The organism is Rhizobium sp. CIAT894 (assembly GCF_000172795.2).
Classification (GTDB): Bacteria; Pseudomonadota; Alphaproteobacteria; order Rhizobiales; family Rhizobiaceae; genus Rhizobium.
The window spans coordinates 168,440-215,247 of record NZ_CP020948.1; the positions used below are offsets into that span (position 1 = coordinate 168,440).

Consider the following 46,808-nt stretch of genomic DNA (forward strand, 5'->3'; position numbering starts at 1 on the left):
GAGCGAAATCGCATGCCCCCAAGCGCCGGCCGGCGCTGAGGGAGGCTCCGTACCCCGTGGGACCGTGGGAGAAAGACAATGGAACTAGATATCGTCGCACTTTCGCGCTTTCAATTCGCGCTGACGGCGCTTTACCACTTCCTGTTCGTACCGCTGACGCTCGGCCTGTCCGTGCTGCTCGCGATCATGGAGACGGTCTATGTCATGACCGGTCGCCAGATCTGGCGACAGATGACGAAATTCTGGGGCACGCTGTTCGGCATCAATTTCGTGATCGGCGTCGCCACCGGCATCGTCATGGAATTCCAGTTCGGCATGAACTGGAGTTACTACAGCTATTATGTCGGCGATATCTTCGGCGCGCCGCTGGCGATCGAAGGGTTGATGGCCTTCTTCCTCGAGGCGACCTTCGTCGGCCTGTTCTTCTTCGGCTGGGACAAGCTGTCGAAGGTCGGCCATCTCGTCGCCACCTGGGCTGTGGCGCTCGGCTCGAATTTTTCCGCCCTCTGGATCCTCATCGCCAATGGCTGGATGCAGAACCCGGTGGGATCGGCGCTCAATCCGCAGACGATGCGCATGGAGATCACAAGCTTCTTCGACGTGGTCTTCAATCCCGTCGCCCAGGCGAAATTCGTCCACACGGTCTCGGCGGGTTATGTCTGCGCCTCGATCTTCGTGCTTGGTGTTTCGGCCTGGTATGTGATCAAGGGCGGGCATATCGAGCTGGCCAAGCGCTCGATGACGGTTGCCGCCTCCTTCGGCCTCGCCTCGGCGCTGTCGGTGGTCGTGCTTGGCGATGAGAGCGGTTATCTCGCGACCGAGAACCAGAAGATGAAGCTCGCCGCGATCGAGGGCATGTGGAAGACCGAGCCTGCTCCGGCCGCCTTCACCGCCTTCGGTTTCCCCGACCAGGAAGCGCGTGAAACACATTTCGCCGTGCATATCCCTTGGGTCATGGGCTTGATCGGCACACGGTCGCTGACGACGGAAATCCCCGGTATCGACAAGCTCGAACAGCAGGCCGAAACCCGCATCCGCGACGGCATCAAGGCTTACGACGCGCTGATGCAGATCCGCGCCGCACCCGCCCAGGATCAGGTAGCCCAGGAAGTACGCAGCTCTTTCGAGGATCTCGGTTACGCCCTTCTTCTGAAGCGCTATGTCGACGATCCGCGCCAGGCGACCGACGCGCAGATCGTCCAGGCCGCGCGCGATACGATCCCGCACGTGCCGACGCTCTTCTGGTCCTTCCGCATCATGGTCGGCCTCGGCATCTTTTTCATCCTGCTGACATCAACCTTCTTCTGGCTGTCGGCGCGCCGCCATCTCGACAAATACCCGCTGCTACTGCGGATTGCCGTACTGGCGATCCCGCTGCCTTGGGTCGCCATCGAGCTTGGATGGGTCGTTGCCGAATTCGGCCGCCAGCCCTGGGTAATCGAAGGCGTGCTACCGACCGCGGCTGCCGTCTCCAGCCTCGGCGCCGGCACCGTGCTTTTGACGATCATCGGTTTTGCCGCGCTCTACACGGTGCTGATCGTCATCGAGATGAGCCTGATGCTCAAGGCGATCGGCCAAGGCCCGGAGCCGGACGACGAGCCGGAAGCCGTGCTTATTTCCGAAACCCTCGTCCCGGCTGCGGAGTGACCTGTCATGATCCTTCACGAACTCATCGACTATGAAACCCTGCGTGTCATCTGGTGGCTGCTGCTGGGTGTTCTGCTGATCGCCTTTGCGACGACAGGCGGCTTCGATCTCGGCGTCGGCACGCTTCTGCCTTTCGTCGCCAGGACCGATACGGAACGGCGCGTGGCGATCAACACCATCGGCGCCACCTGGGAAGGTAATCAGGTCTGGCTGATCCTCGGTGGCGGCGCCATTTTCGCCGCCTGGCCGCCGCTCTATGCGGTCTCCTTCTCGGGCTTCTATCTCGCGATGTTCGCGATCCTTTTCGCGCTCATCCTGCGCCCGGTCGGCTTCAAATACCGGTCGAAGCGGGAAAGTGCCCGCTGGCGCAACGGCTGGGACTGCGCGCTCTTCATCGGCGGCTTCGTGCCGGCGCTGATCTTCGGCGTTGCCGTCGGCAACGTGCTGCAGGGCGTACCGTTCCGCTTCGCCGACGATATGCGGATCTTCTACGAAGGCTCGTTCTTTGCCCTGCTCAACCCCTATGCGTTGCTTTGCGGCCTGCTATCCCTGGCCATGCTGACGATGCACGGTGCCGCCTGGATGGTGTTGAAGGCGAGCGGCCCGGTTGCTGAGCGGGCGAGGAGCTATGGCAGCATCGCCGCCCTTGTTACCATCGTGATGTTTGCCCTCGGGGGCCTCTTCCTGTGGATCGGGGTCGACGGCTACCGTATCACCAGCGATATCAGCCCAATCGGACCTTCCAATCCGCTGCTGAAAACGGTGGTGATCGAAAAGGGCGCCTGGCTTGCCAATTACGGCGCCCATTCTTGGACGATCGTCGCGCCCGTCCTCGGCCTTGTGGGGGCGGCATTGGCTTTCATCGCCATGCGGGCAAGGCGTGAGGTGATGACGCTGCTCTTCAGCAAGCTTGCGATCTTAGGCATCATCTCGACGGTCGGTCTCTCGATGTTCCCGTTCATCCTGCCCTCCTCGCTCGATCCGCGATCAAGCCTGACGGTCTGGGATGCATCCTCTAGCCATATGACGCTGTTCATCATGCTCGTGGTGTCGGCAATTTTCCTGCCGATCATCTTTGCCTACACCGCCTGGGTCTACAAGGTTTTGTGGGGCAAGGTCGACGAGAAATCCATCACCGACAAGAACAGTCACGCTTACTGAGGGAGATGAAACAATGTGGTATTTCGCATGGATTCTCGGCCTGCCGCTGGCGGCCGCCTTCGCTGTCCTCAACGCCATGTGGTATGAGCTGATGGACGATGCAGCCAGGAAGAAGGCGCCCGAGACGCGCAAGTAGAAAGGGGCTCCGTGGGCATTTCTACAATAATACCCGCTAAGGGAATTGAAGTTGTTTGGATTGAAGCGGTTCGCACGGACTGGCTTTAGTCGCCGGTGAGCGTGATATGGGCTCATGGGAGCGGTGCGCCCTGGGAAAACCATACTCTGGCCTCGGACGTAATCGACAGCGCGGCTACGCAAGTGCACGAAGGTTGCGGGGCTAGAACAGGATGATTTTAGGCCCGGTCGGCCCAAAATCTGAATCCTGTTCTAAATTAAAGAGTTAGAGCATGATGTCATGAGAAAACCGCTCACACTTTTCGGCATCATGCTGGCGGCGCCGCCCGGCAGCTGCCTCCGTAACCACACGATTGCGGCCGGAGGTCTTAACGAGGTAGAGCGCCCGATCCGTCCGCTGCCCGCAACCTCCAAAATATGATAGCCCGCGGCACCCGGAGAAGGGCAGGGGAATCGCATATAGGCGGTAAGCAGTTGTTTTATTGAGGCAGATCGATTCAAAGGCTCTCTGTTGATTTGGAGGGTCGGATGGATCGATTTGCCGCCTGTTTTAAAGCTTTGCCCGACCCTCGGGGGCGCAATACGCGCCATCCGCTGATGTCGATCCTGTTCATTGCCATTGCCGCGATCGTCTGCGGCGCCGAAAGCTGTGCCGACATGGCCGACTTCGGCATCTCCAAGAAGAGGTGGCTCAAGACGATCGTGCCGCTGCCCTACGGCATTCCCAGCCATGACACGTTCTCCACCGTATTCCGCTGCCTCAATCCGGATGCCTTCGAAGCCGCCTTCCGCCGCTTTACCGAAGCCTTTGCAAAAGGCATCGAAGGCGTGGTGGCGGTCGACGGCAAAGCGGTGCGCGGCGCCTATAAGCGCGGTGCCAAGGCGACGCCGCTGCACCTCGTCAACGTCTGGGCCGCCGGTTGCGGCCTGGTCATCGGCCAACAGACCGCACCGCGCCGCAACGAGGTGCAAGGCGTGCTCAAGGCGCTTGCGCTTCTGTCGCTCGAAGGCGCCATCGTCACGGCCGATGCTCTGCATTGCCGCGCCGACACGGCCCGCGCCATCCTGGCCACCGGCGGCGACTATGCCCTGGCGCTGAAAGGCAACCAACCCGGCCTGCTGGCCCAGGCGATTGCCCGCCTTGACGATATCGAGCCGCTCGACAGCATCCAGACCGCCGCCGAGAACGACCATGATCGCATCGACAGCCGCCGCGCCAGCATCGTCGCCGTCGATGATATTGACTTTCCCGGCCTGCAAGCCATCGGCTCCGTCGAGGCCACCAGCCGCCATGCCGATGGCCGCCTGACCAGCCATGTCCGCTACTTCCTGCTCTCCACGGTCATGTCGGCCGCCGCCCTCATCGAGGTGACCCGAACCCATTGGGAGATCGAAAACAAACTGCATTGGGTGCTCGACGTCCAGTTCCGCGAGGATGCCGCCAGAAACAGAAAGGATCACGGGCCGGCAAACATCGCACTGCTGCGCAAGATCGCCCTCAACCTCATCCGATCCCACCCAGATAAGGCATCCATCCGACGCAAAATCAAAAAGGCGGGATGGGACGATCAGTTCCTTATCTCCCTTATCGCTCATATGCGATAGCCCTGCGGAGAAGGGGATCTGTGCTCTCAAACCAACATCGACTGCTGGGCGGAGATACCTGCCGTCGCGCCTTGCGATATTGCCGTGGTGACCGAGTTCATGGCTGGGTTTGCGAGATCGCCGGCAGCGTAGATGCCCGGCATGCTGGTTTCGCGGCGCTCGTCGACCTTGAGGGCGATGCCGAAGGGCGTATTGACCGTGGCGAGGCCCAGTGATTCATGCAGGCTTGAGGACGGCTTGTTGCGCGGATGCGCGAACAGGATATCGACCCCGGCATTGCGGCCGCCCTCGAGATTAACGGTGGTGATATGGCCCCGGTGATGCGCGATTTCGGCGATCCGGCCATCAACGACAGGTATGTTGCGGCGCGCCAGATCGGCGCGGATATCGGGTGCAATGTCGTGACCATCGGCGAAGACCGTCAACGTGTCGGTCCAATCCTGGTACAGCCTGACATAATTGTGCGACGGCGGACCGGACCAGACGAGGCCCCAATGCTGGTCGGCGACTTCAAAGCCATCGCAATAGGGGCAGGGCACGATGGACGTGCCCCAGCTTTCGGCAAAACCGGGAACATCAGGCATCTGGTCGGCAACGCCGTAGCTCAGGATCAGGCGGCGCGCTCCAAGACTTTCGCCATCGCCAGTGAGGACGGAGAAGTCGTCGATGGCGCCGGAGATGCTGTCGGCTCGGGCATTGACCAGCTTGACAGTAGGATAACGCGCCAACTGCTGCCGCGCCTCGGCCAGGATGTCCAGCGGCGGCTTGTGATCGTGGCCGAGCAGACCATGCGAGTGGCCGGCGAAACGATTGCGCGGCAGGCCGGTATCGAGAATGGTGGCCTTGCGGCGGGCACGGCCGAGTTGCAGGGCAGCGGCGAGGCCGGCAAAGCTGCCGCCGATGATGATGACGTCATCCATGGTGATAAGCTCCGTGCTGTTGAGAGAGTGTGATTGGCTGAGCCGTGGCGCGTCTCGTCCACCGATACGCATCGATATGGCCAAGCGGCTTAGAGAAACTCGATCTGAGGGACAGGATAAAATCCGTTCTTTGGCTTGCATATTTCAGATACTGCATGGTATCGTAAACGTGAATAACGATACTGTCAAGGATCTTAATAGTCGTGACCGAAAATAGTCGAGGCCGGCGCGGCCGGCCAGTCAACGAGGCGCTTGGCCAAACGATAGTCGACGCAGCATACGAACTCTTTGTGGAATTGGGTTTTCAAGCGACGACCTTGGACAAGGTCACCCAGCGCGCGAAGATATCCAAGCTCAGCATCTATCGGCACTTCGAGAGCAAGGAGGCGCTGTTCGGCGCGGCCGTCGCCGCCCGCTGCCATCAGTTTGCACCACAAGCCCTTTTTGAAGGGGTCGACGGTTCGGCCGAAGAGCAGCTCATGGCGGTGGGATCATCCCTGCTTCGCACGCTGTTGAGCCCGGACGTCCGCAGTGTCGAAGCCATGGTCATGGCCGACAAGACGAATCAAAAGTCGTTGAGCAAGCTCTATTACGAAGCCGGCCCCGCCCATGTCATCGCGCAAATCGAGGCCGTGTTGCGTCAGTTGCACGCGAAGGCGGTTCTGAACGTGCCCGATCCTCTTCAGTCCGCCCGCTTGTTTGGCGCGCTTATCAAAGGATCCGATCTCCTGATTATTGCGCGCTTCGATCAGGCAAGAGCAGAGGACGACAACGAAATCGAATCCTATTGCCGCTCGGCCGTCGCCATGTTCATCGCCGCGCACCGTGGCAGCGACCACGCGGGCGGATAGCCTAGTCAAGAATGGATCAGAACAAGGATATGGCATGGCAGAGGAAAATGTTTATCAGGTAGCTGACTGGAATGGCCAAAGCGGGGAGCGCTGGGTCGCTTACCAGGCCCGGCTCGATGCCATGATGGTGGTGTTCGGCCAGGCCGCGATCGAAGCCGCCGCGCCCGCCACGGGTGAGCGCGTGCTGGACGTCGGCTGCGGCGCGGGAGCGTCTAGCCTGGCTTTGGCCGCCCGCGTCGGCGCGGGGGGCCAAGTGCTGGGCGTAGACATATCCGAGCCGCTGATCGGCAGAGCGCGCGTATTAGCTCCGCAGGACACGCCGGTCTTGTTCCAGGTGGCCGACGCCAGCAGCACCGAGTTGCCCGAGGGCGCGTTCGACATCCTGTTCTCGCGCTTCGGAGTGATGTTCTTTGACGATCCGACAGGGGCGTTCGCCCATATGCGCCGTGCGCTCAAGCCGGGCGGGCGGGTCGCTTTCGTCTGCTGGCGGGGCATGGCCGAGAACGATTGGGTGCGCTTGCCGATGGGCGCGATGAAGGGCATCCTCCCGCCGACGGCGCCGCCCGATCCCGAAGCGCCCGGCCCGTTCTCGTTCGGCGATCAGGGGCGGGTGGCGCGTATTCTGACGGCGGCTGGCTTCACCGATATCGCTATCGCGCCCTTCGATGCCTCCATCCCGTTCGGCGAGGGCGGGACGCGGGACGCGGCGATCGACGACGCGGTGGAGATGACACTCGAGGTCGGCCCGCTGGCGCGCGCTCTCGCTGATCAGCCCGACGACATCCGCGCCCGCGCCTCGGCCGCGGTTCGTGCCGCCTTCGCGGGCTGCCCCGGTGAGCGGTCGGTGATGATCGACGGCGCGGCGTGGATCGTCACGGCGCGCAATCCGGCAAGCTGACAGGGATTGATAAGGGGAGACGCCCCGTCTCGATGGCTCGGCATGGCCCTGACGCGATCGTCACCGCTTGCGGCCGGAACGCAGGGGAGGTACGGCGGCGGGCTTTTGTCCCATTAATTTATATCGCGCTTATCGGCGACTACCTTTGGAACAAAATTAACCGCCCCCTCGAACGATTCAGGACAATCCGCGCTAACCCTCAGCGGGTATTAGTGCAGACATGCCCACAGAGCCCCTAGAAATGCAAAGGGCGCGGCTCGCACCGCGCCCATTGCATTGCATCAGCCTTCCAGCCATTTCACCTGATCGGGCGTCAGCTTGATGTCGAGCGCCGAAAGGCTGTCTTCCAGTTCGGCGACGGTGCGCGGCCCGATCAGCGGAATGACCGGGAAAGGCTGAGCGATCACATAGGCGAGCGCGATATGGATCGGATTGCGGCCGAGCTTGTTGGCGAGCTCGATGGCGCGGTCGCGGCGTCCGAAATTGCGCTCGGAATACCAGACCCGTACGATCTCCTCGTCATCCTTCTTGTCGCGGCCGGCGCGGTCGGTGAAGAAGCCGCGGCCCTGGCTGGACCAGGCGAAATTCGGGATCTGTTTCTCGTTCAGCCATTTCTTCCAGTCGTCATCGGAGGCGGCGACGCAGCCGGCCCAGATCGGATCGAGCATCTCGGCAAGCGAGAAATTGTTGGAAAGTGCTGCCGGCGCCGCCTTGCCGGTTTTCTCTGCATAGGCGATCGCTTCGTCGAAACGCGCCCGTGTCCAGTTCGAACCGCCGAAGATGCCGCGGATGCGGCCGCGTTTGACCTCGGCATCCATGGCGTCGACGAATTCGCCGACGGGCACGTCGGTATTGTCGCGATGCATGAAATAGATGTCGACATAGTCGGTTTTCAGCCGGGCGAGCGACTGGTCGAGCTGCTTGGCGATCATATCAGGATAGCAGAGCGGCGAATGCGCGCCCTTGCCGATCAGCACGATCTCTTCGCGCGGCACCTTGCGGCTGGTGTGCCAGTCTCCGAAAATCGCCTCCGTTTTGCCGGCTCCATAGACAAAAGCCGTATCGAAGGCATTGCCGCCGGCCTCATAGAAGGCGTCGAGCGTCAGCGAGGCGGCGGCGAAATTCGGGAAGAATTCGAAGCCGAGCGTGACGACCGAGGCCGGCTTGGAGATACCGGGTATCTGGCGCTTCGGAATGCTGCTGCCGCGCGTGACCGCGCCGCCTGATATGTTGGCCGTGCGCTTTGCCGCCTTTTCGACGCCGTATTCGAGGCCGACCGAGGCGCGCCACTGGTCGAGCACACGCAGATTTCCGATCGAATCCGCCCAGCTCATGCCGGGAGAGGTGAATTCGGTTCTGCCGGCGCGGATGGCATCGCCCGCCGCATCGGCTTCGAAGGAATAGAGCCAGCGATCTTCCTTGACCTCGACGGTTTCCTGCTTGCCGCCCTTGAAGATCTCGATCTTGCCGACGCCCCCCTTGTGGCCCGAGGCGAACCAGAAGTCGGCGACTTCGATCCGGCCCTCGGAGCCGATGATGCGCAGCACATTGTCCTGCTGTGCCATGATCGAGCAGGAGACTTCGGCGATGATCTCGTTCGGGAATTTGAGCACTGCCGACGCCCATTCATCGACGCCGCTTTCTCCGAGATGGGCGACGCCCGAAACCTTTTCCGGTTCGAGGAAGGCTTTGCCTTCCGCAGCGCCCGCGATCAGCCGCGCCATCGAGACCGGATAGCCGCCGACATCGAGAATGCCGCCGCCGGCGGTATCGTTGGCGAACAGCCGGTGTTCCGGCCTGTAGCTGCCCATATTGAAGCCGAAGCTCGAGCGAATGATGCGCAGCGTGCCGATGACGCCGCTCTTGATGAGTTCGACCAGCTTCTCCGTCTGCGGATGCACCCGGTACATGAAGGCCTCGCCGGCAAAGACGCCGGCCTTCTTGGCTTCGTAGTAAACCGCCTCAGCATCATAGGCCGAAAGCGCGATCGGCTTTTCCACCAGGATATGCTTGCCGGCGCGGGCGGCCTTGATTGCCCATTCGGCATGGCCGGTATGGGGTACGGAAATATAGACCGCATCGACCTCGGGGTCGGAAAGCAGCGCTTCGTAGCCGTTGACGATGCGGGCGCCGGGGAAGTTTTCGGCAAGGCCAGGCTTGGAAGGATTGCGGGTAGCGATCGCCACCAGCTTGCCGGTGCGCGAGTGGGCGACGCCATCCGCAAAGGTGCGGGCGATGGTGCCGGGGCCGATAATGCCCCAGCGGATCGGTTGATCGGAAGTCATGGAAACCTCTTTCGTCTTTCTGCCTTGGGATTGCGACCAGAGCATGATGTCGAAAAGTGTGAGCGGGTTTTGGACGACATCATGCTCTAACTATTTAATTTAGAACAGGATTCAGATTTTAGGCCGGGTCGACCTAAAATCATCCTGTTCTAGCGAAGCCGTTTGCCGGCGCCGTCGAAAAGGAATGTGTGGCGGGCGGGAAGGCCGACGGTCAGCGTCTCGCGATTGCCTGTTGTGCGCGATTCCGGCCGCTCGATGATCAGCTGCTCGCTGCCAATGGCGGCATAGATGTAGCTGGTGTTGCCGAGATGCTCGGCAACGTCGATGGCGACGGTGAGATCGGCATCGCCAGCACCTGCATCGACGAAATGTTCGGGACGGATGCCGAGCGTCACCTTCGCGCCGGCTTCGACGGGATCGGCAATGGGCAGCGGCAGGCGCGTATTGGCATCGCTTTCCAGCGCGATCACCGCCCTGCCCGGCTGGGCCTCGACCACCACGGCCTTGAGGAAATTCATCTTTGGCGAGCCGACAAAGCCGGCGACGAACTGGTTGGCCGGGTCGTCGTAAAGGTCGAGCGGCGCGCCGATCTGCTCGATATTGCCGGCGCGCAGCACGACGATCCTGTCGGCAAGCGTCATCGCTTCCGTCTGGTCGTGGGTGACGTAGATCATCGTCGTGCCGAGCTGTTTATGCAGCCTGGAGATTTCGACGCGCATCTGCACGCGCAGTTCGGCATCGAGGTTCGACAAGGGCTCGTCGAACAGGAAGACCTCAGGTTCGCGCACGATGGCGCGGCCGATCGCGACGCGCTGGCGCTGACCGCCAGAAAGCTGCTTCGGCCGCCGCTTCATCAGCTCGGTGATCTGCAGGATCTCGGCGACATGACGCACACGCCGCTCGGTATCGGCCTTTGGATTGCCGTTCATGCGCAGGCCGAAGCTCAGATTCTCTTCGACGGTCAGATGCGGATAGAGTGCATAGGACTGGAAGACCATGGCGATGCCGCGGTCGGCCGGCTCGACGTCGTTGACGACCCTGCCGCCGATCCGAAGCTCGCCTGAGGTGATGTCCTCGAGACCGGCGATCATCCTGAGCAGCGTGGACTTGCCGCAGCCGGAAGGACCGACGAAGACGACGAATTCGCCGTCCTTCACCTCCAGATTGGCGCCGTGGATGATCTCGAAGCCGCCGAAACGCTTGATGATGTTGGTGAGTGAAAGCTCTGCCATGCGGCCTCCCCGATTATTTGATTGCGCCGGCCGCGATGCCGGCGATGAAATGGCGCTGGAGAGCCACGAAGACGACGAGGATCGGCGCCGTCAGCAGCACCGCGCCTGCCATGATGCCGCCCCATGAGACCTTGGTGAGGCCGATCAGCGTGCCCAATGCCACCGGCGCCGTCATCATTCCCGGTTTGGAATTGATCAGCAGCGGCCAGAGGTAGTTATTCCACGAATGAAGGAAGAGAATGATAGCCAGCGCCGCCATGGTCGGCCGCGCCAGCGGCAGGGCGATGCGCAGGAAGATCTGCCATTCCTTGACGCCTTCGACACGGGCCGCATCAAAGAGTTCACCCGGCATCATCGAGAAGGATTGCCGCATGAACAGCACGCCGAGCGAATTGAAGAGCGGCGGCACGATCAGCGCCACCCAGGTGTTGGCGAGCCTGAACTCGCGCGCCACCATGATGAATTGCGGGATGACGACCACCGAGAAAGGCAGCGTGATCGTGCCGAGGATGATGGCGATGACGACGGAGCGGCCGACGAAACGGTAACGCGCCAGCGCCCAGCCCGCCATCGAGGTCAGCAGTACCGACAGGAAAGTATAGATGAGCGCGACGCCGATGGAGATCGTCATTGCGCCGATGAAATCGGTATCGGCCTGCAGGTTCTTGAAATTCGCGACGAAGTTGGTCGACGGCCAGAGCACGATGTCGGGGCTGAAGATGCCGTTGTCGGGCATCGTGGAGAAGACGAACATCATCCACAGCGGAAACAGCCAGATCAGCGCCAGCGGCGCGAGCACGGCGTGCAGGGCGATCTGGCGCATGAGGAGGGATTGCGATTTGGATTTCATTTGGGATCCCTCCCGACCCAGAGATTGAGAAGCGAGATGACCACGGCAATGGCCGCCATCGTATAGGCAATTGCCGAGGCATAGCCGAAGTTCAGCGAGGTGAAGCCCTGGCGGTAAAGGAAGAGGCCGAGCGTTTCCGTGCCGCCGCCCGGACCGCCGCGATTGGTGATGAGGAAGGGCTCGGTGAAGAGCTGCATGGTGCCGATCACCGACAGCACGACACAGAAGAGGATGATCGGTTTCAGAAGCGGCAGGGTGATATGAAAGAACTGCTGGACCTTGCTCACCCGGTCGAGTGTCGCCGCCTCGTAGACATCGTCGGGAATCGACTGCAGGCCGGCAAGGATGATGATGGCGTTATAGCCGGCCCAGCGCCATGTGACGGCGAGGATGATCAGCGCCATGGCGGCATTGGCATTGTCGAACCACGATATCGGGCTGAGGCCGGTAGCGGAGATCAGCTTGTTGATGATGCCGAAATCGAGGCTGAACATCAGCCGGAATACGGCGGCATAGGCGACCTCGCCGACGACGACGGGCGCAAAGAAGGCGAAGCGGAAGAGCGGGCGCGCTTTCAGGAGCGGCGAATTGAGCAGCACCGCCATGACGGTCGCAAGCGCGATCATGACGGGCACCTGGATCACCAGGATGATCAGCGTGTTGTAAAGGGCGTTATAGAATGCCGGGTCGTAGAAGAGCCGGCCCCAATTCGCCTGGAAACTGTATTTCCACGGATTGATGCGGGTGTTCTGAAAGGAAATCAGGAATGAATCGATGATCGGCCAGACCCAGAAGGCGGCAAAGACCAGCAGATAAGGGGCGAGGAACGCATAGGCGCTCCGGGTTCTGAACGGCATCGGGCCTTCTCCTCACAATGAACGGAAAGCCGGGCGCCTGAAGCGCCCGGCATCGTCATTCATTGCGCGACCGGGAGGCCGGTCGCCGAAGCGATCTGCTTGGCGGCGTCGTCGAGAGCAGCCTTGGCGTCGGGATAACCGCCGGCGAAGAACTTCGTCTGCGTTGCCTTGAAGATGGCTTCGGCATCGCTCTGGAAGGCAGTGCCGCGGCTCGGTACGATCTTCGGCAGCGTCGCCAGGATATCGGCCCAGACTTTCTGGCCGCCCCAATAGGGCTGCGGCTCGTTGACGAAGGGATCCTTCTCTGCCGAAAGCAGCGACGGAACCAGGCCGAACTCCTTCAGCATGGTCACCTGACCCTCATTGGTGCCGAGGGCGTAGTTGACGAATTTCCAGGCAGCTTCCTTGTTGGCGGAGGTTGCGGAAATTGCGAGCGACGAACCACCGAGATTGGCCGCATGCGGGCCATCGGCCGTCAGGCTCGGCATCTTGTAGACGCCCCACTTGCCCTTGAGATCGGGTGAGGTCGAGCGCACGGTGCCCTCATACCAGCCGCCATAGAGCTGGCTCGCCGCCTTGCCGGCGGTATTGGCCTGGATCTTTTCGTCCCAGTTGGCCGCCGTCAGCGTGCCGGCATCCTTCATCTCCTTCACCTTTTGCAGCGAGGCGACGCAGGCCGGCTGGTTGATGGTGATGTTCTGGCCGTCGGTCGAGAAATAGCCGCAGCCCTGTTCGTTGGCGATCATGCGGAACCATTCGCTGTCGCCGTTGAAGTCTGCCTGGGCCATGACGGTGCCGGGATTGGCGGCGGAGATCTTCTTGCCGGCGGCGATGAAATCGTCCCACGTGCTGATCGTGCTCGGATCGACGCCGGCCTTTTCGTAGAGGTCGCGGCGATAGAAGACGGCGACAGGGCCGGAATCCCACGGCATGGCATAGGCGACATCGCCAACCTCAAGCTCGGTGCGCTTGAAGTCGGGGAATTTTGCCTGGATATCGGCGGTGTAGCCGAGCTCCTTCAGATTGGCGAAACAATCCGGGAAGCGGCTCCAGAAGATTTCAGCTTCGAAATTCTCGATGCTGACGATATCGGGCAGGCCGTCGCCGCCGGCAGCGCAGGCGGCAAGCGTCTTGTCGAAGACCTGGCTGTTTCCAAGGTCCTCGACGGTCACCTTGATATCGGGAAACTGTTTGTTGAAGCCTGGAAGCGTGGACTTCAACGCCGATGCGGCGACATTCCAGCTCCAGATGGTGAGATTGGCCGGTTCTGCAAAGGCAGAGCCGGAAGCAAGCAGTGCGGCAGCTGCTGTTGCAGCGAGAAGTTTGAAGCGCATTGAAAATCCTCCCTTTTCAATTGCCGATCTTTCACGAACGCGGTTAGACTATCCGCAAAGGAGCGGCTGTCTCCTAAAAAGGGAACATGGATTTGGCGGAAAGTAAGATCGGCACGCGAGCAATCTACCGGCCCGGCGCCAGCAGCATTGAGGGTTCGCCGACGACGCTGCAGATGTTTCATGCCCATCCGCTCGTCATGGCCATGCCGCACTGGCATGCGCAGGTCGAGGTCAATTACGTGATGCGGGGCACTGTTCATTACCGGATGAGCGACCACGAATTCCGACTGAACGCCGGCGAAATGTGCCTCTTCTGGGGTGGGCAGCCGCATCAAATGGACGAATCCTCTGATGATTCGCTCTATGCCGGCGCCCATTTGCCGCTCATCTATTTCTTCCGGCTGCGTCTGCCGATCAGCATTTCCAGCCGGCTGATGAAGGGCGAGACGCTGCTGACTTCAGCAACCGATGCTGCCGACAACGAAAACTTCACGCGCTGGTTCCGCTATTCCAAGTCGGGCGATTCGGCCAAGGCCCAGCATGCCGTTGATGAATTGCTACTGCGCATCGAGCGCATTGCGCTCGAACCCTATTCGATGACGACATCGAAGACGGTCGCGAGCCTGGAAGGCGACCAGCCGCATCCGAATTCCTCGCGCAGCGTCGCGCGCATGTGCGATTTCATCGCCGCCAATTTCCTGCAGGACATCGATTCGGTCGACATCGCCCGCGCCGCCGATCTGCACCCGAAATATGCAATGAATCTGTTCAAGCGATCGACCGGCATGACGATCAGCAAATATGTGACGCTGCTCAGGCTATCGCGCGCCCAGGCGATGCTGATGAGCGAGGGCGCCAATGTGTTGCAGGTGGCGATGGACAGCGGCTTCGGCTCGATCAGCGCCTTCAACAAATCGTTCCGCCATATCGCCGGCATGTCGCCATCGGACTTCCGCCGGGATATCCGGCTGGTGACGACGGTGCCCGCCGGCGCCTTCCAGAACTGAAGTGCCGCAACCTTTCAGATTCGCTGCGCCCCCGCCTCTTTCTTCCGAGCAAAAAACCAGCCTATGGTGACGGCAGGCTGCGCACATTTTTTGCGCAAGTGCATGCACCATGCGATGTCGCCACGGGCGGCGCCATGATGCCTCCAGTGAAATCAACGATTTGGAACCTGGCACGCCGCTTGCTTCGATATTTGCAGAGTTGGTGGCTAGGGTTCCGGCGTCGCAAGGCGTGACTGGTCCGAGAGCTGCCACCGGCAGGGGAGACATCCTGCCGGGTGCACGGCGGGATAAAAACCCGGGAGACCTCGTAAGCCAAGGGATTGGCGGCACGATGGTCATTGCCGATCCCTTTTGATGAAAAGCAAAAGGGGAATTTCAATGCAGACTTTTTCGAAGCTTCTTTCCATCACCGCACTGACGGCATCCCTGGCGCTGGGCCTCGGCTCCATCGCGAACGCCGAACAGAAGACCGATTTCAAGGTTGCCTGGTCGATTTATGTCGGCTGGATGCCCTGGGGCTATGCCGCCGATCACGGCATCGTCAAGAAATGGGCTGACAAATACGGCATCAAGATCGAGGTCACCCAATTCAACGACTACGTCGAATCGATGAACCAGTATACGGCCGGCGCATTCGACGCCGTGACGCTCACCAATATGGACGGCCTCTCAATCCCGGCAGCCGGCGGTGTCGACACGACGGCCGTGATCGTCGGCGACTTCTCGAACGGCAATGACGCGGTCATCCTGAAAGACAAGGCGAGCCTTGCCGACATCAAGGGCCAGAACGTCAATCTCGTCGAATTCTCCGTCTCGCACTATCTGCTGGCCCGCGCGCTCGAAAGCATCAAGATGACCGAGCGCGACGTCAAAGTGGTCAACACCTCCGATGCCGACATGGTCGCCGCCTACAAGACGGCTGACGTGACCGCTGTCGTCACCTGGAATCCGCTGGTCTCGACCATCCTCGAGGACCCCACGGCCAAGAAGGTCTTCGACAGTTCGCAGGTGCCGGGCGAGATCATCGACCTGATGGTCGCCAACACCGGCGTGCTGAAGGACAACCCGAATTTCGGCAAGGCGCTTGCAGGCATCTGGTATGAGACGGCAGCGCTGCTGACATCAGACAGCGCCGACGGCAAGGCCGCGCGCGAGGCGATGGGCCAGGCGTCGGGCACGGATCTCAAGGGCTTCGAATCCCAGCTTGCCGCCACCAAGCTGTTTGCCAAGCCGGCCGATGCGGTTGCCTTTACCGCGTCGGGCAGCCTGCCGAAGACGATGGATCTCGTCCGCACCTTCCTGTTCGAAAAGGGTCTGCTCGGCAGCGGCGCGCCGTCCGCTGATGTGATCGGCATCGAAATGCCGGATGGCAAGGTTCTCGGCGACAGCGGCAACGTCAAGCTGCGCTTTACCGAGACCTACATGAAGGCGGCCGCCGACGCTTCGCTCTGAGCAATCTTCGAGAGCGGCGTGGGTTGCCCACGCCGCCATCTTTCATCAGCGGAGCTTCTCTCATGCGTTGGATCAACACGAGGCCGAGCCGGGGTGCGCAGCTTGCTTTGACGCTGCTGCCCTTCGTGCTGCTGATCGTCGCCTATGTTTTCGGCTCGGCGGCGCGACTGGCGGAAAACGCCAATGACAAGCTGCTGCCGGGCTTCGCAGATTTCGCCGATGCGATCAATCGCCTGGTCTTCGTCGCCGATCCGCGCACCGGCGAATACCTGCTGTGGTCCGATACGGCGGCGAGCCTGGTGCGGCTGTTTGCCGGCCTCGGCATTTCCACCGTCACCGCCCTCGTCATCGGCATGCTGATCGGCATGCTGCCGTACCTCCGGGCGCTGCTCTCCCCATTCGTCGCCGTTATCTCGATGGTGCCGCCGCTGGCGCTGCTGCCGATTCTCTTCATCGCCATGGGGCTTGGGGAAGCCTCCAAGATCGCGCTAATCGCCATCGGCGTTGCGCCGACGATGATCCGAGACCTCGCGCTGAAGGCGCTGGAACTGCCGCGCGAACAGATCGTCAAGGCTGAAACACTCGGCGGCTCCTCGTGGCAGATCGGCCTTCGCGTCGTGTTGCCGCAGATCCTGCCGCGGCTGATCACCTGTCTCCGGCTTCAGCTCGGCCCTGCCTGGCTGTTCCTGATCGCGGCAGAGGCGATCTCGTCGGATTCCGGCCTCGGTTACCGCATCTTCCTCGTGCGCCGCTACCTCTCCATGGACGTGATCTTTCCCTATGTCGTCTGGATCACCCTGCTCGCTGTGGTCATGAATTACATTCTCGATCGCATCCGCATCGCTCTCTTCCCCTGGTCGGAGCTGGAGAAGCAGGCATGAGCGAGTTGGTGATCGAAAGGGTCTGGAAGGAATATGGCGACCAGATCGTGCTTGAGAACGTGTCGCTGACCGTCGCCTCGCGCGCCTTCGTCGCCCTTGTCGGCCCGTCCGGCTGCGGCAAGACGACCTTCCTGCGCATGCTGCTTGGCCAGGAGCGACCGACGCGGGGCACTATACGGCTTGACGGTGAACCGTTGCCGCTCGAGCCAGGGCCGGATCGCGGCGTCGTTTTCCAACGCTACTCCGTCTTCCCGCATCTGACCGTGCTCGGCAATGTGCTGCTCGGCCGCGAATTTTCCGCGGCGCGCTACAAGGCAAAGCTTTTCGGCGCTACCCGCCGCAGCGCGGTCGACGAGGCGCGGCGGTTGATCGGCGAAGTCGGCCTTGCCGGCGCCGAGGATAAATACCCGGCACAGCTTTCCGGTGGCATGCAGCAGCGCCTGGCGCTGGCGCAGGCGCTCATCATGAAGCCGAAAGTGCTGTTGCTCGACGAGCCATTCGGGGCGCTCGACCCCGGCATTCGCGCCGAAATCCATACCTTGATGAAACGGCTCTGGCACGAAACGCAGATGACCGTCGTCATGGTGACGCACGACATGCGCGAGGCCTTCACGCTGGCGACGCGGGTCGTCGCCTTCGAGCGCCGGCGTGACCGCCCGGAGGAGAAGGAGCGCTACGGCGCGACCATCACCAAGGACATTTCCATCTGGCCGCCCCGGCTTGCCGGTGCGCCGTCCATCTTCAGCCCCGACCGGGACGGCCCGGTCATTTCTCTGGGCCATCGTCGGGACGACCCGGCTTCCAGTCCGTCAGGAGAAAAACCATGATGCATGTCAGGCGTTCGCCCGAAGAAATATCAGCCAACCGGCAGCGTTACGAGGAAGATCAGAAGAAGGGGCTGGAATTCGCGCCGAAGGCTCTGCCGGCGCCGAGCCCCCTGCCCGCTCCCGCCATCGATGCCGCGGCGATCATCCACCAGGAAACCATCCCAGGCGGCTGGTACTGGTCGACCGCGCTGAAGCGCGGCGAGGCGCTCCGCATCGATCAGGGCGACGGCGGATCGACCGTGGCGCTCGTCGCCTGGAACGCCGCTGACACGAGCGAGCGGCTCAATCTCGTCGATACGGTCAAGGTTCAGTGGACGACCGCCCTCGGCAAGGGACGCGTCATCTTCTCGGATATGGGCCGCGTGATGTTTTCGCTGATCGAGGACAGTCCCGGTGCTCATGACTGCCTGATGGGCGGCTCGACAGCGGCCTCGAACGCCGTAAAATATCCTGGCGTCAAAACCCGCAACACCCGCGACAATCTCGTGCTCGTCGCCGGCAAGCTCGGTCTCACCAGGCGTGATATCCCGGCGATCCTCAATCTCTTCGCTCCTGTCCGCGTCGACGATGATGGTGGCTTCCACTGGCGCGGCAAGCTTTCCAACAGCGGCGATTACGCCGAACTGCGCGCCGAAATGGACATGATCGTCGGCTTTTCCAATTGCCCGCATCCGCTCGATCCAGATCCGGTCTATGCGCCGAAGCCGATCATCGTGACGCGCTTTCGCGCAGCCGCACCCGCCGTCGACGATCTCGCGCGCACGGCGACCGCCGAAGCCCTTCGCGGCTTCGAGAACAACGCCGCGATGCTGGCCTGAGGAGGGATGACGATGACCGATTTCATCAAGACTTCAGCTTCACGCAGCCTCGAAAACGCCGTGCAGGATCATTTCATCCCGGCCGAAGCGCCGTGGTCCGGCATCGTGCGCAAGGGGCAGACGATCCGCATCGAAGACAGCTACGGCCAGCAGGCGATCGACACGCTGTTTTATCGCGCCGATGATTTTGCCGAGCGCTATTCCAACCAGGACACGATGCGGGCGCAGGGTGGCGCCTATATCGGCGTCGGCACGAAGATCATTTCGAACGAGGGCAACGTCATGCTTGTCATGACGGCCGACAGCTGCGGCCGCCATGATACCTCCGCCGGCGCCTGCTCGTGCGAAAGCAACACGGTGCGCTTCGGCCACGGCACGAAATACCTGCATGCCTGCCGCGACAATTTCGTGCTCGAGGTGACTAGGCACGGCATGAGCAAGCGCGACATCGTGCCGAACATCAATTTCTTCATGAATGTCCCGATCAAGCCGAATGGCGAGATGACCATCGTCGACGGCATTTCCGCGCCCGGCGACTATGTCGAACTGACGGCTGAAATGGACGTGCTCTGCGTCATCTCCAACTGCCCGCAGGTCAACAATCCCTGCAACGGCTTCGATCCGACACCGATCCGGGTGCTGATCTGGGACGGCGAGGACTGATCGATGTTCGCCAAGGTTCTCATCGCCAATCGCGGCGAAATCGCCGTCCGGGTGATCCGGACATTGAGGAGGATGGGCATCGCCTCGGTTGCCGTCTATTCCGATGCCGATCGCTTCTCGAAGCCGGCGCTGCTCGCCGACGAGGCCGTGCGCCTCGGCCCGGCGCCCGCTGGAGAAAGCTATCTCAACGTCGATGCCGTCATCGCCGCCTGCAAGGCGACCGGTGCCGAGGCCGTGCATCCGGGCTACGGCTTCCTCTCGGAAAATATCGGCTTTGCCGAGCGGCTCGCCGCGGAAGGCATCGCCTTCATCGGTCCGCGGCCGGAGCATCTGTCGGCTTTCGGCCTGAAGCATACTGCGCGTGAATTGGCAAAAGCGAGCGGCGTGCCGCTGCTGCCGGGCACCGATCTGCTGCGAAGCGTCGAAGAGGCGCTCCTGGCCGCCGAGACCGTCGGTTATCCCGTCATGCTGAAAAGCACGGCGGGCGGCGGTGGTATCGGCATGCAGCTCTGTGCCGACGCGGCCGGTCTCAAGGCCTCTTTCGAAAGCGTGCAGCGGACGGCGCGAGCCAGCTTCGGCGATGCGCGTGTCTACATCGAGCGTTTCGTTGCCGAAGCCCGCCATGTCGAGGTGCAGATCTTCGGCGACGGCAAGGGCAGAGTGATCGCGCTCGGAGAGCGCGACTGCTCGCTGCAGAGGCGAAACCAGAAGGTGGTCGAGGAAACGCCTGCCCCTGGCCTGTCGGCGGAAACACGGGCACGGCTGCACAAGGCGGCGGTCGATTTGGGAGCTTCGGTCTCCTATGAATCGGCCGGCACCGTCGAATTCATCTATGATCCCCAGCGCGAGGAATCCTATTTCCTCGAGGTCAATACCCGCCTCCAGGTCGAGCATCCCGTCACCGAAGCCGTCTTCGGCATCGATCTCGTCGAGTGGATGATCCGGCAGGCGGCGGGCGAGGACGTGCTGTCGGGCGCGAGCGACCTGACGCCTACAGGTGCGGCGATCGAAATGCGCATCTATGCCGAGATGCCGCATGCCGATTTCCGCCCGAGCGCCGGCCTGCTGACCGAGGTCGTCTTTCCCGGCGATGCCCGTATTGACGGCTGGATCGAGACGGGAACCGAGGTGACGCCCTTCTACGACCCGATGATTGCCAAGCTGATCGTGGCGGCGGAGGACCGGCCGGCGGCGATCGAGAAGCTGAAGGCAGCGCTTGCCGCGACAGCGATTTCAGGCATCGAAACCAATCTCGATTATCTCAGGGCGATCGCCGCTTCCGAACTGCTTGCCGGCGGCAAGGTGGCGACGACGGCGCTGCGCGACTTCGCCTTCGTTCCCGATATCGTCGAGGTTATCGCACCCGGCGCGCAATCGAGCATTCAGGAGCTGCCGGGCCGGCTCGGCCTGTGGCATGTCGGCGTGCCGCCGAGCGGGCCGATGGACGAGCGCTCCTTCCGCCATGCCAACCGGCTGGTCGGTAATGCCGATGAGACGGCCGCGCTGGAACTGACGGTTTCCGGTCCGACGCTGCGATTTTATGCCGACCAGACGATCGCCCTTGCCGGGGCGCGGATGGCGATGACATGCGATGGGATCAGGCTTCCCCACGACGAGCCGGTCCTGATCCAGGCCGGTCAGGTGCTGTCGGTCGGTGCGATCGAAGGACCGGGGCAGCGCGCCTATCTTGCCGCTGCCGGCGGTTTTGCCGCGCCCGTCGTGCTCGGTTCGCGGGCGACTTTCGGCCTTGGCCAATTCGGCGGCAACGCCACCGGCACGCTGAAGACGGGGCATGTGCTGCATTTCGCCCGGCAGGCGCCGGTGCAACCGGCCAAACCTGCATCCGAGCCGGCGGCCTTGTCCCGAGAATGGGATGTCGGCGTCGTCTACGGTCCGCATGGCGCACCGGATTTCTTTCAGAATGGTGATATCGAGACGCTGTTCTCCGCAACTTACGAAGTGCATTTCAACAGCGCCCGCACCGGGGTGCGCCTCATCGGCCCCGCCCCGATTTGGGCACGCCGTGACGGTGGCGAGGCGGGGCTTCACCCGTCCAACCTGCACGACAATGCCTATGCGATCGGAGCGATCGATTTCACCGGCGATATGCCGATCATCCTCGGGCCCGACGGTCCGAGCCTTGGCGGTTTCGTCTGCCCGGCGGTGATTGCGCGTGACGAGCAATGGAAGATGGGGCAGTTCAAGCCGGGCGACCGTATCCGTTTTCATGCCGTGGCCCGGCCGCAAGATCCGGTCGCCGGCCCGGCGGTGCGACGGGCCGCGGAAGAGACGGGTTCGCCGATCGTCGGCGTCAGCAATGACGGCCCGGTCCCGGTCGTCTATCGCCGCCAGGGCGACGACAATCTGCTCGTCGAATATGGGCCGATGACACTCGACATCGCGCTCCGTCTGCGGGTTCATCTGCTGATGCAGGCCGTCGCCGAGGCCCGCTTGCCCGGGATCGTCGATCTCACGCCAGGCATCCGCTCGCTGCAGATCCATTATGACGGCACGCAGCTGACGCGTCGGCGTCTGCTCGGGCTACTCGCCGAGATCGAGACGACGCTGCCGGCGGCACAGGATGTCAAGGTGCCGAGCCGGATCGTGCATCTGCCGCTCTCGTGGAACGATCCGGATGCGGAGCTTGCCATGCGCAAGTATCAGGAACTCGTCCGCCCAAATGCCCCCTGGTGCCCCGATAACATCGAGTTCATCCGCCGCATCAACGGTCTTCCCGACGAACAGGCCGTCCGCGATATCGTCTTCGATGCGAGCTACTTCGTTCTGGGTCTCGGCGATGTCTATCTCGGCGCTCCGGTTGCGACCCCGATCGACCCGCGCCATCGGCTCGTCACCACCAAATACAATCCCGCCCGCACCTGGACGCCGGAAAACGCGGTCGGCATCGGCGGGGCCTATATGTGCATCTACGGCATGGAGGGCCCGGGCGGCTATCAGCTCTTCGGCCGCACCATCCAGGTGTGGAACACCTGGCGGGAAACGCCGGCCTTTGCCAGAGGCAAGCCCTGGCTCCTGAACTTCTTCGACCAGATCCGCTTCTTCCCGGTCAGCAATCAGGAGCTGACGGAGGCGCGTGCGGCCTTCCCGCATGGCGGCTATCCTGTCAGGATCGAAGAGACCGAATTCTCCTATGCCACCTATGATGAGGAGCTGCAGGCGAATGCGGCATCCATCGGCCGCTTCAAGGCGACGCAGCAGGCGGCCTTCGATGCCGAACGCCAGCACTGGAAGGAGGCCGGGCTTGACAGCTTCGTCGCCGATGAAGGCACGAGCGAGGATCCGGACGCGGATATTCCAGACGGATGCTTCGGCGTTGCCAGCGCCGTGCCCGGCAATATCTGGAAATTGCTGGTCGAGCCGGGCGCCCCGGTTGCGGCCGGCGACACGCTTGCCATCATCGAATCGATGAAAATGGAAATCAACGTCACCGCCCATGCGGCAGGCCGCGTCCGCGACCTGCGCGCCGGGCCGGGGAGAAACGTCAAAGCCGGCGATATCATTGTCGTCCTGGAGGAATGCTGAACATGCTGCCGACCATTCTCGACCTCTCAAGCCTCCGTGCCGCCTATCGCTCCGGCCTGACGCCGCTCGACATCGTCGAAGAGGTGATTGCCCGCCGCGCCGCCTCGGAAGATCCGGCAATCTTCATTAGCCCGGTGCCGGACGACGAGTTGCGCTCTGCCGCTAAAGCCCTGATGGCGCGCGCGCCTGAGGCAAACAGCCTGCCGCTCTGGGGCGTGCCGTTCGCGGTGAAAGACAATATCGATGCCGCCGGCCTGCCGACGACCGCCGCATGCCCGGCCTATGAATATCGGCCGGACGTCGATTCCACCGTCGTTGCCAGATTGAAGGCAGCCGGCGCCATCGTGATCGGCAAAACCAATCTCGACCAGTTCGCGACCGGCCTCAACGGCACGCGCTCGCCCTATGGGGCGCCACGTTCGGTCTTCGATAAGGCCTATATATCCGGCGGCTCGAGCTCGGGCTCGGCGGTCACGGTTGCCTCCGGCCTCGCCGCCTTCGCGCTCGGCACGGATACGGCGGGCTCCGGCCGCGTGCCGGCCGCTTTCAACAATCTGGTCGGCATCAAGCCGACGCCGGGGCTTCTCCCGAATACCGGCGCCATTCCGGCCTGCAGGAGTGTCGACTGCATCACGATCTTCGCGCCGACCGTCGGCGACGGCATTGTGATCCGCAAGGTTGCCGAGGGGTTTGACGCTGCCGATCCTTTCTCGCGTCGAGCCAAGCCGGCGACGCTGCCGGTGTCGGGGTTGCGCATCGGCGTCCTGACCGGCGCGGAACGGGAGTTCTTCGGCGATAGGGAGGTGGAGGCGCTTTACGACCAGGCGATCGAGCGGGCCAGAGCGCTCGGCGCGACCATCGTGGCTTTCGACTACGTACCTTTCCGTGAGGCCGCCACCCTCCTTTACGACGGGCCGTGGGTCGCCGAACGCCTGGCGGCGGTCGAGGACTTCCTCGCCACGAATGCGGCCGATTTCGACCCGACGGTGCGGGGGATTATCGAGGGCGCCAGGGGCAAATCAGCGGTCGATGCCTTCAATGGCCGATATCGGCTGGAAGAACTGCGCCGAAAAACCGAGACCGAATGGGAAAAGGCAGACGTGCTTCTGCTGCCGACCGCGCCGACCACTTATACGGTCGCAGACATGCTGGCCGATCCCGTTGTGCTCAACGGTCGTCTCGGCCGCTACACCAATTTCGTCAACCTGCTCGATTGCGCGGCGATTGCCGTTCCGGCCGGCTTCGGAAAGAGTGGCTTGCCGGGCGGCATTACCGTGATCGCGCCTGCTTTCACCGACGATGCGCTGGCGCCGCTTGCCGATGCGCTGCATCGCGCAGCCGCCGCCGGCATGGGCATCGACCGGCAGGCGGCAGTTCCTGAGGCGAGCCGCGTTGCGGCCGTCGATGACGGCTTCGTCGAAATCGTCGTCGTCGGCGCGCATCTGACCGGCATGCCGCTCAATCACGAATTAACCGGCGTCGGCGCCCGGTTGGTCAAAACCTGCAGCACATCAGGCGAATACCGTCTCTTTGTGCTGCCGGATACGGTGCCGCCGAAGCCAGGCCTCATCCGCGAACCTGGCCACAAGGGCGCCGGACTGGAGGTTGAGGTCTGGGCATTGCCGGCCGATGCCTTCGGGCGCTTTGTCCAAAAGATCCCGGCGCCGCTCGGCATCGGAAAGGTGGTGCTTGACGACGGCACGAGTGTTTCCGGTTTTCTCTGCGAGGCACATGCGGTGAACGGCGCCGAAGACATCACCTCGCTCGGCGGCTGGCGGAGCTATATCAGCGCCAGATTGGCGAGCTGAGCGTGAGGAGCGAAAAATGGCGGCGATGTTCAAGCAGCTGGTTGCGCTTCTCCTGGCGGGGCTGATCGCGCGAACCAGGGCGATCGGCAGGCCGGGCCAACGGTGACGGCTTAATGCATGTCGCTCGGAGGTGTGCAGCGGTTCCCGGGATAACGACATGCATCAAAACAAAGAGCTGAAGCGCGTCACATGGATCAAGTGTAATGCGACGCGCTTTAGCGCTTTTCGGCGAGCTCGATCTGAATGCCGTCGGGATCGCGCAGGAAGGCCACCTTGTGCAGAACCTCGGCGTTAACTGCCAGGCGCGGCCGCTCCTTGATCTCGACACCGGCCTTTTCCAGCCGGGCGAAGGTCTCATCGACACTGTCGAACAGGAAGGTCAGATGGCGCAGGCCGGCCGTAGCCTCCGGCACATCGACAGCCCTTGCCGCACCGCCCGCCGGCGCGACGATTTCGAGCATGCCGCCGCCGGCATCGAGAAAGGCGATCTCCCCGCCGTCGGCCATGACCTTGCGCAGATGCAGGCTGAGGCCGAGCAGACCGCAGTAGAAATCAACCGTGCGGTCCATGTCGCTGACCGTCATGCCGACATGCTCGAAGGATTTCAGCATGGAGCGCCCTTCCCTATTCAGCCGGCAGCCGAGCGCCGTTCGTCTTCCGGAAGCCAGGATCGGTAGAGCGGGTGATCGGCGGCGATCGGCATCGGCGTCGGCCGGCCGGTGCGCTGCGAGAAATAGGCCGCCGTCACCAGCTCCAGCGAATTGCGGGCATCCTGCAGCGTCACCGGCGGCTCCTTGTCTTCGATGATCGCCTTGTGGAAGAGTTCGAACTGACGGGTGTAACCGTCCTCGCCGGGCACATAGGCTGAGAGCGCCGCATCGATTTTCGCCTGATGCTCCTCGGTTCCCGCGGTGAAGACCCAGGGATCGCGACCCATCGTGTAGGGCTCGATGATGCTTTCGGCGACGAGATCGCTGAAGCAGAAGCGCAGCCGCGATATTTCCTTGCGCGAGCCGAGCGTCATCGACAGCGTCGCCAGCGAGCCGTTCTGCATCTTCACCGAAAGCGCAGCCGTATCCTCGACCTGGATCGGGTTGACCAGGGTGGCGCCATAGGAAAACACCTCGGTGCAGGGGCCATGCACATAATTGAGCATATCATGGGCATGGATCGCGTGACCGAGAAGGCCGCCGCCGAGCTCGGTCGCCCATTTGCCGCGCCACGGCACGGCGTAATAATCCGGGCCGCGCCACCAATGCGTCTCGATCGTCGTCAGGAATGGCTTGCCGGCGAGGCCCTGCTCGATCAGCAGCTTGAGCTTCTGGAGGCCGGAGCCGTACCGGTATTGGAAGATCGGCATCAGCTTGCCTCCGGGGAAACGGGCGAGGATGCGGCCCATCTCGTCGACCTCGGCGATCGAGCCGAAAAGCGGCTTTTCGCAGATCACATGTTTGCCGGATTCGATGCCCTTGCGGCAGAGTTCGAAATGCGAGCTCGGCGGCGTCGAAATGTCGATGATGTCGAGATCGTCACGGGCAAACAGCGAATCGGTATCCTGCGTATATTCCACGACGCCGTATTCTTCGCACAGCGCCCGGCCGCGCTCCTCGTCGAGCGAGCAGAGCACGGGAACCTCGAAGAGATCCTTGTTCCAGCCGAAGCCGGCCAGATGCCGCGCGGCAATCCCTGCGCCGATGACGCCGACGCGCAATTTCCTGGTCATGATATCCTCCTCAGCGAGCGCCGATGCGCGCGGCTTTCGTCTGGGCTTCGAGCGAAAGGCGGCAGACTTCGAAAACGTGATCCTGCGTCATCGCCGTCTGCGTGCGGTTTGCGACGTCGGCGGTGAAAGCATCGAAATAGTCGAGCTTTTCATCGCTGCAATCGATATGGGTCATTTCCTTGCCGTTGACGAGGAAGAGGTGATCCTTGCCCGGCCGGCCGGCGATATCGATATATTTGCGCAGCTCGATATAACCCTCGGTGCCGAGAATGGTCAGGCGCCCGTCACCCCAAGTCGGCAGAGCCTCAGGGGTGAACCAGTCGACGCGGACATAGCCCGCAGCCTCGTCGGAGCGCAGCAGCACCTCGCCGAAATCCTGGAAGGCGGGTTTGTCGGGCATGCCGAAATTGCCGATCGAGCTGGCGATGACCTCGCCCGACGTCGAGCCGGTATAGAACAGGAACTGGTCGACCTGATGCGAGGCGATGTCGACGATGATGCCGCCGAAGGCTTCGGGGTCGAAGAACCAGTCCGGCCGGGTCGGCAGCTGCAGCCGGTGCGGACCGACGCCGAGCGTCTGGATCACCTTGCCGATCGCGCCTTCCTTGACCAGCTTGCCGGCTTTGACGGCGGAGCGCACGCAGTGACGCTCGGAAAAGCAGATCGAGAAGATCCTGCCGGTCTCGCCAACGGTGCGCTTGACTTCTTCGAGCTGGGCAAAGGTCGTCACACCTGGCTTGTCGGTCATCACGTCCTTGCCCGCTTTCATCGCGCGGATGGCAAGCCCGGCGCGGTCACGCGGGATCGCGGAGATGCAGATGACGTCGATCGAGGGATCCTCGAACAGTTTGTCCCGGTCGATCTGCGGGGCATCGGGATAGGTCTTCTCGAAGGCTTCCCGCAATGCCGGCACGGAGGTCTGTGGGCAATAGCCGACAAATTCGCCGCCCGAGGCAAGCAATCCCTTCACGTGATCGAATGTATGCCCATGGTCGATTCCGACGACGGCAAATCTCAACATCGCTGCAATATCCTCCTGGGATTTTCTGAGCACCGGCTGGGGCCGGCATCCTCCATATCGGGCAAAACAGATAACGAAAGCTCGCGCCTGTCAAGGCAAGATCAAGGGTGAAATCGCCTGGATGGAAGATTAAACATATGAAAAATAACGATTATTTTGTATCTAAATAGTTATTTTGCGGTTTTCCGCGATTGGGAAGGTGCCCGCTCGATCCAATCGGGCGAAAGTCTTTTTCCCGTGCGTATCTTGCTCCATCTCGATGAATGTGATCGATTTTGGCCGCCGCCGGGCTGGAGGGCGGCAACAATCTCGAAATTCTTTCAAGAGCGCTCCCCGCTTGCCTGTACCGGAGGATCACCATGTCTCATCCCCTTCTCGATGCTGCCGCTTCGGGTGGACTTTTTGTCGGCCGCGTCTGGAATCCGAAAGTCGCCGGCCCAAGCATCGTGACCCTTCGCGACGGGATGCTCATCGACATCACCTCGCGCGAGGCGCCGACGCTGAGCGCCCTGCTCGAGAGAGAGGATGCCGGGGGCTTCGTCCGCGCGGCAGGCGGCAAGGCGATCGGCTCGCTCGAAGAGATCGCCGCCAACAGCACCGGGACGCCGGATGCGGCGCGTCCTTTTCTGCTTGCTCCCGTCGACCTGCAGGCGGTCAAGGCCTGCGGCGTCACCTTCGCCCAGTCGATGATCGAGCGTGTCATCGAGGAGAAGGCGGCCGGCAATCCCGATCGTGCCGCCGCAATCCGCGAGCGCGTCAGCACGCTGATCGGCGGCAGTCTCACCAATCTCAAGGCCGGTTCGCCGGAAGCCAGCAAGGTCAAACTGGCGCTGATCGAGGAAGGCATATGGTCGCAATATCTGGAAGTCGGCATCGGTCCCGATGCCGAGGTCTTCACCAAGGCGCCGGTGCTCTCCTCCGTTGGCTGGGGTGCGGATGTCGGCCTGCATCCGATCTCGACCTGGAACAATCCCGAGCCGGAAATCGTGCTCGCCGTCAACAGCCGCGGTGAGATCAAGGGGGCGACGCTCGGCAACGACGTCAATCTGCGCGACGTCGAAGGCCGCTCGGCGCTCTTGCTCGGCAAGGCCAAGGACAACAACGCCTCCTGCTCGATCGGTCCCTTCGTTCGCCTGTTCGATGCCGGTTACGGCCTGGATGACGTGCGCGAGGCCGAACTCGACCTGAAGGTCACCGGCCGGGATGGCTTCGTGCTCAACGGCAAGAGCTCGATGTCGCAGATCAGCCGCGACCCGACCGATCTCGTCAAACAGACGCTTGGCCCCCATCATCAATATCCCGACGGGTTCATGCTCTTTCTCGGCACGCTGTTTGCGCCGACCCAGGATCGCGACGCGCCGAAGCAAGGTTTCACCCACAAGATCGGCGATGTCGTCGAGATTTCCTCGGCTGGCCTCGGCGCCCTGGTCAACACCGTGCGCCTCTCCACCGAATGCCCGCCCTGGACCTTCGGCATTGCAGCGCTGATGCGCAACCTCGCAAAGCGCGGATTGCTCTAACTCTTTGATCTTGTACATGTCCGGGCGAAAAGCCGCTTCGCCGTTCGGGGAACGCATGACGGATGTGGACGCCACGCCCCAGAACCGGGACATCGGCAGCTTTGCCTGCGCAGCTATCACTATCGCCAGCGCATGGTCCATGGCGTCGCTTTCGACGTGCCTCCGGGTAAGGTGCGAGAGCTGTCAGTAAGCATGCGTGTTCGTGGGCTCCGCCATCTTACGCAGTCCCAGATTGAGTCCTTCTGCAAGCAGCACATTGAGCAGGCCGATCTGGCCACCGCATGGAATGCCGGTTCTCAAATGGCTAAAGGCTTCGGTACCACCTCACGGAGGCGGTTGTCGCCCTGGTGCTCGTCGCAGAAGGCCGCAACTACAGCTGGACCGCCCGCTATCTCGGCATCAGCAAGAATACAGTGACCAGCATCGCTTTGAAGACCCTAAACCTTACAATCCAGCATCCACTGAACCCCGTACCTATCCGTGAGCTTGCCATAGTAGCTCCCCCAAGGCTGCATCGCGAGTGGCGTCGTCACCTTACCGCCAGCCGCCAGCTTCGCAAACAGGTCGTTGGTCCGACCACGATCGTCCATGATGAGAATATGAGCCGAGCCTCTCATCGGCTCGGCGTCGTGATTGTCCGAGGCGAAGAACAGAATTCCTGGTCCCTCGAAACGGGCATGCATCACCTTGCCCTTCATCCCCTCGCTGGCGAGTGGAATGCCGTGATCTCCGTGGCGCATCACCGTGGTTACCCCACCAAGACCGCATTTCGTATAGAAGGTGAGCGCAGCATCGCACTGCGTGGTGAAGAAGACATAGTTGGCCAGTTGCATAGCTCAAATTCCTGCTGCTGCCGGGCCTTCTGGCCCGGCTTTTCTGAATGTCTAATGTCGTTACGCAGCCGCCCCCGTGATGGCGCGTACAAGGTCATCGTTGTCATAGCTGCGGCCCAGCAATCCCCCAAGCTCCGTCAGGTGCATAGACGATGTTCGACCAAATATGTTCGCGTCGGAGCCGCCCGGCTGCGGCTCGTTCGACCACATCGGTTGCTTTCTCGATAAAGCTCCGCTTGGCTTCCTGCGTCGCCAGCGCGATCTCGGGCAGTTTCAATTCGACGAACGCAGCTTCTGCTGGTTTCCCGGCCACAAGCACATGCTCTTTAGGAAGGACGTTTATCGAGCCGACAACATTCGAAGTCATGAACGCATTTCCGTTGAGGCCGGAAACCTCGAGGACGGCCTCCGTCAGCCCTGCAAAGGCCTCCGCCTGCGCGGCAGGCGACAGCAGGCCTTCCGGTATGGTCAGTGTGATGGGCATGGTCTCTCCTTGTTTTAGACATGTCCGGGTGCGATATGTACCGAACGCTCTCTATCTATAGAGAGCGATGACTCTCTAATCAAGATAAAAAGAGTGTCTGCTCTTTATGGGATTTATATGCGCTATACCGCTGAACATAAGAAGCGTACCCAGGCGAAAGTCATCGCCGCTGCTGGGCAGGTGTTTCGTAAAGAAGGATATGGTGGCGCGGGCATCGACGCGCTGACAAAGGCAGCAGGAGTGACGAACGGTGCCTTCTACGGGCACTTTCGATCCAAGAGCGAAGCCTTCCGCATTGCCGTCCTTACTGGGCTGGAAGAATTACGGCTGGGAATATCGGCCCTTAGGGCCGAACACCAACAGGGCTGGCTGAAAAACTTCGTCACCTATTATTTGGGATACAAGCGGACATGCGATCTCGGTGAAAGCTGCGCGTTGCCAAGCTTGTCGGCTGACGTCATGCGCACCGACAACGAAACCCGAGATGTCTATACCGAAGAATTGCAGCGCCTCATCTCGGAAATCGCTGCTGGTCTCCCAGAAGGTGCGCCAGATGATCGTGAAGATACTTCGCGAGAAGATCGGGCCATTCTATTACTCGCCCTTCTTACCGGTGGTGTCACTCTCGCCCGGGCTGTATCGGATCCTGCGCTATCCGAGAAGATTGCCGGGCTTGTGGCGACGGAAGCGCTACGCCGGGGGAGATCGGAAGCGTAAGGCAGCAAGCCTATCAATTGGCGATTTGCCAAGCGGCCAAGCGGGTCAAAAGCTTAACGTGTCATTTCGCCCCCAGCCGCAACCGACCCCAGCTACTGATTCCGCCGCCTGCCCTCCAGCAGGTCGAGGACGGAGTTTGCCGCCTCGAGGACGTTGGTGCCCGGACCGAACACGGCCGCAACGCCGTGTTCATGGAGGAATTCATAATCCTGCCGCGGAATGACACCGCCGCAGACGACGATGATGTCGTCGCCGCCCTGCGCTCTCAGCCTGTCGATCAACTGCGGCAGGAGTGTTCTGTGGCCTGCCGCTAAGGACGAGACGCCGACGACATTGACCTTTTCGCCGAGCGCCATCTCGACGGCCTCGTCAGGCGTCTGGAACAGCGGGCCGGCGAGCACGTCGAAGCCGATATCGCCGAAGGCCGAAGCGATCACCTTGGCGCCCCGGTCGTGCCCGTCCTGGCCGAGCTTGGCGACCATGATTTTCGGCCGGCGGCCCATCGTTTCCGTGACCTCCGTCATGCGTCCCTTGAGGACGGCGAGTTCCGGCTCGTCGTTATAGGCCTCGCCGTAGACGCCCGTGATAACTTCGGGTGTTGCGGCGTGGTCGCCGAAGGCAGCGCGCATGGCGTCCGATATTTCGCCGACGGTGGCCCGGGCCCGCGCCGCTTCGATGGCGGCTTCGAGCAGGTTGCCGCGGCCGCTGCGCGCCGTCTCCGCCAGGGCCGCCAGCGTCTCGCGCACGGCCTCGCCGTCGCGGCGGCGCTTGGTGTCCTCGATGCGTTTGATCTGGGCGGTGCGCACCGCGCTGTTGTCGATCTCCAGAATGTCGATCGGCTGTTCGTTGTCGAGCCTGTAGCGGTTGACGCCGACGATGACCTCCTCGCCCTTGTCGACGGCGGCCTGGCGGCGCGCGGCGGCCTCTTCGATCAGCCGTTTCGGCAGGCCCTCGTTGACGGCCTTGGTCATGCCGCCGAGCGCCTCGACTTCCTCAATCAGCGCCCAGGCCTTGTCGGCAAGTTCCTTCGTCAGGCTCTCGACATAATAGGAGCCGGCGAGCGGATCGACCACCTTGGTCACACCGGTTTCGTGGCTCAGGATCAGCTGAGTATTGCGGGCGATGCGGGCGGAAAATTCCGTCGGCAGCGCGATCGCCTCGTCGAAGGAATTGGTGTGCAGCGACTGCGTGCCGCCAAGCACGGCCGACATCGCCTCGAAGGCGGTGCGGATGATGTTGTTATAGGGGTCCTGCTCCTGCAACGAGACGCCGGAGGTCTGGCAATGGGTGCGCAGCATCAGCGAGGACGCCTTCTTCGGCTCGAACTCCTCCATGATCCGGCTCCAGAGCAGCCGGGCGGCACGCAGTTTTGCCGCCTCCATGAAGAAGTTCATGCCGATCGCGAAAAAGAAGGAGAGCCTTCCGGCAAAATCGTCGACATTGAGGCCCTTGGCGAGCGCCGCCCTGACATATTCGCGGCCATCGGCCAGCGTGAAGGCGAGTTCCTGCACGAGCGTCGCGCCGGCCTCCTGCATGTGGTAGCCGGAAATCGAGATCGAATTGAATTTCGGCATCTCCCTTGCCGTATATTCGATGATGTCGGCAACGATCCGCATCGAGGGTTCCGGTGGGTAGATATAGGTGTTGCGGACCATGAACTCCTTGAGAATGTCGTTCTGGATGGTGCCGGACAGGTCGGCCCTCGAAACGCCCTGCTCCTCGCCGGCGACGATAAAGGAAGCGAGGATCGGGATGACGGCGCCGTTCATGGTCATCGACACCGACATGTCGGCAAGCGGAATGCCGTCGAACAGGATCTTCATGTCCTCGACGCTGTCGATCGCCACACCTGCTTTGCCGACATCGCCCTCGACGCGTGGATGGTCGCTGTCATAACCGCGGTGGGTGGCGAGATCGAAGGCGACGGACAGGCCCTTCTGGCCGGCGGCCAAATTCTTCCGGTAAAAGGCGTTCGACGCCTCCGCCGTCGAGAAACCGGCATATTGGCGGATCGTCCAGGGCCGGCCGGCATACATCGTCGCGCGCGGGCCACGAGTGAAAGGTGAAAAACCGGGAAGCGAGCCGAGGTGTTCGGCGCCCTCAAGATCCTCTGCCGTGTAGAGCGGCTTGACGGCGATACCCTCAGGCGTCTGCCAGGTCAGCGTCTCGGGCGAGGCACGCAGCTCCTTCTGCGCAAGCTCCGCCCAATCCGACAGCGTCTTCTTCGTCATGCGTTCCTCCGGCTCTTTCATCCGCACCCTACCATTTCATAGGATCGCCGTGCGATACCAATCCTTGAATTTTATTCCCGGCGAGGACCCGCCTCATGAAGACAATGCAGATCTATGCCTTCGATATGAATTGCGTCGGGCACATCAACCACGGCCTGTGGACGCATCCGCGTGACCAATCGGTGCGCTATACCGACCTCGACTACTGGACGGAATTCGCGAGGACCGCGGAGCAAGGCAAGCTCGACGGCATCTTTCTTGCCGATATCGTCGGCGTCTATGACGTCTACAACGGTAGCCCAGCCCCGGTGATCGAGACGGCAGCGCAAATCCCCGTCAACGATCCGTTGATCCCGATTTCGGCGATGGCCCATGTCACTAGACATTTGGGCTTCGGTGTCACCGTCAACACCACCTACGAGCCGCCCTTTTTGCTGGCACGGCGCATGTCGACGCTCGATCACCTGACCAAGGGGCGGATCGGCTGGAACATCGTCACCGGTTATCTCGACAGCGCCGCCCGCAGCATGGGTTTCGACAAGCTGCCGGAGCATGATGTGCGGTACGACGCAGCCGAGGAATATCTGGAGATCCTCTACAAGCTCTGGGAGGGCAGCTGGGACGACGATGCGGTCTTGGGCGACAAGGCGGGCGGCATTTATGCCGATCCGTCGAAAGTGCGCGCCGTCAGTCACACGGGCCGATACTACCGAATGGAGGGCATCCATCTCTGCGAACCCTCGCCGCAGCGCACGCCCCTGCTCTTTCAGGCCGGCGCTTCGGCTCGAGGGCAGGATTTTGCCGCCCGCCACGCCGAATGTGTCTTCATCGCCAGCCCGAATCCCGGGGCGGCCCGACCGACCGTCGATGCGCTGCGCGCGAAGGCGGCGGCATTCGGCCGTGGCGTCGACGCCCTGAAGATCCTGAACCTGATCACCGTTGTCGTCGGGCAGACGGAGAAGCAGGCGCAGGAGAAGCTGGAGGATTATCGCCGCCATGCGAGCGTCGAGGCCTCGCTTGCGCATTACTCCGCCTCCGTTGGCATCGACTTTTCGAAGTACGAATTGGATGACGTCATCGACCAGAGCTCGACCAACGCCAATCAATCCGCGCTCGCGGCGATCACCAAGCAGGCGGCAAAGCCGGTGACGAAGCGCGAGATCGTCGACCAGATGGTGCTCGGCAGCCGGATGAAGCCGATGGTGGGCTCGCCGGAGCAAATCGCCGATCGTCTCCAGACATGGGTGGAGGAAGGCGACATCGACGGTTTCAACCTGGCACGGACGGTGGTGCCGGAGAGCCTGCGCGATTTCGTCGACTTGGTGGTGCCGGTGCTGCAGGAGCGCGGCCTCTTCAAGGCGGACTATGCGCAAGGGCCCTTGCGGCAGAAGCTTTTCGGCGGCGGGAACGGCAGATTGCCCGCCGCTCATCCCGCCGCGTTCTTCCGGCGCTGACCTATCTCCGGTCCAGCCTGGCGACGAGCCGGTCGCCAAACCACTGAATGCCGCAGACCAGAACGATGAGGACGGCCACCACCGCGATCATCACACTGGTTTCGAACCGCTGATAGCCATAGCGGATGGCGAGATCGCCGAGGCCGCCAGCGCCGATCGCGCCGGCCATCGCCGAAGCACCGATCAATGTCACCAGCGTGACGGTGAAACCGGCGACGATGCCGGGCAGTGCTTCCGGCACCAGCACCTCGCGGATGATCGTCCAGCGGTTTCCGCCCATGGCGCGCACCGCGTCGATCAGCCCGCGGTCGACTTCGCGCAGCGACACTTCGGCGATGCGGGCGTAATAGGGCGTGGCGGCGATGGCGAGCGGCACGATCGCCGCCCAGGTGCCGAGCGCCGTGCCGACGATCAGCCGCGTCAGCGGGATCAGCGCCACCAGCAGGATGATGAAGGGCACCGAGCGGAAACCGTTGATGACGGCGCCGAGCGTGCGGTTGATCCAGAGATTTTCGGCGATGCCGCCGCGTGCGGTGACAACAAGGGCAAGGCCGAGCGGCAGGCCGGCAACGAGCGAGATCACGCCCGAGGCGACGGTCATCAGCACCGTCTCCCACAGCGAGCGAAGAAGCAGTTCAAGCATGATCGGTGTCATAACCAAGCACCTCCACCCGGGCGGACCGGGCCGTCAGAAATTGTTCGACCTTTTCCGCAAGCGCGGGGTCGCGTGCGGGAACGGCGATGAAGAACCGCGCCACCGGCTGGTTCTGGATGTGGTCGATGCCGCCATGGATGAGGCGGAAGGAATGCGGCAGTGCTGCCGAGAGTTCGGCAAACAATCCACCCTGCGCTTGCGGCCCGGCGAGATCGACGCTGAGGATCGCCTCGCTGCCTCCAGTCGCCGACAGCCGGCCGGCGATATGACCGGGAAGCTGGGGACGGATGCCGCCGAGCAGGCTTCTGGTGATGGTTTCCTGCGGATCGGCAAAGACCGACCAGACCTGCCCCTCTTCGACGATCCGCCCGGCGTCGATGACCGCGACGCGATCGGCAATGCCGCGCACCACTTCCATCTCGTGGGTGATCAGCAGAATGGTCAGGCCGAGCTTACGGTTGATATCCTTCAGCAACGCCAGGATCGACCGGGTCGTTTCCGGATCGAGCGCCGATGTCGCCTCGTCGGACAAGAGTAGCGCCGGGCGCGCCGCAAGCGCCCGGGCGATGCCGACGCGCTGCTTCTGGCCGCCGGAGAGCGACGAGGGATAGGCTTTCGCCTTGTCTGCAAGGCCAACGAGCTCGAGCAGTTCATGCGCCCGTTTCAAGCGTTCGCTCCTGGCGATACCCTCGATCTTCAGCGGCAGCGCGACATTCTCCTCGACGGTCTTGGCGGACAACAGGTTGAAATGCTGGAAGATCATGCCGATGCGGCGGCGCAGCGGCTGCAATTGCTGTTCGGCAAGCGCCGTAATATCGCGGCCTTCGATCCGGATCTCGCCGCTGTCGGCGCGCTCCAGGCCGTTCAGGCAGCGGATCAACGTCGATTTACCGGCGCCGCTGCGGCCAATGATGCCAAGGATCTCGCCTCTCCTCACCGTCAGCGAAATACCGTCGAGCGCGGGTGTGGTCCCGAACCGCCGCTTCACGTCGGCCAGCTTCACCACCTCTTCGGCAGCGGCTGCTTGCGGCCGTACCTCGATCGCTGTGGCGGAAACAAAGGAATTCATGTGCTTTTCCTTACAAATACCGAAGGCGGCCCGGGCAAAAAAACGCCCGGGCCGCCTCTCGGCAGGCCTTAACCCCGGCCCTGTTTCGGATCAATAGGCGCTAAGACCGGTGCCCTTGTAGACCTTGTCGAACTCGGCCTTGACGGTGTCGTTCTGATAGGAAGACACGAGCGTCTTGACCCAGTCGGCATCCTTGTTATCGTCCTTGACGGCGATGAAGTTGCGATACGGATTGTCGGCGATCGGCTCCTGGGCAATGCGCTCGGCCGGAGAAAGGCCGCTCTTCAGCGCCCAGTCGGTGTTGACGACCCCGGCGTCCAGATCGTCGATCGAACGGCCGACGATGCCGGCATCGAGCTCCTTGATCTCGATCTTCTTCGGATTGTCGGTGACATCGGCGACGGTTGCGAGAATACCGGTGCCGTCCTTCAGCTTGATCAAGCCCTGACTCTGAAGAACACGCAGCGCCCGGCCTTCGTTCGAGGGATCGTTCGGCACACCGATGACAGCGCCTTCCGGAATCTCGGCGACCGACTTGTACTTCTTGGTATAGAGGCCGATCGGCCAGACGCCGGTATAGCCGACGCGAGTGATGTGATAGCCGTGCTGCTTGATCTGATTATCGAGATAGGGTTGATGCTGGAAAGCATTGGCATCGACCTCGCCGCGCTCCAGCGCTTCATTCGGCTGCGTGTAATCGTTGAAGATAACTGTCTCGATCTTGAGGCCCTTCTTGGCTGCTTCGCTGGCGACCACGCGCCAGATATCCTCTTCCTCGCCGGCCATGATGCCGACCTTGATCGACTTGTCCTCGGCAAAGGAAGGGGCAGGTGCTGCCAAGGCAAAGAGTGTCGCAGCGGAAACGGCGACCGCGGCAAGCGCCGTGCGGCGCGAAAGATGGAATCCGTGAAGATTTTTGTTCTTGGTCATTTTGTTATCCCGTCTGACTGAATGAGGCCAATCGCCCCGAGCAGGCCGATCATGGCAAACGTGGGTATCGGGAGCGAAGTACGAACGTCCGATGTGCGGGAGGGGGCAGAAAAACTCTTGCTCTGCCATTGATATCGGCAGGATAAATTTCTATCAAATTTATGGATAATTACGGCTCGTGAGGATGTTCTAAAAAGCGAAATCGGCGCCTCTGGGGCGCCGTTTCCAAGCCGCTTGAACACTCTTCATTCGGCAGCGATAAGAGCCTGATGGCGGCTGGGAAAGAAGGCCGCGAGCTCGCCGATGACTTCTCCGATCCGCTTTGAAAGTGGTTCGGACGAGACGCGGTAATCGGTGAAGTCGCGGTCGGAGGCGTAGACGGCGGTCGGCAGCGTGTGAGACATGAAGAAGCCGAAGAGCGGCCGCAGCTGATGCTCAACCATCAGCGCATGCCGGTCGCCGCCGCCTGTGGCGGTGATGATGACCGGCTTGGCGCGCAGCTCATGCGGGTCGATCAGATCGATCAGATGTTTGAAGAGGCCGGGATAGCTGCCCTTGTAGGTCGGTGCGCCGATGACCAGCAGATCGGCATTGACGATGTCGTCGATGACTGCCTTGGCGCGGCTGTCGAGATCGTCACGACGCAGCGCCTGGCCAAGCGAAGGGCCGACATCGGTCAGATCGTAGATGGTGTTCTCGAAGCCGTATTTCTCGCCGGCGAGGCCGGCAACGTGTTGAACCAGCGTGGAGGTCTTCGAGGGGCGGTTGAAGCTACCCGCAAGGCCGACCAGTTTGTAAGCAGACATGCCGTTTCCTTCCAATATCGTCCCGTGACCGACGTGATTATGGGATGAATATTATCTATAAAAATAGTGGATTAAAGGAATGGCGATCCCTCTTGCCCCATGGGGAGAGAAAAATACGTTCATGTCCTCGGTGATCGCATAACCTCGGCGATATCGCCTCAGGCTGGCCTTTGCTTGGGGATTCGCGGCAGGAAGATCGTCAGCAGGCCGAGCAGCGGCAGATAGGAGCAGATGCGATAGACGAAATCGATGCCGTGAGTATCGGCGAAATCGCCGAGCAGCGCTGCACCGAGCCCCCCTGCCCCGAACGCGAAGCCGAAAAAGACGCCGGCAATCAGCCCGACGCGCCCGGGCACCAGTTCCTGTGCGAAGACGACGATCGCCGAGAAGGCCGAAGCGAAGATCAGGCCGATGACGACGCTGAGCACGCCCGTCCAGAAAAGGTTGGCGTAAGGCAGGAGAAGCGCGAAGGGAATGACGCCGAGGATCGAAAACCAGATGACGAAACGGGCGCCGAAGCGATCGCCGATCGGTCCGCCGAGGAAAGTGCCGACGGCGACCGAACCGAGAAACAGGAAGAGCATCAGCTGCGCCTGCTGCACGCCGAGTGCGAACTTGTCGATGACATAGAAGGTGAAGTAGCTCGACACGCTCGCCATGTAGACGTTCTTCGTCGCCGTCAGCAGCACGAGGATCGCAAGCGTCCAGACGACCCTGTTGCGAGGCAGCGGCAGGGTCCTGCTCACTGCCGGTTTGCTGGCATTCTGACGCCTGTGGCTGATATACCAATTACCAACCCAGCTCAACACGACCATGCCGATCATGGCGATGGCGGAAAACCAGGAGACGCTGTGCTGGCCGAGCGGCAGCACGATGAAGGCGGCGAGCAACGGACCGATCGCCTGGCCGGCATTGCCGCCAACCTGGAAAAACGACTGGGCGAAACCGTGGCGGCCGCCGGAGGCCAGACGGGCGACGCGTGAGGATTCCGGATGGAAGACGGCCGAACCGAAGCCGATCAGGCTGGCGGCGACGAGCAGCAGTTCGAAGCTGCCGGCATTGCCGAGCAGAATGAGGCCGCAGAAGGTGCTCGCCATGCCGACCGGCAGTGAATAGGGCATCGGCCAGCGGTCGGTGACGATGCCGACCAGCGGCTGGAGCAGCGAAGCGGTGACCTGGAACGTCATGGTCAGAAGGCCGATCTGCACGAAAGTCAGATCGTAATTTGCCTTGAATAGCGGATAGAGCGAGGCGAGCAGCGACTGCATGATGTCGTTCAGCATGTGGCAGAAGCTGACCGCCACCAGGATAGACATTGTTGTTTTTTCGAAACGGGGCGCGCTCTCGGCAACGGTTGCCATGGACATTTCTCCTGGACGGCCCGGTTGGTCGCCGCGCCGCGTCGCTTTTGTTCGATGGATTTCGGGCGATCGGGGCTGGGGAAGATGATCAAGCGACGGTCGCTGAAGTGCATTTAGCGCAAGCCGGGGGGCAATCACAGCCCAGTTTCATCCGGATCGGTACGGCTTTCGCCCGATTTGGCCTTTTCGCCGCTGATTCCTGCTTCACTTGGCCCCTTTTCCGGACGGGGGCTTTCATACCACAGTCAGCCGCGATCGTTGCCCATAGAGTATGACATGTGAAAACAACCATGGAAAACCGGGGCGGGGAATACTACAGCTGCGCTGATTGAAAATGCGATCGAGGCTGAAAACACGCGATGAATGTCAAGACACCGAATGCAATAGACGGCTATGTCGGAGCGCGCATAAGAACGCGCCGGCAGTTGCTCGGAATGAGCCAGGAAAGGCTTGCCGAACAAATCGGCGTCACCTTTCAGCAGGTTCAGAAATACGAGAAGGGCATCAACCGCATCGGCGCAAGCCGTCTGCAGCGAATCGCCGAGGTGCTTCACACGTCGCCGAGCTTCTTCTTCGAACAGGAAAATTCCGAGCCGCTGACGTTGCAGGGGCTGGATCTGCCCGCAAATACCGATCCGGTCGCCGAATTCCTGCGTACGAAAGAGGGATTGGTGCTTAATCGCGCCTTTCTGAAGATCGCCGACCGGAATGTCCGTGAAACGATCATCGCACTGGTGAATGCGATGGCGCAGGCGGAAAGCCGCGGTGTAACATTGGGTGCCTCCGTTGCGGATATCACCCTTCCGCTCGGAGAATAGTCAGGCAGTCGGCAGGCAATATCCGCATGAAGCTCAGACTCGAGTCATTTGGTGAGTTGCGGTTGATCGACCCGGCCGGGCGGCCGGCGGCGTTCCCGGAAAAGGGCCTGCTGTCGATTTGTTATCTGCTGGACCGTGATCTGCGAGATGGGGCGGGAAGCGAATATCCGCGCTCGGCGCTGGCGCGGTTTCTGTGGGACAGCCATGACAATTCCGACATCATGGCCAACCTGCGCAAAACCATATCACGCATCCAGGCGCGTCAGGCCGAGCTCGGCACCGAGCTCCTGGTCTTCACGGCGACCGGTGTTCGGGTCAGGCCGGATGCATTTGTCGACGATCTCTCCGAACTCGCCAACCCCGGCGGCGAAGGCGCAGTTGGCAAGCTGCGGCGGCTCGTTGCGATCCTTCGCCAGGATTTCCTGGCCGGGCTCGCCGACCAAAGCGTCAGTACGCGGCAATGGATCGCCGGTCAGCGCGACAGGCACATGGCAGTTCTGGTGGATGCGCTGAAGACGGCGCTGCCGATGGCCAGGTCGCGGGAGGATGTGAGCCTGATCAAGGAGGCGGCGCTCAGGATTTTCCGCGAGGCCCCGGATGACGAGAACATTCGTCGTATTCTTCTGGGGGCCTATGAGTCCGAAGGACAGCTGGAGAAAGCGCGCCGGCTTTTCGAGACGAACAAGCATGGACTGGAGAGCGCATTCGATATCGGCCTCGACGTCCAGGCTCTCGGAGAGATCCGCAAAATCTTTGCCGGCGGCCAACCACCGCAACAAAGCCCTGCGGTGCCGCTAAACGACGGCGGCGTTCGCGTTGCCGGTCCCCTGCCCCGTCTGGTGCTGCTGCCGCCGGGAGCCACGGAGGCAGCCGGCGCCTTGCCGATGCTCTCTGCGGCGCTGATCGAGGACGTGACCATCGGCCTTTGCGCGCTGAATACGGTTTCGGTGGTGGCGCCTCATACGGCCGATCGGATCGCACGCAATGCCGACAAGGCTGAAGTGATCCAGCGTCATTCGATTTCTTATGTTCTCGACACGAGGCTGACCGATAATGCGGGCGTTCGCGCGCTCTTTGTCCAACTGATCCATACCGGCAGCGATGAGGTCATCTGGGCCGAGCGTTTTAGCCTCGAGAAATACGAATTGATAAGCCACCGGCGCGATATCGCCCGGCAGATCGCCAGAGAGCTCGCCGGGCAGGTCCGCCGGCATGAAGCGATGCGCGATTCCTTCGCGGGTAATTCGGCCGCCTATCACAGCTACCTTCTCGGCCTGCGGGATGTGAAGCGGCTTGCCCTCCCCGATGTGCGCCGCTCCCGAAAGGCTTTCCGCGAAGCGCTTCAACACAGCGCAGACTTTGCCCCGGCGCTGAGCGGATTGTCGCGGACGTTTCTTGTCGAGTGGCTGCTGACGGCACGCGGCGACAGCGAACTGCTCGGACTTGCGGAGGATTATGCCAACCGGGCGATCGTCGCCGATCCTTCATTTGCGGCCGGCTTTCGTGAGCTCGGCGTTGCCAAACTTTATCTCGGCGACCTTGATGAAAGCGTCCTGGCGTTGAAGCTCGCGGAGGAACTGAGCCCGCATTATGCCGACGGCATTGCAAGTTATGCCGATACGCTCGTTCATGCGTCGCGCCCTGCCGATGCATTGGCCAAGATCGAGCGGGCCATCTCACTCAACCCGCTGAGCCCGACCGACTATCTATGGACGGCAGCCGGCGCGAATTTCGCCCTCGGCCACTATGCCGAGGCGCTCGAGCAGATCGCCCTGATGGACGACCGCACGCCGGCCGACCGGCTTTCGGCTGCTTGCTGGGCCATGCTCGGCGATATGAAAAACGCGCGTATCTATATGCGCAAGGTCCGCGAGATCTATCCGGATTTCGATGTCGACAAATGGCTTTCGGTCGTTCCGTTCAAGGAGCAATGGCAGAAGGAACAATATCGCGAGGCTCTGCGCCGGGCCGGTTTCTGAAGTCTGACACCGAAAAGTGTACGTCGACAAATCCTGTCACGCCTGTGTCACGCGCGTCTTTCGTTCGAGAGGATTAAACTGCCATTGCTCTGTCGGCATGCGCCTGGCAGGGGAAGCTGGAGAATTCTCAGATGCACGACGCAGCCGAAGCAACGCCCACGCCGAAAAGTGATGAAGAGCTCAAGGAACTGGTATCGCTCGCCAGGCTCGTTGCTTATGCCCGAGAAAACGCCAGGGACCTGAACGCCGAATTCTCTGCCTATTGCCTGGACCTTGCGCTCGGCGCCCTGCTGCAGGACCTCGACAAAAGCGGCGTGTCCTTTTCCCACGAAAGCGGCCAGGACACTTATCTGCTCGGCACACGGCACTGACCGGCCGTTACCGTCGGCGCCTCGCCGTTGCCGGCCGGCCTCGCCGAGCGGTACACATTGATATTTCGATTCTTACTTTTTCCGATCGGCTATGATGCCGATGCGGTCGCGGTGCTGCCGATTCGGCCCGTCAATACCCGGTTGCTGCGTCGACAGCGCCACCGGACGGCATGTCCAAGCCGTTGAAAAAGATTGGACAACCCAGCGGTAGAGTCTTGTTAACCCTATTTGCCTTGCCACTCTTCCAGAATCGGCGCTAAATGCGGTTTCAAAGCGCGTAGAGCTTTTAAATCGCATTTTCGAGATTTCCATGAATATGGCACCGCAGATAGAAAAAGCAATTTCCGATGTCGACCAGCTGATCATTGGTCAGGCGCAGGAACTATCCGACAAGCTGAAGCAGCATCGGCTCGAGATGTTTCCGCCGCGCGCGCTGAAGGGTCTCAGGGAATTTCAGCTTGCCGAAGTGGCGCGTTTTCTCGGTGTGACCAGCGGCTATCTTCGCAATCTGTCCCTGGAAGGCAAGGGTGCCCTTCCTCAGGTCACGCCGTCGGGCCGCCGATCCTATACGGCGGAGCAGATGGGAGAGATGCGCACCTTCCTGGAGCACAACGCCCGGGCCGGAACACATTATGTGCCTCGTCGCCGCGGCAACGAGCATCTGCAGGTCGTTGCCGTCGTCAATTTCAAGGGGGGCAGCGGCAAGACGACGAGCGCGGCACACCTTGCCCAGCACCTTGCCCTGACCGGCCACCGTGTCCTGGCCGTCGATCTCGACCCGCAGGCGTCTCTCTCCGCGATCCACGGCTTTCAGCCTGAGTTCGACGTCAACGAGAATGAGACGCTCTACGCCGCCATCCGCTATGACGATCAGCGGCGGCCGCTCCGAGAAATCATCCGGCCGACGAATTTCCCGAACCTGCATCTGGTGCCGGGCAATCTCGAGCTGATGGAATTCGAGCATGATACGCCGCGCGTGCTTGCTCAAGGCAAGGCAGGCGATTATGGGCGCGTCTTCTTCGCCCGGTTGGACGAGGCGCTGTCCTCGGTCGCCGACGACTACGATGTCGTCATCATCGACTGCCCTCCCCAGCTCGGCTTTCTGACGATGAGCGCAATCTGCGGCGCAACGGCGGTCCTGATCACCGTCCATCCTCAGATGCTCGATGTCATGTCGATGTGCCAGTTCCTGCAGATGCTCGGTGAGGTGCTGAATACGCTGAAAGGCGCCGGAGGCAACATGAACCTCGACTGGCTGCGTTATCTCGTTACCCGCTACGACCCGCAGGACGGGCCGCAAACGCAGATGGTCGCCTTCATGCGGTCGATGTTCAAGAACCATGTGCTGACCAATCCGATGTTGCGCAGCGTCGCAATCTCCGATGCGGCGATGACCAATCAGACGCTTTATGAGGTCGAGCGGAGCCAGTTTACCCGTGCCACCTATGACCGCGCCATGGAGGCGATGGATGCCGTCAACAATGAGATCGGCGATCTCATTCACAAGGCCTGGGGGCGGAAATGAGCGAGAAGTTTACTGCGGTAAACCGAGGCGAGGAGCGGGTCGATGGCGCGTAAGAATCTCCTTTCCGGACTGATGGACGATTCCAAGAAGTTTACTGCGGTAAACAATGAGGACGAAGCCCTCCATCGGGACGAGAAACAGCAGATCACCTATAAGGGAATCGGCGCTCTCGGCGCCGTTACGCGCAGTATCGATGCGCTGGCTGCCAAGGCGGATGCGGCTAAAGCGATCGAGGAGAAGCTGGCGAGCGGCGAGACGGTGATCGACCTCGATCCTGCCCTGATCGAAGACTCTTTCGTAACGGACCGTCTGGCCCACACCGACGAACAGTTTCACGAATTGGTCGAAGCGATCCGCCTGCGTGGTCAGGACTCGCCGATTCTCGTTCGCCCGCATCCTGAGAAGGACGGCCGATATCAGATCGCCTTCGGCCACCGTCGCGCCCGGGCCGCCAAAGAACTCGGCAGATCTGTCCGTGCCGTGGTCAAGAAGCTCGACGATCGCGATCACGTCATTGCGCAGGGGCAGGAGAACTCGGCGCGCGCCGATCTCTCTTTCATCGAGAGGACGATGTTCGCCGACAAGCTCGACATATTGGGTTTCGACAGGGAAACGATCATGTCGGCCTTGAGCGCCGACAAGACGACGGTTTCCAAGATGCTTTCCGTCACCAAGCGAATCCCTGCCGAAGTCCTGACCGCGATCGGTGCGGCAAAGACCACCGGCCGTGACCGCTGGCACGATCTGTCGATCAAATTCGAGACCGAAAACATCTCCGCTCGGGCGATCGAGTTCAGCAGCTCGGCGGAGTTCAAGGCGGCGGAACCGGATGCCCGCTTCGATATGTTGGTTGCCTTCATCAGTAGGCGGCAACCAACCGCCTCGTCCATCGCGGCGTTTCAGCCCGCGGCACGCGCCTGGCAGCGCAAGGACGGCGCGGTCAAGGCGAAGATTAGGGATGATGGGAAACAGTTCACCATCGCGCTGAAGGCGGAAAAGGCGTCTGCCTTTGGAGCCTATATCGCCAGCAATCTGGATCGTCTCTACGAGGCGTTCGAGAAGACACAGGATTTGACGAAGAACGGAGATCAATAAGCAAAAGAAAAGGCCCCCGAACGTTGCCGTCGCGGAAGCCCTCTCTGATCTAGACACCCAGAGAATCACATTTCCGCGAATCATAGTCAAGAGTCTTTGGCACCGAATTTGGTGAGCCGTGTTCTTTTGCCTTGAAGAAGGCGAAGACAATGGAAAGCGGAAGTGTGACGACGCCCTTCGGGCGGCGGCCGATGACGTTTGGCATGCTGGCAAGCCAGGCGGCGGCTCGAAAAATCGAGCCCGGCCAATCGATTGATAAGTGGAAACTCTATCGTGCCCTGTGCGAGGCAAGGCCGCTGCTCGGCGTTACCGATCGGGCGCTCGCTATTCTGAACGCCTTGCTGAGCTTTTATCCGAAGGGAGAGCTCTCCGAAGGCAACGGGCTTGTCGTGTTTCCTTCCAATGCGCAGCTCTCCTTGCGTGCGCATGGAATGGCGGAGCAGACGATCCGCCGGCACCTGGCGAGCTTGATCGAGGCCGGATTGCTGATCCGCAAGGATAGCCCGAACGGCAAGCGTTACGCACGCAAGGAGCAGGGTGGGGAGCTGCGCGAGGCTTTCGGTTTTTCACTGGCGCCGCTGCTTGCGCGCGCTGAGGAGATCGAGCGGCTGGCGGCGGAGGTGGCTGCGGATCGATTGCACCTGCAGCGGCTCAGAGAGCGTCTGACGCTTTGCCGACGCGACGTCGCCAAGCTTATCGAGATGGCGTTGGAGGAGGGGGCTGCCGGCGATTGGAGTGCGGTTCATTTGCATTTTCGCAATATCGTCGAACAACTGCCACGGTCACCATCCGCCGAGCAGATCGCGGCCGCGCTCGACGAATTGGAGATGTTGCGCGAAGAGATCACCAATCAATTGGAAATGCAGGCTAAAGCTCAAAATCAAAGCGGCAATGCCCGACATTCTGAGCGGCACATACAGAATTCAAACCCACACTCCATTACTGAATTTGAACCAAGCTTCGACCCGAAGCAGGGCGCAACGGCGGATGATCGATCGGCAGGTCGGGCCGTACCGATAGCTGAAATACAGCAAGTTGGGGGGAAGAACGAGCATGTCTCGGGCGCACGCGCGGCCTCCGCTGCTCTCGGTACGCCGAAGTCCTTCCCGCTGGGGCTGGTGCTGCAGGCGTGCCCTGAGATTGCAGCCTACGGACCCCAGGGCTCGGTCGGCACTTGGCGCGATCTGATGGCGGCCGCTGTGGTCGTTCGTTCGATGCTCGGCGTCAGCCCATCGGCTTATGAGCAGGCCTGCGAAATCATGGGTGCGGAAAATGCCGCCACCGTCATGGCCTGCGTCCTCGAAAGGGCAGGGCATATCAACTCCGCCGGCGGTTACCTGCGCGATCTGACACGCCGCGCCGAAAGGGGAGAATTTGCCATTGGTCCAATGTTGATGGCCCTTGCCCGTACCAATTCACCGGTGAGAGGGAAGGTGGGATGA

General features: G+C 61.7%; 40 protein-coding genes, 2 pseudogenes and 1 riboswitch (1 of these 43 cut by a window edge). Of the genes and pseudogenes, 24 read left to right on the forward strand and 18 right to left on the reverse strand.

Annotated features, from left to right (window positions below; all coding sequences use genetic code 11):
- The 5 genes from RHEC894_RS22485 to RHEC894_RS22505 form a co-directional block, all read left to right on the forward strand.
- Positions 1-2 carry a 2-nt sliver of an ATP-binding cassette domain-containing protein gene (locus RHEC894_RS22485; protein WP_085739225.1) on the forward strand. The gene continues 1,690 nt to the left of window position 1, outside the view, so just 2 of its 1,692 coding nucleotides fall inside the window; the start codon falls outside the window, past its left edge; its stop codon straddles the left edge of the window (only 2 of its three bases are visible, at positions 1-2).
- 76 nt (positions 3-78) lie between these two features.
- Positions 79-1,647 carry a cytochrome ubiquinol oxidase subunit I gene (locus RHEC894_RS22490; RefSeq protein ID WP_085739226.1) on the forward strand — a complete coding sequence of 523 codons (1,569 nt, stop codon included), beginning with the start codon at positions 79-81 and terminating at the stop codon, positions 1,645-1,647.
- A 6-nt stretch (positions 1,648-1,653) separates the two neighbouring features.
- On the forward strand, positions 1,654-2,808 hold the full coding sequence (cydB, locus tag RHEC894_RS22495) for a cytochrome d ubiquinol oxidase subunit II (protein ID WP_085739227.1): 1,155 nt from the start codon (positions 1,654-1,656) through the stop codon (positions 2,806-2,808).
- A gap of 13 nt (positions 2,809-2,821) precedes the next feature.
- Entirely contained in the window at positions 2,822-2,944 is a 123-nt protein-coding gene (gene cydX / locus RHEC894_RS22500; RefSeq protein WP_085739228.1) for a cytochrome bd-I oxidase subunit CydX, read from the forward strand.
- Between the two features lie 527 nt (positions 2,945-3,471).
- The gene (locus RHEC894_RS22505; RefSeq protein WP_010069694.1) at positions 3,472-4,548 is read left to right on the forward strand and encodes an ISAs1 family transposase; all 1,077 of its coding nucleotides are present in this window, start codon (positions 3,472-3,474) and stop codon (positions 4,546-4,548) included.
- Between the two features lie 26 nt (positions 4,549-4,574).
- Here RHEC894_RS22505 and RHEC894_RS22510 read toward each other — a convergent pair whose 3' ends face one another.
- Positions 4,575-5,468 carry an NAD(P)/FAD-dependent oxidoreductase gene (locus tag RHEC894_RS22510; protein ID WP_085739229.1) on the reverse strand — a complete coding sequence of 298 codons (894 nt, stop codon included), beginning with the start codon at positions 5,466-5,468 and terminating at the stop codon, positions 4,575-4,577.
- Between the two features lie 203 nt (positions 5,469-5,671).
- On the opposite strand from RHEC894_RS22510, the gene RHEC894_RS22515 reads away from it, so the two are divergent.
- Both RHEC894_RS22515 and RHEC894_RS22520 read left to right on the forward strand, forming a co-directional pair.
- Positions 5,672-6,319, forward strand: coding sequence for a TetR/AcrR family transcriptional regulator (locus tag RHEC894_RS22515; protein ID WP_085739230.1), 648 nt, complete (start codon positions 5,672-5,674; stop codon positions 6,317-6,319).
- A 34-nt stretch (positions 6,320-6,353) separates the two neighbouring features.
- Positions 6,354-7,217 (forward strand): class I SAM-dependent methyltransferase, encoded by an 864-nt coding sequence (locus RHEC894_RS22520; protein ID WP_085739231.1) that lies wholly within the window; start codon positions 6,354-6,356, stop codon positions 7,215-7,217.
- Between the two features lie 281 nt (positions 7,218-7,498).
- Here RHEC894_RS22520 and RHEC894_RS22525 read toward each other — a convergent pair whose 3' ends face one another.
- The 5 genes from RHEC894_RS22525 to RHEC894_RS22545 all read right to left on the reverse strand — a co-directional run bounded on the left by RHEC894_RS22525 (position 7,499) and on the right by RHEC894_RS22545 (position 13,775).
- Positions 7,499-9,502, reverse strand: coding sequence for an aldo/keto reductase (locus RHEC894_RS22525; RefSeq protein WP_085739232.1), 2,004 nt, complete (start codon positions 9,500-9,502; stop codon positions 7,499-7,501).
- A gap of 149 nt (positions 9,503-9,651) precedes the next feature.
- Positions 9,652-10,734 carry a sn-glycerol-3-phosphate ABC transporter ATP-binding protein UgpC gene (gene ugpC / locus RHEC894_RS22530; protein ID WP_085739233.1) on the reverse strand — a complete coding sequence of 361 codons (1,083 nt, stop codon included), beginning with the start codon at positions 10,732-10,734 and terminating at the stop codon, positions 9,652-9,654.
- 13 nt (positions 10,735-10,747) lie between these two features.
- Entirely contained in the window at positions 10,748-11,584 is an 837-nt protein-coding gene (locus RHEC894_RS22535; protein WP_085739234.1) for a carbohydrate ABC transporter permease, read from the reverse strand.
- On the reverse strand, positions 11,581-12,441 hold the full coding sequence (locus tag RHEC894_RS22540) for a sugar ABC transporter permease (protein WP_085739235.1): 861 nt from the start codon (positions 12,439-12,441) through the stop codon (positions 11,581-11,583). The genes RHEC894_RS22535 and RHEC894_RS22540 overlap by 4 nt, the downstream gene beginning before the upstream one ends.
- Positions 12,442-12,500: 59 nt before the next feature.
- Positions 12,501-13,775, reverse strand: coding sequence for an extracellular solute-binding protein (locus RHEC894_RS22545; protein ID WP_085739236.1), 1,275 nt, complete (start codon positions 13,773-13,775; stop codon positions 12,501-12,503).
- A gap of 86 nt (positions 13,776-13,861) precedes the next feature.
- Here RHEC894_RS22545 and RHEC894_RS22550 point away from each other — a divergent pair, with 86 nt between their 5' ends.
- The 8 genes from RHEC894_RS22550 to atzF all read left to right on the forward strand — a co-directional run bounded on the left by RHEC894_RS22550 (position 13,862) and on the right by atzF (position 24,774).
- Positions 13,862-14,782 carry a helix-turn-helix domain-containing protein gene (locus RHEC894_RS22550; RefSeq protein WP_085739237.1) on the forward strand — a complete coding sequence of 307 codons (921 nt, stop codon included), beginning with the start codon at positions 13,862-13,864 and terminating at the stop codon, positions 14,780-14,782.
- 195 nt (positions 14,783-14,977) lie between these two features.
- Positions 14,978-15,086, forward strand: a riboswitch (guanidine-I (ykkC/yxkD leader).
- A gap of 74 nt (positions 15,087-15,160) precedes the next feature.
- On the forward strand, positions 15,161-16,234 hold the full coding sequence (locus RHEC894_RS22555) for a putative urea ABC transporter substrate-binding protein (protein ID WP_085739238.1): 1,074 nt from the start codon (positions 15,161-15,163) through the stop codon (positions 16,232-16,234).
- 62 nt (positions 16,235-16,296) lie between these two features.
- Positions 16,297-17,115, forward strand: coding sequence for an ABC transporter permease (locus RHEC894_RS22560; RefSeq protein ID WP_085739239.1), 819 nt, complete (start codon positions 16,297-16,299; stop codon positions 17,113-17,115).
- Positions 17,112-17,942, forward strand: a complete 831-nt coding sequence (locus RHEC894_RS22565; protein ID WP_085739240.1) for an ABC transporter ATP-binding protein — start codon at positions 17,112-17,114, stop codon at positions 17,940-17,942. Before RHEC894_RS22560 ends, RHEC894_RS22565 begins: the two co-directional genes overlap by 4 nt.
- Complete coding sequence (locus RHEC894_RS22570) at positions 17,939-18,760, forward strand: urea amidolyase associated protein UAAP1 (RefSeq protein WP_085739241.1); 822 nt, start codon at positions 17,939-17,941, stop codon at positions 18,758-18,760. Before RHEC894_RS22565 ends, RHEC894_RS22570 begins: the two co-directional genes overlap by 4 nt.
- A gap of 12 nt (positions 18,761-18,772) precedes the next feature.
- On the forward strand, positions 18,773-19,423 hold the full coding sequence (locus tag RHEC894_RS22575; protein WP_085739268.1) for an urea amidolyase associated protein UAAP2: 651 nt from the start codon (positions 18,773-18,775) through the stop codon (positions 19,421-19,423).
- Between the two features lie 3 nt (positions 19,424-19,426).
- On the forward strand, positions 19,427-22,966 hold the full coding sequence (gene uca / locus RHEC894_RS22580) for an urea carboxylase (RefSeq protein WP_085739242.1): 3,540 nt from the start codon (positions 19,427-19,429) through the stop codon (positions 22,964-22,966).
- Between the two features lie 2 nt (positions 22,967-22,968).
- The gene (gene atzF, locus RHEC894_RS22585) at positions 22,969-24,774 is read left to right on the forward strand and encodes an allophanate hydrolase (protein WP_085739269.1); all 1,806 of its coding nucleotides are present in this window, start codon (positions 22,969-22,971) and stop codon (positions 24,772-24,774) included.
- A gap of 215 nt (positions 24,775-24,989) precedes the next feature.
- Here atzF and RHEC894_RS22590 read toward each other — a convergent pair whose 3' ends face one another.
- From RHEC894_RS22590 to RHEC894_RS22600, 3 genes are read right to left on the reverse strand one after another with little or no spacing between them, the layout of a single operon-like run.
- Positions 24,990-25,385, reverse strand: coding sequence for a VOC family protein (locus RHEC894_RS22590; RefSeq protein WP_085739243.1), 396 nt, complete (start codon positions 25,383-25,385; stop codon positions 24,990-24,992).
- A 17-nt stretch (positions 25,386-25,402) separates the two neighbouring features.
- Positions 25,403-26,497 (reverse strand): Gfo/Idh/MocA family oxidoreductase, encoded by a 1,095-nt coding sequence (locus RHEC894_RS22595; protein WP_085739244.1) that lies wholly within the window; start codon positions 26,495-26,497, stop codon positions 25,403-25,405.
- 10 nt (positions 26,498-26,507) lie between these two features.
- On the reverse strand, positions 26,508-27,518 hold the full coding sequence (locus tag RHEC894_RS22600) for a Gfo/Idh/MocA family oxidoreductase (RefSeq protein ID WP_085739245.1): 1,011 nt from the start codon (positions 27,516-27,518) through the stop codon (positions 26,508-26,510).
- 359 nt (positions 27,519-27,877) lie between these two features.
- Between RHEC894_RS22600 and RHEC894_RS22605 the strand changes: the two genes are divergently transcribed.
- Positions 27,878-29,038: a fumarylacetoacetate hydrolase family protein gene (locus RHEC894_RS22605; protein WP_085739246.1), complete on the forward strand. Its 1,161-nt coding sequence runs from the start codon at positions 27,878-27,880 to the stop codon at positions 29,036-29,038.
- A gap of 75 nt (positions 29,039-29,113) precedes the next feature.
- On the opposite strand, the pseudogene RHEC894_RS22610 reads toward RHEC894_RS22605, so the two are convergent.
- The 3 genes and pseudogenes from RHEC894_RS22610 to RHEC894_RS22620 form a co-directional block, all read right to left on the reverse strand.
- Positions 29,114-29,362, reverse strand: a pseudogene (locus tag RHEC894_RS22610) (Tn3 family transposase); the annotation flags it as partial.
- Between the two features lie 113 nt (positions 29,363-29,475).
- Positions 29,476-29,871, reverse strand: coding sequence for a VOC family protein (locus RHEC894_RS22615; RefSeq protein ID WP_085739247.1), 396 nt, complete (start codon positions 29,869-29,871; stop codon positions 29,476-29,478).
- A gap of 60 nt (positions 29,872-29,931) precedes the next feature.
- A pseudogene (locus RHEC894_RS22620) lies at positions 29,932-30,355 on the reverse strand (Tautomerase enzyme).
- Between the two features lie 117 nt (positions 30,356-30,472).
- Between RHEC894_RS22620 and RHEC894_RS22625 the strand changes: the two are divergent.
- Positions 30,473-31,072 carry a TetR/AcrR family transcriptional regulator gene (locus tag RHEC894_RS22625; protein WP_085739248.1) on the forward strand — a complete coding sequence of 200 codons (600 nt, stop codon included), beginning with the start codon at positions 30,473-30,475 and terminating at the stop codon, positions 31,070-31,072.
- Positions 31,073-31,164: 92 nt separating this feature from the next.
- On the opposite strand, the gene scpA is transcribed toward RHEC894_RS22625, so the two are convergent.
- Entirely contained in the window at positions 31,165-33,303 is a 2,139-nt protein-coding gene (gene scpA, locus RHEC894_RS22630) for a methylmalonyl-CoA mutase (protein WP_085739270.1), read from the reverse strand.
- A 95-nt stretch (positions 33,304-33,398) separates the two neighbouring features.
- Between scpA and RHEC894_RS22635 the strand changes: the two genes are divergently transcribed.
- Positions 33,399-34,757, forward strand: coding sequence for an LLM class flavin-dependent oxidoreductase (locus RHEC894_RS22635; protein ID WP_085739249.1), 1,359 nt, complete (start codon positions 33,399-33,401; stop codon positions 34,755-34,757).
- A 1-nt stretch (position 34,758) separates the two neighbouring features.
- Here RHEC894_RS22635 and RHEC894_RS22640 read toward each other — a convergent pair whose 3' ends face one another.
- The 5 genes from RHEC894_RS22640 to RHEC894_RS22660 form a co-directional block, all read right to left on the reverse strand.
- On the reverse strand, positions 34,759-35,412 hold the full coding sequence (locus RHEC894_RS22640; RefSeq protein ID WP_085739250.1) for a methionine ABC transporter permease: 654 nt from the start codon (positions 35,410-35,412) through the stop codon (positions 34,759-34,761).
- On the reverse strand, positions 35,393-36,481 hold the full coding sequence (locus tag RHEC894_RS22645) for a methionine ABC transporter ATP-binding protein (RefSeq protein WP_085739251.1): 1,089 nt from the start codon (positions 36,479-36,481) through the stop codon (positions 35,393-35,395). Before RHEC894_RS22645 ends, RHEC894_RS22640 begins: the two co-directional genes overlap by 20 nt.
- Positions 36,482-36,571: 90 nt before the next feature.
- Positions 36,572-37,411, reverse strand: a complete 840-nt coding sequence (locus RHEC894_RS22650; RefSeq protein ID WP_085739252.1) for a MetQ/NlpA family lipoprotein — start codon at positions 37,409-37,411, stop codon at positions 36,572-36,574.
- 245 nt (positions 37,412-37,656) lie between these two features.
- Positions 37,657-38,217 (reverse strand): FMN reductase, encoded by a 561-nt coding sequence (gene msuE, locus RHEC894_RS22655; RefSeq protein WP_085739253.1) that lies wholly within the window; start codon positions 38,215-38,217, stop codon positions 37,657-37,659.
- A 158-nt stretch (positions 38,218-38,375) separates the two neighbouring features.
- Positions 38,376-39,578, reverse strand: a complete 1,203-nt coding sequence (locus RHEC894_RS22660) for an MFS transporter (RefSeq protein WP_085739254.1) — start codon at positions 39,576-39,578, stop codon at positions 38,376-38,378.
- Between the two features lie 359 nt (positions 39,579-39,937).
- Here RHEC894_RS22660 and RHEC894_RS22665 point away from each other — a divergent pair, with 359 nt between their 5' ends.
- From RHEC894_RS22665 to repC, 6 genes are all read left to right on the forward strand, one after another.
- Positions 39,938-40,396, forward strand: a complete 459-nt coding sequence (locus tag RHEC894_RS22665; protein ID WP_085739255.1) for a helix-turn-helix domain-containing protein — start codon at positions 39,938-39,940, stop codon at positions 40,394-40,396.
- Positions 40,397-40,422: 26 nt separating this feature from the next.
- Complete coding sequence (locus RHEC894_RS22670; RefSeq protein ID WP_085739256.1) at positions 40,423-42,375, forward strand: SARP family transcriptional regulator; 1,953 nt, start codon at positions 40,423-40,425, stop codon at positions 42,373-42,375.
- A gap of 131 nt (positions 42,376-42,506) precedes the next feature.
- Complete coding sequence (locus RHEC894_RS22675) at positions 42,507-42,746, forward strand: hypothetical protein (protein ID WP_085739257.1); 240 nt, start codon at positions 42,507-42,509, stop codon at positions 42,744-42,746.
- A gap of 310 nt (positions 42,747-43,056) precedes the next feature.
- Entirely contained in the window at positions 43,057-44,271 is a 1,215-nt protein-coding gene (repA, locus tag RHEC894_RS22680; protein WP_085739258.1) for a plasmid partitioning protein RepA, read from the forward strand.
- A gap of 42 nt (positions 44,272-44,313) precedes the next feature.
- A complete protein-coding gene (gene repB, locus RHEC894_RS22685) occupies positions 44,314-45,366 on the forward strand; it encodes a plasmid partitioning protein RepB (RefSeq protein WP_085739259.1) in 1,053 nt (350 codons plus the stop codon).
- A 149-nt stretch (positions 45,367-45,515) separates the two neighbouring features.
- Positions 45,516-46,808 (forward strand): plasmid replication protein RepC, encoded by a 1,293-nt coding sequence (repC, locus tag RHEC894_RS22690; protein ID WP_085739260.1) that lies wholly within the window; start codon positions 45,516-45,518, stop codon positions 46,806-46,808.

Excerpts from the sequence above, each read along its gene's own strand:
- RHEC894_RS22490 (WP_085739226.1), top strand. The coding sequence starts at position 79 with ATGGAACTAGATATCGTCGCACTTTCGCGCTTTCAATTCGCGCTGACG.
- cydB (WP_085739227.1), top strand. The coding sequence starts at position 1,654 with ATGATCCTTCACGAACTCATCGACTATGAAACCCTGCGTGTCATCTGG.
- cydX (WP_085739228.1), top strand. The coding sequence starts at position 2,822 with ATGTGGTATTTCGCATGGATTCTCGGCCTGCCGCTGGCGGCCGCCTTC.
- RHEC894_RS22505 (WP_010069694.1), top strand. The coding sequence starts at position 3,472 with ATGGATCGATTTGCCGCCTGTTTTAAAGCTTTGCCCGACCCTCGGGGG.
- RHEC894_RS22510 (WP_085739229.1), bottom strand. The coding sequence starts at position 5,468 with ATGGATGACGTCATCATCATCGGCGGCAGCTTTGCCGGCCTCGCCGCT.
- RHEC894_RS22520 (WP_085739231.1), top strand. The coding sequence starts at position 6,354 with ATGGCAGAGGAAAATGTTTATCAGGTAGCTGACTGGAATGGCCAAAGC.
- RHEC894_RS22525 (WP_085739232.1), bottom strand. The coding sequence starts at position 9,502 with ATGACTTCCGATCAACCGATCCGCTGGGGCATTATCGGCCCCGGCACC.
- ugpC (WP_085739233.1), bottom strand. The coding sequence starts at position 10,734 with ATGGCAGAGCTTTCACTCACCAACATCATCAAGCGTTTCGGCGGCTTC.
- RHEC894_RS22535 (WP_085739234.1), bottom strand. The coding sequence starts at position 11,584 with ATGAAATCCAAATCGCAATCCCTCCTCATGCGCCAGATCGCCCTGCAC.
- RHEC894_RS22540 (WP_085739235.1), bottom strand. The coding sequence starts at position 12,441 with ATGCCGTTCAGAACCCGGAGCGCCTATGCGTTCCTCGCCCCTTATCTG.
- RHEC894_RS22545 (WP_085739236.1), bottom strand. The coding sequence starts at position 13,775 with ATGCGCTTCAAACTTCTCGCTGCAACAGCAGCTGCCGCACTGCTTGCT.
- RHEC894_RS22550 (WP_085739237.1), top strand. The coding sequence starts at position 13,862 with ATGGATTTGGCGGAAAGTAAGATCGGCACGCGAGCAATCTACCGGCCC.
- RHEC894_RS22555 (WP_085739238.1), top strand. The coding sequence starts at position 15,161 with ATGCAGACTTTTTCGAAGCTTCTTTCCATCACCGCACTGACGGCATCC.
- RHEC894_RS22560 (WP_085739239.1), top strand. The coding sequence starts at position 16,297 with ATGCGTTGGATCAACACGAGGCCGAGCCGGGGTGCGCAGCTTGCTTTG.
- RHEC894_RS22565 (WP_085739240.1), top strand. The coding sequence starts at position 17,112 with ATGAGCGAGTTGGTGATCGAAAGGGTCTGGAAGGAATATGGCGACCAG.
- RHEC894_RS22570 (WP_085739241.1), top strand. The coding sequence starts at position 17,939 with ATGATGCATGTCAGGCGTTCGCCCGAAGAAATATCAGCCAACCGGCAG.
- RHEC894_RS22575 (WP_085739268.1), top strand. The coding sequence starts at position 18,773 with ATGACCGATTTCATCAAGACTTCAGCTTCACGCAGCCTCGAAAACGCC.
- uca (WP_085739242.1), top strand. The coding sequence starts at position 19,427 with ATGTTCGCCAAGGTTCTCATCGCCAATCGCGGCGAAATCGCCGTCCGG.
- atzF (WP_085739269.1), top strand. The coding sequence starts at position 22,969 with ATGCTGCCGACCATTCTCGACCTCTCAAGCCTCCGTGCCGCCTATCGC.
- RHEC894_RS22590 (WP_085739243.1), bottom strand. The coding sequence starts at position 25,385 with ATGCTGAAATCCTTCGAGCATGTCGGCATGACGGTCAGCGACATGGAC.
- RHEC894_RS22595 (WP_085739244.1), bottom strand. The coding sequence starts at position 26,497 with ATGACCAGGAAATTGCGCGTCGGCGTCATCGGCGCAGGGATTGCCGCG.
- RHEC894_RS22600 (WP_085739245.1), bottom strand. The coding sequence starts at position 27,518 with ATGTTGAGATTTGCCGTCGTCGGAATCGACCATGGGCATACATTCGAT.
- RHEC894_RS22605 (WP_085739246.1), top strand. The coding sequence starts at position 27,878 with ATGTCTCATCCCCTTCTCGATGCTGCCGCTTCGGGTGGACTTTTTGTC.
- RHEC894_RS22615 (WP_085739247.1), bottom strand. The coding sequence starts at position 29,871 with ATGCAACTGGCCAACTATGTCTTCTTCACCACGCAGTGCGATGCTGCG.
- RHEC894_RS22625 (WP_085739248.1), top strand. The coding sequence starts at position 30,473 with ATGCGCTATACCGCTGAACATAAGAAGCGTACCCAGGCGAAAGTCATC.
- scpA (WP_085739270.1), bottom strand. The coding sequence starts at position 33,303 with ATGACGAAGAAGACGCTGTCGGATTGGGCGGAGCTTGCGCAGAAGGAG.
- RHEC894_RS22635 (WP_085739249.1), top strand. The coding sequence starts at position 33,399 with ATGAAGACAATGCAGATCTATGCCTTCGATATGAATTGCGTCGGGCAC.
- RHEC894_RS22640 (WP_085739250.1), bottom strand. The coding sequence starts at position 35,412 with ATGACACCGATCATGCTTGAACTGCTTCTTCGCTCGCTGTGGGAGACG.
- RHEC894_RS22645 (WP_085739251.1), bottom strand. The coding sequence starts at position 36,481 with ATGAATTCCTTTGTTTCCGCCACAGCGATCGAGGTACGGCCGCAAGCA.
- RHEC894_RS22650 (WP_085739252.1), bottom strand. The coding sequence starts at position 37,411 with ATGACCAAGAACAAAAATCTTCACGGATTCCATCTTTCGCGCCGCACG.
- msuE (WP_085739253.1), bottom strand. The coding sequence starts at position 38,217 with ATGTCTGCTTACAAACTGGTCGGCCTTGCGGGTAGCTTCAACCGCCCC.
- RHEC894_RS22660 (WP_085739254.1), bottom strand. The coding sequence starts at position 39,578 with ATGGCAACCGTTGCCGAGAGCGCGCCCCGTTTCGAAAAAACAACAATG.
- RHEC894_RS22665 (WP_085739255.1), top strand. The coding sequence starts at position 39,938 with ATGAATGTCAAGACACCGAATGCAATAGACGGCTATGTCGGAGCGCGC.
- RHEC894_RS22670 (WP_085739256.1), top strand. The coding sequence starts at position 40,423 with ATGAAGCTCAGACTCGAGTCATTTGGTGAGTTGCGGTTGATCGACCCG.
- RHEC894_RS22675 (WP_085739257.1), top strand. The coding sequence starts at position 42,507 with ATGCACGACGCAGCCGAAGCAACGCCCACGCCGAAAAGTGATGAAGAG.
- repA (WP_085739258.1), top strand. The coding sequence starts at position 43,057 with ATGAATATGGCACCGCAGATAGAAAAAGCAATTTCCGATGTCGACCAG.
- repB (WP_085739259.1), top strand. The coding sequence starts at position 44,314 with ATGGCGCGTAAGAATCTCCTTTCCGGACTGATGGACGATTCCAAGAAG.
- repC (WP_085739260.1), top strand. The coding sequence starts at position 45,516 with ATGGAAAGCGGAAGTGTGACGACGCCCTTCGGGCGGCGGCCGATGACG.